At 62.6% G+C, this 43,780-nt stretch carries 46 protein-coding genes and 1 pseudogene; 27 read left to right on the top strand and 20 right to left on the bottom strand.

Features of this window, described 5'->3' with window-relative positions:
• The 5 genes and pseudogenes from EN993_RS04345 to phoB all read left to right on the top strand — a co-directional run.
• Window positions 1-284: pseudogene (locus EN993_RS04345) on the top strand (phosphate ABC transporter permease subunit PstC); the annotation flags it as partial.
• Window positions 285-287: 3 nt separating this feature from the next.
• Window positions 288-1,139 carry a phosphate ABC transporter permease PstA gene (gene pstA, locus EN993_RS04340; RefSeq protein WP_126070814.1) on the top strand — a complete coding sequence of 284 codons (852 nt, stop codon included), beginning with the start codon at window positions 288-290 and terminating at the stop codon, window positions 1,137-1,139.
• Complete coding sequence (gene pstB / locus EN993_RS04335; protein ID WP_109665107.1) at window positions 1,136-1,939, top strand: phosphate ABC transporter ATP-binding protein PstB; 804 nt, start codon at window positions 1,136-1,138, stop codon at window positions 1,937-1,939. Before pstA ends, pstB begins: the two co-directional genes overlap by 4 nt.
• Before the next feature lie 25 nt (window positions 1,940-1,964).
• Entirely contained in the window at window positions 1,965-2,672 is a 708-nt protein-coding gene (phoU, locus tag EN993_RS04330) for a phosphate signaling complex protein PhoU (RefSeq protein ID WP_109665110.1), read from the top strand.
• A 19-nt stretch (window positions 2,673-2,691) separates the two neighbouring features.
• A complete protein-coding gene (gene phoB / locus EN993_RS04325) occupies window positions 2,692-3,381 on the top strand; it encodes a phosphate regulon transcriptional regulator PhoB (RefSeq protein ID WP_010911896.1) in 690 nt (229 codons plus the stop codon).
• Window positions 3,382-3,397: 16 nt separating this feature from the next.
• Here the strand turns inward: phoB and EN993_RS04320 are convergent, their stop codons facing one another.
• Window positions 3,398-4,645 (bottom strand): ROK family protein, encoded by a 1,248-nt coding sequence (locus EN993_RS04320; protein ID WP_127262480.1) that lies wholly within the window; start codon window positions 4,643-4,645, stop codon window positions 3,398-3,400.
• Between the two features lie 270 nt (window positions 4,646-4,915).
• Here EN993_RS04320 and xylF point away from each other — a divergent pair, with 270 nt between their 5' ends.
• From xylF to EN993_RS04300, 4 genes are all read left to right on the top strand, one after another.
• A complete protein-coding gene (xylF, locus tag EN993_RS04315; protein ID WP_109665116.1) occupies window positions 4,916-5,956 on the top strand; it encodes a D-xylose ABC transporter substrate-binding protein in 1,041 nt (346 codons plus the stop codon).
• A gap of 246 nt (window positions 5,957-6,202) precedes the next feature.
• On the top strand, window positions 6,203-7,555 hold the full coding sequence (locus EN993_RS04310) for a sugar ABC transporter permease (RefSeq protein ID WP_109665119.1): 1,353 nt from the start codon (window positions 6,203-6,205) through the stop codon (window positions 7,553-7,555).
• Window positions 7,556-7,566: 11 nt separating this feature from the next.
• Window positions 7,567-8,367: an ATP-binding cassette domain-containing protein gene (locus EN993_RS04305; RefSeq protein WP_127262479.1), complete on the top strand. Its 801-nt coding sequence runs from the start codon at window positions 7,567-7,569 to the stop codon at window positions 8,365-8,367.
• Between the two features lie 128 nt (window positions 8,368-8,495).
• On the top strand, window positions 8,496-10,142 hold the full coding sequence (locus EN993_RS04300) for a CHASE domain-containing protein (protein ID WP_127262478.1): 1,647 nt from the start codon (window positions 8,496-8,498) through the stop codon (window positions 10,140-10,142).
• A 94-nt stretch (window positions 10,143-10,236) separates the two neighbouring features.
• Here the strand turns inward: EN993_RS04300 and EN993_RS04295 are convergent, their stop codons facing one another.
• The 6 genes from EN993_RS04295 to EN993_RS04270 all read right to left on the bottom strand — a co-directional run bounded on the left by EN993_RS04295 (window position 10,237) and on the right by EN993_RS04270 (window position 13,725).
• Entirely contained in the window at window positions 10,237-10,482 is a 246-nt protein-coding gene (locus EN993_RS04295; protein ID WP_109665127.1) for a YMGG-like glycine zipper-containing protein, read from the bottom strand.
• A gap of 84 nt (window positions 10,483-10,566) precedes the next feature.
• Complete coding sequence (locus EN993_RS04290) at window positions 10,567-10,893, bottom strand: hypothetical protein (RefSeq protein WP_127262477.1); 327 nt, start codon at window positions 10,891-10,893, stop codon at window positions 10,567-10,569.
• Window positions 10,894-11,022: 129 nt separating this feature from the next.
• Entirely contained in the window at window positions 11,023-11,202 is a 180-nt protein-coding gene (locus EN993_RS04285) for a hypothetical protein (RefSeq protein WP_127262476.1), read from the bottom strand.
• A gap of 139 nt (window positions 11,203-11,341) precedes the next feature.
• A complete protein-coding gene (locus EN993_RS04280; protein ID WP_164757531.1) occupies window positions 11,342-12,373 on the bottom strand; it encodes a sensor histidine kinase in 1,032 nt (343 codons plus the stop codon).
• A 184-nt stretch (window positions 12,374-12,557) separates the two neighbouring features.
• Window positions 12,558-12,725: a DUF1328 domain-containing protein gene (locus tag EN993_RS04275; protein WP_013529282.1), complete on the bottom strand. Its 168-nt coding sequence runs from the start codon at window positions 12,723-12,725 to the stop codon at window positions 12,558-12,560.
• A gap of 205 nt (window positions 12,726-12,930) precedes the next feature.
• Window positions 12,931-13,725 (bottom strand): response regulator, encoded by a 795-nt coding sequence (locus EN993_RS04270; protein WP_109665145.1) that lies wholly within the window; start codon window positions 13,723-13,725, stop codon window positions 12,931-12,933.
• A 223-nt stretch (window positions 13,726-13,948) separates the two neighbouring features.
• Here EN993_RS04270 and EN993_RS04265 point away from each other — a divergent pair, with 223 nt between their 5' ends.
• Window positions 13,949-14,152, top strand: coding sequence for a NepR family anti-sigma factor (locus EN993_RS04265; protein ID WP_109665148.1), 204 nt, complete (start codon window positions 13,949-13,951; stop codon window positions 14,150-14,152).
• 3 nt (window positions 14,153-14,155) lie between these two features.
• Window positions 14,156-14,707 carry a sigma-70 family RNA polymerase sigma factor gene (locus tag EN993_RS04260; protein ID WP_056587392.1) on the top strand — a complete coding sequence of 184 codons (552 nt, stop codon included), beginning with the start codon at window positions 14,156-14,158 and terminating at the stop codon, window positions 14,705-14,707.
• 33 nt (window positions 14,708-14,740) lie between these two features.
• On the opposite strand, the gene EN993_RS04255 is transcribed toward EN993_RS04260, so the two are convergent.
• Window positions 14,741-15,121, bottom strand: coding sequence for a response regulator (locus EN993_RS04255; RefSeq protein WP_245462936.1), 381 nt, complete (start codon window positions 15,119-15,121; stop codon window positions 14,741-14,743).
• Window positions 15,122-15,272: 151 nt separating this feature from the next.
• Here EN993_RS04255 and EN993_RS04250 point away from each other — a divergent pair, with 151 nt between their 5' ends.
• The 3 genes from EN993_RS04250 (at window position 15,273) to EN993_RS04240 (ending at window position 16,965) form a co-directional block, all read left to right on the top strand.
• On the top strand, window positions 15,273-16,034 hold the full coding sequence (locus EN993_RS04250; RefSeq protein WP_109665157.1) for a Crp/Fnr family transcriptional regulator: 762 nt from the start codon (window positions 15,273-15,275) through the stop codon (window positions 16,032-16,034).
• A 128-nt stretch (window positions 16,035-16,162) separates the two neighbouring features.
• Window positions 16,163-16,489: a DUF883 family protein gene (locus tag EN993_RS04245; RefSeq protein ID WP_109665160.1), complete on the top strand. Its 327-nt coding sequence runs from the start codon at window positions 16,163-16,165 to the stop codon at window positions 16,487-16,489.
• Between the two features lie 11 nt (window positions 16,490-16,500).
• Window positions 16,501-16,965 carry a hypothetical protein gene (locus EN993_RS04240; protein ID WP_109665163.1) on the top strand — a complete coding sequence of 155 codons (465 nt, stop codon included), beginning with the start codon at window positions 16,501-16,503 and terminating at the stop codon, window positions 16,963-16,965.
• Window positions 16,966-16,978: 13 nt separating this feature from the next.
• Here the strand turns inward: EN993_RS04240 and EN993_RS04235 are convergent, their stop codons facing one another.
• Window positions 16,979-18,511 (bottom strand): HWE histidine kinase domain-containing protein, encoded by a 1,533-nt coding sequence (locus EN993_RS04235; protein ID WP_206532342.1) that lies wholly within the window; start codon window positions 18,509-18,511, stop codon window positions 16,979-16,981.
• A 160-nt stretch (window positions 18,512-18,671) separates the two neighbouring features.
• On the opposite strand from EN993_RS04235, the gene EN993_RS36930 reads away from it, so the two are divergent.
• Window positions 18,672-18,845 (top strand): hypothetical protein, encoded by a 174-nt coding sequence (locus EN993_RS36930; protein ID WP_164548799.1) that lies wholly within the window; start codon window positions 18,672-18,674, stop codon window positions 18,843-18,845.
• Between the two features lie 29 nt (window positions 18,846-18,874).
• Here the strand turns inward: EN993_RS36930 and EN993_RS04230 are convergent, their stop codons facing one another.
• Entirely contained in the window at window positions 18,875-19,795 is a 921-nt protein-coding gene (locus tag EN993_RS04230; RefSeq protein WP_109665166.1) for a diacylglycerol kinase family protein, read from the bottom strand.
• 289 nt (window positions 19,796-20,084) lie between these two features.
• On the opposite strand from EN993_RS04230, the gene EN993_RS04225 reads away from it, so the two are divergent.
• Entirely contained in the window at window positions 20,085-21,428 is a 1,344-nt protein-coding gene (locus EN993_RS04225; RefSeq protein WP_127262474.1) for a PRC-barrel domain-containing protein, read from the top strand.
• Window positions 21,429-21,489: 61 nt separating this feature from the next.
• Here EN993_RS04225 and EN993_RS04220 read toward each other — a convergent pair whose 3' ends face one another.
• Window positions 21,490-23,052, bottom strand: coding sequence for an alkaline phosphatase family protein (locus EN993_RS04220; protein ID WP_127262473.1), 1,563 nt, complete (start codon window positions 23,050-23,052; stop codon window positions 21,490-21,492).
• Window positions 23,053-23,278: 226 nt separating this feature from the next.
• Between EN993_RS04220 and EN993_RS04215 the strand changes: the two genes are divergently transcribed.
• The 4 genes from EN993_RS04215 (at window position 23,279) to EN993_RS04200 (ending at window position 26,356) form a co-directional block, all read left to right on the top strand.
• Window positions 23,279-24,211 (top strand): VOC family protein, encoded by a 933-nt coding sequence (locus tag EN993_RS04215; protein ID WP_109665493.1) that lies wholly within the window; start codon window positions 23,279-23,281, stop codon window positions 24,209-24,211.
• A 4-nt stretch (window positions 24,212-24,215) separates the two neighbouring features.
• Window positions 24,216-24,851 carry an alpha/beta hydrolase gene (locus tag EN993_RS04210; protein WP_109665179.1) on the top strand — a complete coding sequence of 212 codons (636 nt, stop codon included), beginning with the start codon at window positions 24,216-24,218 and terminating at the stop codon, window positions 24,849-24,851.
• A 2-nt stretch (window positions 24,852-24,853) separates the two neighbouring features.
• A complete protein-coding gene (locus tag EN993_RS04205) occupies window positions 24,854-25,153 on the top strand; it encodes a GNAT family N-acetyltransferase (RefSeq protein WP_109665182.1) in 300 nt (99 codons plus the stop codon).
• 144 nt (window positions 25,154-25,297) lie between these two features.
• The gene (locus tag EN993_RS04200) at window positions 25,298-26,356 is read left to right on the top strand and encodes a dipeptidase (protein ID WP_127262472.1); all 1,059 of its coding nucleotides are present in this window, start codon (window positions 25,298-25,300) and stop codon (window positions 26,354-26,356) included.
• A gap of 6 nt (window positions 26,357-26,362) precedes the next feature.
• On the opposite strand, the gene EN993_RS04195 is transcribed toward EN993_RS04200, so the two are convergent.
• Genes EN993_RS04195 through EN993_RS04180 form a run of 4 tightly spaced genes read right to left on the bottom strand, consistent with a single transcriptional unit; the run spans window position 26,363 to window position 31,075 of the window.
• Window positions 26,363-26,623 carry a hypothetical protein gene (locus tag EN993_RS04195; RefSeq protein ID WP_127262471.1) on the bottom strand — a complete coding sequence of 87 codons (261 nt, stop codon included), beginning with the start codon at window positions 26,621-26,623 and terminating at the stop codon, window positions 26,363-26,365.
• Window positions 26,624-26,625: 2 nt separating this feature from the next.
• Window positions 26,626-27,900, bottom strand: coding sequence for an aminomethyltransferase family protein (locus tag EN993_RS04190; RefSeq protein ID WP_127262470.1), 1,275 nt, complete (start codon window positions 27,898-27,900; stop codon window positions 26,626-26,628).
• A 3-nt stretch (window positions 27,901-27,903) separates the two neighbouring features.
• Entirely contained in the window at window positions 27,904-29,469 is a 1,566-nt protein-coding gene (locus EN993_RS04185; protein ID WP_127262469.1) for an NAD(P)/FAD-dependent oxidoreductase, read from the bottom strand.
• On the bottom strand, window positions 29,456-31,075 hold the full coding sequence (locus tag EN993_RS04180; RefSeq protein ID WP_127262468.1) for an NAD(P)/FAD-dependent oxidoreductase: 1,620 nt from the start codon (window positions 31,073-31,075) through the stop codon (window positions 29,456-29,458). The genes EN993_RS04185 and EN993_RS04180 overlap by 14 nt, the downstream gene beginning before the upstream one ends.
• Before the next feature lie 201 nt (window positions 31,076-31,276).
• Here EN993_RS04180 and EN993_RS04175 point away from each other — a divergent pair, with 201 nt between their 5' ends.
• The 5 genes from EN993_RS04175 to EN993_RS04155 all read left to right on the top strand — a co-directional run bounded on the left by EN993_RS04175 (window position 31,277) and on the right by EN993_RS04155 (window position 36,384).
• Entirely contained in the window at window positions 31,277-32,071 is a 795-nt protein-coding gene (locus tag EN993_RS04175) for a methyltransferase domain-containing protein (RefSeq protein ID WP_109665205.1), read from the top strand.
• 27 nt (window positions 32,072-32,098) lie between these two features.
• Window positions 32,099-32,791, top strand: coding sequence for a transcriptional regulator BetI (gene betI, locus EN993_RS04170; protein ID WP_245468629.1), 693 nt, complete (start codon window positions 32,099-32,101; stop codon window positions 32,789-32,791).
• 29 nt (window positions 32,792-32,820) lie between these two features.
• Entirely contained in the window at window positions 32,821-33,903 is a 1,083-nt protein-coding gene (locus EN993_RS04165; RefSeq protein WP_127262467.1) for an ABC transporter substrate-binding protein, read from the top strand.
• 118 nt (window positions 33,904-34,021) lie between these two features.
• Complete coding sequence (locus tag EN993_RS04160; RefSeq protein ID WP_127262466.1) at window positions 34,022-35,098, top strand: extracellular solute-binding protein; 1,077 nt, start codon at window positions 34,022-34,024, stop codon at window positions 35,096-35,098.
• On the top strand, window positions 35,095-36,384 hold the full coding sequence (locus EN993_RS04155; protein ID WP_127262465.1) for a flavin monoamine oxidase family protein: 1,290 nt from the start codon (window positions 35,095-35,097) through the stop codon (window positions 36,382-36,384). Before EN993_RS04160 ends, EN993_RS04155 begins: the two co-directional genes overlap by 4 nt.
• A gap of 46 nt (window positions 36,385-36,430) precedes the next feature.
• Here EN993_RS04155 and EN993_RS04150 read toward each other — a convergent pair whose 3' ends face one another.
• Genes EN993_RS04150 through EN993_RS04140 form a run of 3 tightly spaced genes read right to left on the bottom strand, consistent with a single transcriptional unit; the run spans window position 36,431 to window position 39,259 of the window.
• Window positions 36,431-37,504, bottom strand: a complete 1,074-nt coding sequence (locus EN993_RS04150; protein ID WP_127262481.1) for an ABC transporter ATP-binding protein — start codon at window positions 37,502-37,504, stop codon at window positions 36,431-36,433.
• A gap of 16 nt (window positions 37,505-37,520) precedes the next feature.
• Window positions 37,521-38,345 carry an ABC transporter permease gene (locus tag EN993_RS04145; protein WP_109665222.1) on the bottom strand — a complete coding sequence of 275 codons (825 nt, stop codon included), beginning with the start codon at window positions 38,343-38,345 and terminating at the stop codon, window positions 37,521-37,523.
• Window positions 38,342-39,259: an ABC transporter permease gene (locus tag EN993_RS04140; protein WP_127262464.1), complete on the bottom strand. Its 918-nt coding sequence runs from the start codon at window positions 39,257-39,259 to the stop codon at window positions 38,342-38,344. Before EN993_RS04140 ends, EN993_RS04145 begins: the two co-directional genes overlap by 4 nt.
• A 272-nt stretch (window positions 39,260-39,531) precedes the next feature.
• Between EN993_RS04140 and EN993_RS04135 the strand changes: the two genes are divergently transcribed.
• Window positions 39,532-40,953, top strand: a complete 1,422-nt coding sequence (locus EN993_RS04135) for an aminotransferase (protein WP_127262463.1) — start codon at window positions 39,532-39,534, stop codon at window positions 40,951-40,953.
• A 78-nt stretch (window positions 40,954-41,031) separates the two neighbouring features.
• Here the strand turns inward: EN993_RS04135 and EN993_RS04130 are convergent, their stop codons facing one another.
• Window positions 41,032-41,211 carry a hypothetical protein gene (locus EN993_RS04130; RefSeq protein WP_127262462.1) on the bottom strand — a complete coding sequence of 60 codons (180 nt, stop codon included), beginning with the start codon at window positions 41,209-41,211 and terminating at the stop codon, window positions 41,032-41,034.
• Window positions 41,212-41,371: 160 nt separating this feature from the next.
• Here EN993_RS04130 and EN993_RS04125 point away from each other — a divergent pair, with 160 nt between their 5' ends.
• Window positions 41,372-41,887: a hypothetical protein gene (locus EN993_RS04125; RefSeq protein WP_245468628.1), complete on the top strand. Its 516-nt coding sequence runs from the start codon at window positions 41,372-41,374 to the stop codon at window positions 41,885-41,887.
• Between the two features lie 53 nt (window positions 41,888-41,940).
• Here EN993_RS04125 and EN993_RS04120 read toward each other — a convergent pair whose 3' ends face one another.
• On the bottom strand, window positions 41,941-43,143 hold the full coding sequence (locus EN993_RS04120) for an aromatic ring-hydroxylating dioxygenase subunit alpha (protein ID WP_109665232.1): 1,203 nt from the start codon (window positions 43,141-43,143) through the stop codon (window positions 41,941-41,943).
• Window positions 43,144-43,780 lie beyond the last annotated feature (637 nt).

The raw sequence follows: 43,780 nt of genomic DNA, 5'->3' as shown, positions 1-43,780 counted from the left end.
GGATCGGCATCATGGGCGGGGTCATGCTCGGCCTTGGCCGCGCGCTCGGCGAAACCATGGCGGTGACCTTCGTCATCGGCAACGCGCACCGCATCTCGACGTCGCTGTTCGCGCCGGCGACGACGATCTCGGCGACCATCGCCAATGAATTCACCGAAGCCGTCGGCGATCTCTACACTTCTTCGCTGGTGGCGCTCGGCCTGATCCTGTTCGTCATCACCTTCCTGATCCTTGCCATCGCCCGCTACATGCTGATGCGCATCGACGCCCGCACCGGAGCCTGACCGATGTCGACAGCCACATCGCTTCACCAGAGCCGCAAGAGGAAGAATGCCGTGATGATGACGCTGTGCGTCACCGCGGCGGGCATCGGCCTAGCCTGGCTGGCGCTCATCCTCGGCGCGCTGGTCTACAAGGGCGCCGCCGGCCTGTCCTTTGATGTCTTCACGCAGATGACGCCGCCGCCCGGCGACGCCGGCGGCCTGCTCAACGCCATCTATGGCAGCGTGGTGATGACCGTCATCGCCGTCATCGTCGGCACACCGATCGGCGTGCTGGCCGGAACCTACATGGCCGAGTACGGTCGCTTTTCCAAGCTGACCACCGTGGTGCGGTTCATCAACGACATCCTGTTATCGGCGCCGTCGATCATCATCGGCCTGTTCGTCTACGAACTGATGGTGCGGCCGATGGGGCATTTCTCGGCGATCGCCGGTGCTGTCGCGCTCGCCATCCTCGTCATCCCGGTTGTCGTGCGCACCACCGAAGACATGCTCAATTTGGTGCCGAACGCCTTGCGCGAAGCCGGCACCGCGATCGGCGCGCCGCGCTGGGTGGTCATCAAGTCGGTCGCCTACCGCGCCGCGCTTTCCGGCATCGTCACCGGCATATTGCTGTCGATCGCCCGTATCTCCGGCGAGACGGCGCCACTGCTCTTCACGGCGCTCAACAACCAGTTCTGGTCGAGCAATCTCAACGCGCCGATGGCCAGCCTGCCTGTCACCATCTTCCAGTTCGCTCTCAGCCCTTACGAGGAATGGCAGCAACTGGCCTGGACCGGTGCACTCATCATCACATTGACGGTTCTCGCGCTCAGCATCGTTGCTCGCAGCCTGACCGGACGCAGAGAGGACAAATGAGCCAGATGTTGTCTCCAGACATGACGATCGCCGCCGAGGCCACCGCCAAGGCCAAGATCGAGGTCAAGAACCTCAACTTCTACTACGGCCAGAGCAAGGCGCTGAAGGACATCACGCTGTCCTTGCCCGAGCGCAGCGTCACCGCCTTCATCGGGCCTTCGGGCTGCGGGAAGTCGACGCTGCTGCGCGTCTTCAACCGCATCTACGAACTCTATCCCAAGCAGACCGCCGAAGGTCAGGTGCTGCTCGACGGCCAGAACGTTCTCGACCGCTCGCAGGATCTCAACCTGCTGCGGACCAAGATCGGCATGGTGTTCCAGAAGCCGACGCCATTTCCGATGTCGATCTACGAAAACATCGCTTTCGGCGTCAGGCTCTATGAGAAGCTCAGCAAGTCCGAGATGGACGGCCGCGTCGAGCAGGCGCTGAAGCGCGCAGCACTCTGGAACGAGGTCAAGGACAAGCTCAACGCCAGCGGCCTCAGCCTCTCCGGTGGTCAGCAGCAGCGGCTCTGCATCGCCCGCACCGTGGCGGTGAAGCCGGAAGTCATCCTGCTCGATGAGCCGGCCTCGGCGCTTGACCCGCTGTCGACCGCCAAGATCGAGGAGCTGATCGACGAGTTGCAAGCCGACTACACGATCGTCATCGTCACCCACAACATGCAGCAGGCGGCGCGCGTGTCGAAGCAGACGGCCTTCATGTATCTGGGCGAACTGGTCGAGTTCGACCGCACCGAGAAGATCTTCACGTCGCCCCGCGAGAAGCGCACGCAGGACTACATCACCGGCCGCTTCGGCTGAGTTCAGGCATACGAGGGACAAGATCATGGGCGAACACACAGTCGCTTCTTTCGACGAGGATCTCGGACAAATCAGCAGGCTCATCAGCGATATGGGCGATCTCGCCGGCTCGATGGTCGGTGGTGCCACCAAGGCGCTTTTGAATTCCGATAACGCCCTCGCACAGCGCGTCGTCTCCGACGATGCGATCATGGACGCGCGCCAGCGCGAGCTCGACGACCGCGCCATCACGTTGATCGCCAAGCGGCAGCCGATGGCCGACGATCTACGCCATGTCGTCGGTTCGATCCGCATGGCCGGCGATCTCGAACGCATCGGCGACCTTGCCAAGAACATCGCCAAGCGCGTCGGCACCGTCGGCCTCAGCGTCACACCGCGTGACCTGTCGCATTCCATCGACGCAATGGCTCAGCTGGTGCTGATCCAGGTGCAGGGCGTGATCGAGGAGTATGCGGCGCGCGACGCCGCGGCCCTGGCGAAACTGCGCGCCGCCGACGAGCGCATCGACGTCAAATACACCTCGGTGTTCCGCGAACTGCTGACCTACATGATGGAAGACCCGCGCAACATCACTGCCTGCACGCATCTGTTGTTCTGCGCCAAGAACCTCGAGCGCATCGGCGACCATGTGACCAACATCGCTGAAAATGCCTATTATGTTTTGACCGGCACGCAGTTGCCCGCCAATCGCCCGAAGCAGGACGAGACGGCAATGTCCGCGCCGGCGGCATGACGACAGGGGTGACCAGTCGATGATCGCGCCACGCATCATGGTGGTGGAGGATGAGGAGCCGCTAGGCGTGCTGCTCCGCTACAATCTGGAATCCGAGGGTTACCAGGTCGAGGTGGTGACGCGCGGCGACGAGGCCGAGATCCGGCTGCAGGAGAACGTTCCCGACCTTCTGGTGCTCGACTGGATGGTGCCTGCGGTTTCGGGTATCGAACTCTGTCGTCGGCTAAGAATGCGTCCCGAGACCGAGCGGCTGCCAATCATCATGCTGACCGCGCGCGGCGAGGAAAGCGACCGCGTGCGTGGCCTGTCGACCGGCGCCGACGACTATCTGGTCAAGCCGTTCTCGACGCCGGAATTCATGGCCAGGGTTAAGGCGCTGCTGCGCCGCGCCAAGCCGGAAGTGCTGTCCAGCGTGCTGAAGGTCGGCGACATCGTGCTCGATCGTGAGTCGCACCGGGTCTATCGCAAGAAGAGCGAGATCCGGTTAGGGCCGACCGAGTTCCGCCTGCTCGAGTTCATGATGCGCCATCCCGGCCGCGTCTTCTCGCGCAGCCAGCTGCTCGACAATGTCTGGGGCGAGACGATCTACATCGACGAGCGCACGGTCGACGTGCATGTCGGCCGCCTGCGCAAGGCGGTCAACAACGGCCGCATGCCGGACGTCATCCGCACCATTCGTGGGGCGGGCTACGCGATCCGCGAGGATTGAACTCGCCCGTCTGAATTCACGCCACGTTTTTGCCTGCGACGCTTCCTCTCGCCTGCGCGCCCGGCGCGAAAATCTCCTGGTCGACGAAGGTCAGCGCGCGCATGGCGCAGCCTTCGCGGATCAGCGGCAGTTCGTTCGGCTCGGTGTCGAAGGAAATCGATTTCGAGTGCTGGCCGCCGGCGGTCTGGGCAATCGCCTCGCGCAATGCCGGCTCGATCAGGTCGAAGGCAGCGGCGCTGACGCCGACCATGGCGACGGGCGCCGGATCGATCAGCGCGAACAAGCTGCCGAGACCGTAGCCGAGCGCTTCGCCGGCCTTGCGATAGGCCTCGCGCTCGGGGCCATCCCTTTCGCGGGCCGCGGTCGCCAGGGCGCGCATGTCGGCGTCGCTGACATCGGCGACGGGTTCTGCGTCCTCGCCCAGCTGCCTGGCGTTGCGCCAGATGGCGTAGTTGCCGGCATAGGCCTCGACGCAGCCGCGCCGCCCGCAGCGGCAGAGCGCACCTTTCGGCTGATGGATCATGTGGCCGAACTCGCCGCCCGAGGAATGGGTGCCGGTGAAGAGCTCGCCCTTCAGCACCAGGCCCATGCCGATGCCATGCGACAAAAGGATGGCGATGAAATCGTCGCGGTAGCGATCAGGATCGCGCCAGCGTAGCGCTATCGCCATCATGTTGCAGTCATTCTCCATGGTGGCGGGGATGCCGAACTCGTCCTCGAGTATGTCGGCGAAGGCGATGTCGGTGTGCGGCGTGATAGGCGACCACAGCATGGCGCGGGCGCGGGTGTCGGTGATGCCCTGGATTGCCAGCGCAATGCGGGCGATGCTGCGGACGTCGAGATCAGGGTCCTCGAGACGGCGCCGCACGATTGCCGTGCATTCGCCGATCAGCGCGTCCCGCGACATGGTCAGCGTGTCCAGCCGGCGCTGTTCCTCTGATATCACCTGGCCGGCATAGTCGATGACGGCGACGGAGAGAAAATTCAGCGACAGCACCACGGTCATCACCGCCGCCGCTTCCGGATTGAGGCTGAGGCCAACCTGCGGCCGGCCGCGTTTGAGCGAGCCGGCCTCGCTTGGTTTGCTTTCGGTCAGGATGCCTTCGCCGATCAGGTCGGAAGAGATCGCCGATATGGTCGAGTGGCTAAGGCCGGTTGTCGCTGCGATCTCGGTGCGGGACGGCTGTCCGGCGCGGCGCACGGCCGCAATCACCATCGCCCGGTTGCGCCGGCGCAAATCGTCGTGGCGGATTCCGACCGACATGTTTCTTCAAGTCCTCCCGGTCGCCGCGGTTCTCCGTGCCCCTCGAACGCTGTCGGCAACGCAGTCAAATACTGGCAGAAGCCGCCCACTCTGTCATTTATTTATTCCGGGGCCCGAAAAAAATTCGCGAGCACATCAAAATCCATCAGAATCGATGTTGACAGCGTTCGGGTGTTGGACCAGTATTTTTTCGAGGCTCGAAAAAATAGGGCCTCTGTGCCGGCCTTCGGGTCAGTTTGGTCGCGCCATACGCGGCGCAGGGAGGATATTATGAAAAGATTCACAGCCGCCATCCTGGCGGGTGTCGCCATGTCGCTGACGCTCGCGTCGGTCGCGCAGGCGAAGGACAAGGTCATCGGCGTTTCGTGGTCCAACTTCCAGGAAGAGCGCTGGAAGACCGACGAGGCCGCCATGAAGACGGCGATCGAGGCTGCCGGCGACAAGTACATCTCCGCCGATGCGCAGTCCAATCCCGGCAAGCAGCTTACCGATGTCGAAAGCCTGATCTCGCAGGGCGCCAATTCGCTGATCATCCTGGCGCAGGATGCCTCGGCCATCGGCCCAGCGGTGCAGAAGGCGCTGGACGAAGGCATTCCGGTCGTCGGCTATGACCGTCTGATCGAGAACAAGGACGTCTTCTACCTGACCTTCGACAACAAGGAAGTCGGCCGCATGCAGGCCCGCGAAGTGTTCAAGGTCAAGCCGGAAGGCAACTATGTCTTCATCAAGGGTTCGGGCGCCGATCCGAATGCCGACTTCCTGTTCTCGGGCTCGATGGAAGTGCTCAAGGAAGCCATCGACAGCGGCAAGATCAAGAATGTCGGCGAGGCCTATACGGACGGCTGGCTGCCCGCCAACGCCCAGAAGAACATGGAACAGTTCCTCACCGCCAACGACAACAAGGTCGACGCCGTGGTCGCGGCCAATGACGGCACCGCCGGCGGCGTCGTCGCGGCACTGACGGCGCAGGGCCTTGCCGGCACCGTGCCGGTCTCGGGTCAGGACGGCGACCACGCCGCGCTGAACCGCATCGCACTCGGCACGCAGACCGTGTCGGTGTGGAAGGACGCGCGCGAACTCGGCAAGAACGCCGCCGAGATCGCCTCGCAGCTCGCCGACGGCAAGAAGACGAGCGACATTGCCGGCGCCAAGGACTTCACGACACCGGGCGGCAACACCGTCAAGTCGCTGTTCCTGACCCCGGTTGCCATCACCAAGGACAATCTCAACGTCGTCATCGACGCCGGCTGGATCAAGAAGGACGAAGTCTGCGCGGGCGTCGCCGCCGGCACCGTCGCGGCCTGTAACTGATCTGGATCACGTCGAAATATCTGAACGCCGCGGCCCAAAAGCCGCGGCGTTTTCTCAAAAAGATTTGTATTTCCGCATCACGCGGATAGCTTCGGGAGCAATTCCAGGAAAAGTGCGTAGCGGTTTTCCGTCCGGAATTGCGTCAAAACAAAGAGATAGAACGGTTCGGCGTTTCCGGGAATCGGTGAACCGTTCTAGGCTGAGTTCCGGCATCCGCGTCAGACGGCCAGCCGGTGGGAGGAAATCATGACCGACACGACGTCCAACCCGCAGGCCGACACCGCGCGTGCGTCGGAGCTCGGCGTGGTCGCCCGGTTCCTGAAGGCGACCGAGATCGACACCCGCATGCTCGGCATGGTCGGCGCCCTGCTGATCATCTGGATCGGGTTGCATGTCATTTCCAGCCTGCGCCTCGGCGTCAATCCGCTCGATTTCGACAGCCGCACCTTTCTGACGCCGCGCAATCTCTGGAACCTGTCGGTACAGACATCGGCGGTCGCCATCATGGCCTGCGGCATGGTGCTGGTCATCGTCATGCGCAACATCGACCTGTCCGTCGGTTCCGCCGAGGGCCTGATCGGCATGGTGATGGGATTTGCCCAGGTGCATTTCCTGGTGCGGTTTGTCGGGCTCGAACTCGGCAATCCGTGGATCTGGGTTCTGGCGCTGGTCATCGGCCTGGCGCTCGGCCTGCTGATCGGGGCCTTTCAAGGCTTCGTCATCGCCTATCTCGAAGTGCCGGCGTTCATCGTCACGCTGGGCGGACTGCTGGTCTGGCGCGGTGCTGCCTGGTGGGTCACCAGCGGCCAGACGGTGGCACCGCTTGACGCCACCTTCCAGCTCATGGGCGGCGGGCCGTCGGGATCGATCGGCGCGACCTGGAGCTGGGTCGTTGGGATCGTGGCCTGCCTCGCCGTGGTGTTTGCGCTTTTCAACGGGCGGGTGCAGCGCAAGCGTTTCCGGTTTCCGCTGCGTCCGATCTGGGCCGAGACGCTGCTCGGCGTCGTCACCTGCGCCGTCATCATGGGTGCGGTCTGGCTCGCCAACTCCTATCCGTGGCCGATCGGCATCGTGAACCGGTATGCGGCCGCCAACAACATCACCGTGCCCGAAGGCGGCCTGTTCATCGCTCACGGCATCGCCATACCGGTGCTGATGGCGATCGCCGTCGGGCTGGTCATGACCTTCATCACCAACCGCACGCGTTTCGGCCGCTATGTCTTTGCCATCGGCGGCAATCCCGAGGCTGCCAATCTCGCCGGCATCAACACGCGCTGGATCACCATGAAGGTGTTCATGATCATGGGCGTGCTGGCGACGATCGCCGCCGCGATCTCCTCGGCCCGGCAGAATTCGGCGACCAACGTGCTTGGAACGCTAGACGAGCTGCTGGTCATTGCCGCCGCCGTCATTGGCGGCACGTCGCTCGCCGGTGGTTCGGGAACGATCATCGGCGCCATGCTCGGCGCGCTGCTGATGCAGTCGCTGCAGTCAGGCATGGTGCTGCTCGGCGTCGACTCGCCGCTGCAGAGCATTGTCGTCGGCGCCGTGCTGGTCATCGCCGTCTGGCTCGACACCGTCTATCGCAAGCGCGTCTAGGAGGCATGGCCATGACTGACAAGATTGCTCCTGCGGCCACAGCACTGATCGATATGCGCAACATCTCGATCGCGTTTGGCGGCATCCGCGCCGTCGACGACGCCTCGATCGATCTCTTCCCCGGCGAGGTCGTGGCGCTGCTCGGCCACAACGGCGCCGGCAAGTCGACGCTAATCAAGATCCTGTCCGGCGCCTACAAGCGCGATGGCGGGCAGATATTCGTCAATGGCGAGGAAGCGTCGATCTCCAACCCGCGCGACGCCAAGAAATACGGCATCGAGACGATCTACCAGACGCTGGCGCTGGCCGACAATGTCGATGCCGCCGCCAATCTGTTCCTCGGCCGCGAGCTGATGACCGCCTGGGGCACGCTCGACGACGTTGCCATGGAGGCGGAGGCGCGCAAGGTGATGGGGAGGCTCAATCCCCGCTTCCAGCGCTTCAAGGAGCCGGTGATCAAACTGTCGGGCGGCCAGCGGCAATCGGTGGCGATCGCGCGCGCCATCCTGTTCAATGCACGCATCCTGATCATGGACGAGCCGACGGCAGCGCTTGGTCCGCAGGAAACGGCGCAGGTCGGCGAGCTGGTCAAGCAGCTCAAGTCCGACGGCATCGGCATCTTCCTGATCAGCCACGATATCCACGACGTGTTCGAGCTTGCCGACCGGGTCTGCGTCATGAAGAACGGCCAGGTCGTCGGCACAGCCCGCACCACCGATGTGACCCAGGACGAGGTGCTCGGCATGATCATTCTGGGCAAATGCCCGCCCGGTGCCATTCCCGGACCGGGGGCGCTGAAGATCGCTGCCTGAGGTCAGACCAGGTCGCGGGTTGCCGGACTCGTGATATGCTAGCCGTCAGCATGGCTTGGCCTTGCCATTGTGTTGGCACGGCGACTTGCCCATAAAGGTCCCTATTCGCTCAGGGACCACATCATCCGTTGAAGAAGCTTTTTCCAATCGTCGCGTTCATCGCCGTTGCGCTGATCAGCATGACGATGGCGGGGTTTGCCTATTTCGCGACGCAAGAAGCCGCCCGCATCAAGTTCGAAGCGACGGCCGACGACGCGCTCAACCGAATCGAGAGCCGCATCGACCTGCATTTGTCGCTGTTGCGCTCGACGCAGGCCCTGTTCGACGCCCGCAACGGCGATATTTCCGGCAACGAGTTCAAGGCGTTCTTCAAAGCGCTCGATGCCGACAACAATTTTGCCGGCTTGCGCGGCATCGGCTATGTCAGGCTGGCGAAGGCTGGAGACGAGGCGGCGGTCGAACGCGATATGCTGCGCGACCATGGCGTCAACCATCCAATCTATCCTGACACCACGCAGCCTTGGCGCACCCCCATCGTGCTGTTCGAGCCGCTCGACCCGTCCAACCAGGGCAGCATCGGCTATGACATGTTCAGTGAACCGGTGCGGCGCGCGGCGATCGAAAAGGCGATGTCGGATGACCACCAGCACGCCAGCGGGCTGGTGCAACTGGGCCAGGACACAGGTGCCGCGCAGACGTTCACCGGCTTCCTCGTCTTCGTGCGGCTCAATGTCGAAACCGCACCCGATGTCATCAATGCGTCCAGGTCCTCCACGGCCGGTTTTCTCTATGCGGCTTTTCGGGCTCGCGACCTGTTCCAGACCGCGCTCAGCCGGTCGCCGCTGCTGCCGGTCAACACCGAAATTTACGATGGCGACGGCGCGGTGAACGGCGACAATCTGTTGTTCCGGTCGGAGACGCCACCGGCTTCGACCTTTGGGGACAGGCTGCTGGTCACCCGCAAGATAATGGTGGCCGGCCGGCCATGGACTGTCCTGTTCCGGCCGACGAGCGCCTTCTCGCAGCCGTCGTCGCGCGCCATTCCGGTTATGCTGGGGCTGTTCGGCCTGTTGCTGGCGGGCGCCATCGCGCTGGTGGCGCGGTATCAGGAGCGGGCCTATGAGGCGGCGTCGCGCTTGCACGAAACGACGGAAAAGAGCCTGCTCGAAAAAGACCTGATGCTGCAGGAGATGAAGCATCGCATCAAAAATTCGATCACCAGGGTGCTGGCGATCGCGCGCCAGACGGCATCGCGGGCCACCGACGTCAACGAGTTTTCCGCATCCTTCTCGGCCAGGCTGCAGGCGATGGCGGCATCCCAGGACATGCTGACGCGCTCGCGCTGGCAGAAGGCCGATCTTAGCGATCTCCTGCGCATCGAACTGGGTCAGGTGTTCGGCAAGGATCTGCCCGATGAGCTGTTGTCGGGGCCACAGGTGCTGCTCGACGAAACCACGACGCAAGCGCTCGGCCTCACCTTCCACGAACTGGCGACGAACGCGCTGAAATACGGCGAAGCCGGCAATTCGGCCAATACCCTGAAGGGCGACTGGGCGCTGAAGGTGGACTGGTCGCTCGAAGGGCGCGGGCGCGACAGGACGCTGGCTCTCAACTGGCGCGAAACCGGGCAGAAGAAACTCGAAGCACCCGCCAAGACCGGATTCGGCACCAAGCTGATCGATCTCAACGTCACGCGCGAATTGCGCGGCACGATCAAGCGTGATTTCCGGGCCAATGGGCTGAACGTGGAAATCAAAATCCCTCTGGCAAACTGACGGTGATCGTCAGGCGGCCAGGATCAAGCACTAAACAAATGAAAATCCGGAGGCCGGCGAACCGGTCTCCGGATCAGGTCTCGGTATCGCCGAACTAGTTGCAGCGCGCGGTGTAGATCCGGCCGCGATGATCGCGATACTGGCAATAGCCATTGCGCAGATTGCGCACCAGCAGGCCGGAACCGGCACCCACGGCCGCGCCGATCAGCGCGCCCTTGCCGCCGCCGACCAAGCCGCCGACACCGGCGCCGATCAAGCCGCCGCCAACCACGTCCTGCTCGGTAGAGGTGCAGCCACTGACCGCGACCACAGCAACCATGGCAATAAGCATCTTCCGCATAGAGTCACTCCTCACTTTGTGTCCTCACTTTAATAAGCTCCAACCGCCATTTAGCATGAAATGGCGCCCGTTGCCCGCTCGAATTTATTGTTGGCTAAGATAGTTTTTTTCGGGGCGCGCCGTGTTTGACGCAACGACGATATTTGAGATCTCCAAGGATGCGTCAAGACTGCCGTCCGGGCCGACCTTCCACACCACCTGGTCGTAGTCGTCTTCGAGCGCCGGGTCGACCGTAAGGCATTTGGCGACGATGTGTTCGGCCTGCCCCTGCACGTCGCCCATGGCGAACGGGCGTTCGGCGACACATTGGTCGGTGGTTTCGAAAACACTGACAGGGACTTGAAGCTCACGGCAATCGGCCATCGTGTTCGAGCAGCCGATGACCAGCAGCAATGCGGCGATGTGTTCCATGGCGAAAACGTCCTCTCGCCACAGTAACGGTCCACATTCCGCAAAGTTCCTGCACTGCAAGACCTGCCAGCGAATTAACATGGCCAGCGAAGCAACATGGATCGACCAAGGCCGCAGGTTGCGCGGAGGTCAGTAAGCCAGCTGGAAGAGGACGGCCGCGACGATCAGCGCGGCAAGACCCAGAACGCCAAGGCGCAACGAAGCGTGAGGAACAGGAGGCGGCGGCGGCGCGGATGCCTCGGAGTCTTCAAACTCGCCCATAGAGATCCGAGCGGCCTGTTCCAGTCTGTTCATGTCCGCAACCGTCAAGGCATTCCTCCCGCACCATGCTGCAAGTCCTGCTGCGGAAATGTTCGAAGATGCAACAGGTTCCAGCGGTATCTGGGAAATACAGCATCGGCTTTTATGGTGAACAGTCGGTTAAGGACTTGGCGCAGGTGCGGGTCGCTCAATCCGTCTCGAAATTGCCGTGCGGAACGACAAGGCGGTATTCGAGGCGACCGGCCGCGATTTCAAGCGTCGCCGTACCATTCAGCGACGCCGGCACGACCCGTTCGAGTGCGACACTTCCGAAGCGCTTCTCGCTACGCCTGTTGTCATTGGCTCCGATTGCTTCGGCCCATGTCAGAGATAGGGAGGTCCCAGTGTCGTCGGCGGTCAGGTTGGCTGTAACCTCTACGAATCCGTCGGGCTGCGACAGGGCGCCATAGCTCACCGAGTTGACCGCGAGCTCATGCATGGCAAGGCCGATATGCAGGGCAGCATTCGGATTGAGATAAGGGTTTGCTCCCTGAAAACGCAGGCTGCGAACCGGATCCCCGCCGTAGCGACCAACCTGCCCCGATACCAGTTCGCGAAGTGCAGCACCCCGCCAGTTGGAAGAGGTGACGAGATCCTGAGACGAAGCCAACGACTGCAGCCGGCCGCGAAAGCGTGTCAGGAAATCACCGATGCCATCGGAGTAGCGCCCGGTCTGGGTGGCTATGCTTTGAATGATCGCCAGCAGGTTCTTCGAGCGATGACTGACTTCGCGCAGCAGTGTTGTCAGGGTTTGCTCACGGCGCTTCTGCTCGGTCGTTTCGACCATCGTGGTGACGACGCCTAGCACCGTGCCGCCATCGCCGTGGTCGGCATCGATCCAGACTTGAAACCAGCGGATGCCATCCTCGACGGGAACGCTGATCTCCAGACGTTGCGGGTTGCCGGATGCGATGACGTCGCGCTTGGCCGCGCCAATGCGGTCGGCCTGCGCCGCCGGCAGGATGCCGTTGCTGTCGGCGGTGTCGGAAACCCAGGGCGCGCGCATGTTGCGCGCCCATACGGTTTTCATCTCCCGATCCTGGTAGAGAACGGAAATACCGGCATTGTGCAACGCATGGAGAAGAGCCCGTCCAAGCTGCATGCCGCTTTCGGCAGGATGCAGGGCGATGACTTCATCGCTTTGCACGTCGTCCTTCCTATCTCCGGTTCTGGAACGCATCGGCCAATCTGTCCACCCCAACTCAGGCTGAACGGCTCACGGTTGAATGGGTTCCAAAAGAGGTCTCCCGAAAATCAGCCGCCAAAAACGGTCCGCCGGACGGTGTCCTTTGCAGGATACCGCCCGGCGGTGGCTGGAAACCGTTTGAGGGGTGCGGCTTCCAGTGTTCGGTCGCCGTTCGTCCTCACGATGCCCGTTTGAACAGGCCCGCAAGAAGCGAAATGACCAGAAAGGCGAGAAAGATGAAAAACAATATCTGCGCAATGCCGGCAGACGTACCGGCGATGCCGCCGAAACCAAGCGCGCCGGCGATGATCGCCACGACGAGAAATACGAGCGCCCAGTAGAGCATGATCCATCTCCTTCGAATGGTGTAATGAAAACGTGGGTAGATGCGGTTTGTTCCACCCTTTGCCGAAAAAGGCGCTGCTTGCAAATCGTTCGGAGCAGGAGGCGTAGGAATTTCGCTGACGACGGTTCCGGCTTGTAAAAAGGCCGCCCGATGCATCGCATCGAGCGGCCTTCAATGTCGTGCCGTGCTGTCAGGGGCTGCGAGCCTATGCGGCGGCTTTCGCCTGACGGTCGAAGAACAGCGCCTGGCTGATCAGCGCCTTGACCATGTCGGGATTGAACGGCTTGGTGACCAGGAAGGCCGGCTCGGGGCGCTCGCCAGTCAACAGACGCTCGGGAAAGGCGGTGATGAAGATGACCGGCACCGACGTCGACGACAGGATCTCGTTCACGGCCTCGATGCCCGAACTGCCGTCGGCAAGCTGGATGTCGGCCAGCACCATCTTCGGCCGTGTCCTGCCGAACATCGTCACCGCCTCGGCATGGGTGCGAGCCGTTCCAACGACGCGGTGCCCGAGGCTCTCGACCATTTCTTCTATATCCATGGCGATCAGCGGTTCATCCTCGATGATCAGCACATCGGTTGCCACCTGACGGGATATCTCGTTGCTTGCCTGGGCAAGCAACTCTGAAAACTCCTGGTCGCCGACATCGAGGATCTCGGCCGCCTCATCCTCGCTGAAGCCTTCGACGGCAACAAGCAGGAAGGCTTGGCGCGGGCGCGGCGCAATTGCATTCAGATTGGCGGCGGCGCGCTGTTCCCATGCTGATTGCGCGTGTTCCTGTGGAACGCGGATGGCGACCGATGTGAACAGCTTGGCAAAAACCTTGTACAGAGCGATGCGGTCGCTCGATGCCTCGGGAAAGATTTCAACATCGGCGATGATGGCTTCGAGCATCGCGGCGACCAGCGCATCGCCACTCTCCTGCGATCCGGAAACGGCTCGCGAGAAGCGGCGCAGGAATGGCAGGTTTGGCGCGATGGTGGCGGATAAGCTCATGGTAAGACGTCTCCCTCAGAATGACGTGATTGCATAGATTGCAGGTCAAGCTGATTGCAAGCCCGGTCAAACAACGCCGATCTTGAGAAAAAGTTCCGGCCTTGATGGAACTAATGCGTCGGGACGGCGTTTGAGGTCGGGATGGGCAACCAGACGAGGGTGTCGCTTGCGTTGTGTTGAGTAATATTATGAGCGGCTTGGGCGCTGGGAATACAAGGGCAAAATGAAGGATATGACGAAAGATATTCTGGCTGGCGCCGAAAGCAGGCGCCGGAACGGTTCCGGTGACGCTCTTGGGCCGAATTCCGAAATCGGACGCAAACTCAAACAATATTACGACGAGCTGGTCTCCGACGATGTGCCGGATCGCTTTTCCCAGTTGCTTAGCCAGCTGGAACAGGCCGAACCCGCACAGAAAAAGGACTGAGGCATGGCTGCGGTCTCCCAAGGCTTCAAGACAGATCTGCTTGGGGCAATCCCAAGCCTGCGTGCCTTTGCGGTGTCGCTGACGCAAAACGCCGACAAGGCCGACGACCTCGTCCAGGAAACGCTGGTCAAGGCGTGGGACAAGCACGAAAGCTTCCAACCCGGCACCAATCTCAAGGCGTGGCTTTTCACCATCCTGCGCAATGAATTCTATTCGCAGATGCGCAAGCGTGGACGTGAAGTGCAAGATAGCGACGGCATCATGACGGCCAGGCTTGCTGTTCATCCCGCTCAGCATGGCCAGCTCGACCTGAAGGATTTTCGCGGGGCGCTGGAGCAATTGCCGGAGGACCAGCGCGAAGCCATCATCCTCATCGGCGCGTCGGGTTTCTCCTACGAGGAGGCCGCCGAGATTTGCGGTTGCGCGGTCGGGACGATCAAGAGCCGCGTCAGCCGAGCCCGCACGCGCTTGCAGGAGATCCTGAAAATATCAGGCGAAGACGAGTATGGCCCGGATGCGATTTCGACCCAGGTAACGGGCTCGCCGGCCAGCTGACCTGCGATCGCCAGGCGGGTAGGGGGGCGCGTCTCAACCTAGAGAGGCGCGTCCGCAGGCTGCCGCCACCGCTTGCACGAGGTCTTCACCCGAATAGGGTTTGCCGACCAGCCTGACGCCTGGAAAGGATGCCTTGATTTCATCGGCATCCGAATAGCCCGACGCAAACACGAAAGGTACGCCTGCCGCGCGCAGCCCCGAGGCGAAATCGAGTGTCGAGGCGCCACCCAGCATGAGGTCGACAATGGCCGCGTCGAATTGCGTGGCGACCTCCTGGCCATCGACCTCTGTCAGATCGCGGGCGATGACCACATCACCGGCGCCATGGTCACGGCAAAGCTGCTCGACATCCATGGCGATGAGAAATTCGTCCTCCAGGACGAGAATCCGCAATCCGTCAAGCAATGTGGGCACAGGCAACGACTCCTTGAAACGCATGGAGTCATGATCGCTAATTGGCCTGCTGTCATTTAAAAAAGACATGTGGCCGGCGGCGGAACCTCAATCCTTGCAACGCGTTGAAATGCAGCTCTTCCAAAGAGCGGGCTTTCGAAGAGGGGTCGAAATGTCAGCCCAGAACAATCGCGCCTTTTCCAACCTCCAGTACCCTTGCGAGAACTGCCCGTTGCGGCCGTTGCCGATTTTTCGCGACTTCGAAAAACAGGAGCTGGCCTTCATCAGTACATTCAAGAAGGGCGAACTCGCCGTCGACAAGGCGGCTACCGTGTTGGTCGAGGGTAGCCACAGCGCCCATCTCTACACCGTGCTCTCCGGGTGGGCGTTCCGCTACAAGCTGTTGCGAGACGGCCGCCGCCAGATCCTCAACTATCTCATGCCCGGCGATCTGATCGGCCTGCAGGGCAGTGTAATGGGCGAGATGCAGCATTCCGTCGAGGCCCTGTCGCCGATGCTGCTGTGTGTTTTCGAACGCGAGTATCTGCACGAGCTCTACCGCAATCATCCAGGGCTCGCCTACGACATCACCTGGATCGCATCGCGCGAAGAGCGCATGCTGGATGAAAATCTGCTCAGCCTCGGGCGTCGCAGCGCGATCGAGCGCGCTGCCTATCTTATCGCCTTCATCGCCAGCCGGGCCAAGGTCGTCGGGCTGAACGGCAAGCAGTCCATCCAGATACCGATCACGCAACAACACATCGCCGACACGCTCGGCCTGTCGCTGGTTCATACAAACAAGACGATCCGCAAGCTGATGGATCGCAAGCTGATCGTCTGGCGCGACGGCGGTTGCGAGGTCACAGACATTGAAGGGCTCAAGCGGCTCGCTGGCTGGGAAGGGCTGGGCGAGGCGCGCCGGCCGCTGATCTGACGAAGGCCTTTTTGCCAGAGCCGGCGGATCGGGTGCGCGCGGACGCGTTTTCGGCTACTTTGTCCCCAGTGCCGGAACCTTGAGGCGCGCGGCGCGTTTGAAATCGAGCAATCACAAGGAGTTAAGCCATGGCAACTGCCGCAGGAAAGACCGCAAACGACTCCCGTGCAAATGCGGACCTGGAAGCCGACATCAGGCAATTGAAGGCCGACATCGACAAGCTCACAAAGCAATTGGCCAAGACCGGCGAGCATGGCTATGGCACTGCCCGTCGCGCGGCCACGGAAGGTGTCGAGCAACTGCGCGCGCAGGGCGAAGCAGCCTTTGACAGTCTGCGCAGCAACGCCAAGGACATCGAAGCGCAGATGATGGCGAGCGTGCGTGAAAAGCCGGTGACGTCACTGGCGATCGCTGCCGGCGTTGGCTTCCTCTTCGCGCTCATTGCGCGTCGCTAGTCGCATTGCAGATGGGAATGCTGGCATCCCTGATTTCGGGTCTCGCCTCGGGCGAAACCGTTGCCGCCATGCGCCGGGCGCGCACGGCGGCAATCGTTTATGGGCTCGCCCTATCGGCAGCGCTCTGTGGTCTCGGCTTTCTGGTCGGCGCAGCCTATATCTGGTCGGCGATGCGCTACGGGTCGCTTGCCGCCGCACTGGGCTTTGGCGTCGGTTTTCTGGTGCTTGCCGGGCTGATCCTGTTGATTTACCAGATATCCGCAGGCTCGCGCGCCCGGCGCCGGGCGCAACGCCGCAATGCCGACATGAAGGCGATCGGCATCACCGCCGCACTCGCCGTGCTGCCGACACTGCTCAAGGGAAAAGGTGGTCTCGGCGTCATTCTGGGTCCAGCCGTAGCGCTCGCGGCTTACGCGATCTACCGCGAGAACGTGAAGCCGGGCGCAGACGATGGGGATGAAAGCGGGCGTAACTAAAGGCGCTGGGAGGTCACTTCGACAGGTCTTCCAGCGGCATCGATATTTCAGCAAACACCCCTTCCGGCCGGAACTCATGGGTCACTTCGCTTGAAATGACCTTGGCAAGGCTGCGGCGGATGAGGATCGAGCCGAAGCCGTGCCGTTCCGGCGGGGCGACTTGCGGGCCGCCGCTTTCGCGCCAGGTCAGCACAAGGCGGCGGGCACCCTTCCTGCCTTGCGTCTTCCACCCGAGATCAACCTTGCCTGATACCACCGACAGCGATCCATATTGCAGTGCATTGCTGCCCAGTTCATGCAGGATCAGGCCAAGCCCGACGGCCTGGTCGGGCGACAGCAGCAAGTCGTCGCCGGAGATCGTCATGCGCGGCTGCTCGGCCGTTTCGAATGGCCTGACCTCGATCTGGACGAGTTCACGGATGCCGATGCCGCGCCACTCGCGGTCCGACAACAGATTGTGGGCGATGCCCAGGGCCTGAAGCCGGGCGCCGAAGGCCTCGAGGAACTGGCTCGGCTGGCGGGCATGGCGCACGGTCTGTGTCGCCAGCGCCTGGACGGTCGCTAGCGTATTCTTGACGCGATGGTTGAGCTCACGCAGCAGCAGCCGTTGCCGCTCGTCGCCAAGCTTGCGCTCCGAGATGTCGTAGTTGACGCCGAAGATCAGCGTCGGCTTGCCGTCACCGTCACGCTCGATGACACGGCCGCGCGTGGCGAGCCAGCGCGGCGGATGAAAGCCCTTCACCCGGTATTCGCCGAAATAGTCGTCGCTGCCGGTCAAGGCGTCGCGAAAGCGGGTTTCGGTCTGGTAGACGTCGCGCGGATCGATGGCGGTGAGGATGTCGCGTGCCCGCAGCCGGTTCGAGCGCGGCAGGTTGAACAGCTCCGACAGCAAGGTGTCGCATTCGATGATGTCGGTGCGGATGTCCCACGCCCAGCTGGCGAGCGACGCCGCATCGAGCGCGATGGCGCGTCGTTTTTCCTCACGCACCAGTGCGGCCTCGGCGATGGCGCCGCTGCGGGTCGCGTCCTTCAAGGTGAACAGGCTGGCGGCGAGGCCGGCGAGCGCCTTCAACTGGTCGAGCTCGGCGCGGGATGGAAAGGCATGCGGCTTGCGGTCGAGAACGCAGAGCGTGCCGATGCGGGCACCTGCCACGACCATCGGCGCGCCGGCATAGAAGCGGACATGATGCTTGCCGGTGACCAGCGGGTTGGCGTTGAAACGTGGGTCCGTCGTTGCATCCGCCACCACCATCGGCTCTTCGCCGGCGGCAATCGCATGAGCGCAAAAGGAGATGTCGGTCGCGGTTTCGGTCTGGTCCAGGCCGAAGCAGGATTTGAACCACTGCCGCTCGTGGTCGACGAGCGTGACCAAGGCTATCGGCGCCTGCATTACCGCCGCGGCAAGGCTGCTGATGCGGTCGAAATCCGGGTCGGCCGCCGTATCCAGCATCTCCAGCCCGTGCAGCACGGCCAGCCGGTCTTCGGCACTGACCGCCAGCGCAACGTCAGCCGGCAGATCCGGCACTTTTTCCGCCTTGTTATTCACCCAGGTCCCCGTTGCCCTGTTTTGGTCTTCGTCGTCGCTTCGCCGGTCTGTCGATCCAGAACCAGCCGGCCGGCCGGAACCATCCTAGCGAGGAACCGTTACCCGACCATGTTGTTTTGCCGGACGCGCCAATTGGCGCAAACCGATCCGAGGGCCGACCATGATCAAGATCATTCCTGAGGACAAAGCCCGTCAGGGGCGCTGGGGCCGGCATGGCCTGCGCATTCTGATCGCTGCGTTGCTGCTGGCCTTTGTTGCTTGGGGGGCCGCCGAGATTTATGGCGAATTGATCAAGAAGGACACGACCCAACAGGGCAGTGCTCCCAGCGGCTAGCTTGTCGGCGGCAATGGGTACGAATCGCATCAGGCGGCCTTTGCCTCGGCGACGCTGGCCGGCACCAGGACATTGAGCGCGCCGGGCTGGATTTCGATCGTCGTTTCACGCTCAAGCCTGATCAGTTCTCCGTCCATCACGGCACGAAACTTCCGGCTCCCCGAGTGGATTTTCAGGACCGTCCTACCCGCCTGATGGATTTCGACATGTTCGTTGTCGCGCCATTTGCCGCGCGCCATGTTGAAGAAGAACTTGACCAGTTCGGCGCGCTGCTGCGCCACCGTGACATAGACGCCAAGCACGCCGCCCGCCGGGTTGTCGGCGTAAGGCAAGTGGCCTTCGCCGAACAAATTGTTGGTGATGCCGATGCCGGTAATGCGGGCCGCCATCTCGGCTTCGCCGATGCTGAGCGTCACGTTCATCGCCGGTGGATTGTTGATCGTCGCCCAAGCCGCCTTGGCCGAGGCACGGATCTTTCCCAGGCGAGAACCGAACTCCATTTTCTGGCGCAGTTGCACCATCTTCGCATGCATGCCGATCGAGAACTGGTGAACGAACGGCCGGCCGTTGGCGGTCGCTATGTCAACCGCGATGATTTCGCCGTCCGTGAAGGATTTGAGCGCGGCATCCAGGGACTGCGGAATGCCCAGCCCGCGCGCGAACAGGTTCATGGTGCCGGCCGGCAATATGGCAAGCGCCTTCTTCGTCCCCATCAACCGGGCGGCTGCGGCAGAAATGGTCCCGTCGCCGCCACCGGCCAGCACGACATCGACAGAGCGGCGTGAGGCCGCGCTGTCGAGCGTTTCCACCACATCCTTGCCGTCGACAATCTCGATGCTGAGAGAGTGGCCTGCCGTCTCCAGCGCCTGGCGCATCCTGTCGGAGAAAGCGGCAAGGTCAATGGTCCGCAAGGTGCCGCCGTCCCGGTTCAGCACCGCTGCGAATTTCATGCCCCACTCCGTTATTCGACCATGGTCGGACCGGGACAAAGACAAACCCAGCCATAGGCTGCAACGCGGCGAGGTGGGAAAGGTTCCGTGTGTGGCGAAATCCGCGATCGGGCTTAAGGCTGTGACGGAGACGCTTGTCGATTTCTTGCCACGGACTCCGCGCGCTTTTTGTCGGAACAACAGCATGCTCACGACGTTGTGAACTGTAGAAGTTGCCGCGTCAGATCTCCCCAGCGACGGGTTCAACCGGGCGCGGCGTGCACGAAATCACGCACCAGGAGAGACGATCATGATCCGCAATCTTCTAGCCACGACCGCACTCGCAACGCTGATCGCGACCGGCGCTCATGCGCAGAGCGCGACAACGCCGGCACCAGCGGAGGCGCCTGCCGTTCAGGAGCCGGCTGCCGCCGCTCCCCTGCCGCGCGCCGAGGGCAGCATTGTCACCAACATCATCGGTGAATCCGTCTACAACGGCACCGGCGACGATGCCGAGAGCATCGGCAAGGTCAGCGACGTCGTCTTCGACAAAGATGGCCAGGCGAAATCCGTCGTCATCGGCGTCGGCGGCTTTCTGGGTGTCGGAGCGAAGAACGTCGCTTTCGATTACGATAAGCTGCAATGGGCCGAAAAGAACGGCGATCGCTGGCTGGTTGCCCAGACGAGCAAGGACGAGCTGACGGCGCATCCGGAGTTCGACAGCAAGCCCTACGCTCCGGCACCAGCACCTGCTGCATCGACTGACGCAACAGCACCGACGGCACCCGCGACGACGGATACGGCGCAGAAACCTGTCGACCTGAATGCGGCTCCGGCGGAACCCGTGAAGCGGGCCGACGGCAACCTTGCCACCAACATCATCGGCGAAACCGTTTACAACGGCACCGGCGATGACGCGCAGAACATCGGCAGCGTCAACGACATCGTTCTGACCAGGGAAGGCAAGGCCGAGTCGCTTGTCATCGGCGTCGGTGGTTTCCTTGGCCTCGGCGCCAAGAATGTCACCTATGATTTCTCCAAGGCGCAGTGGGCCGAGAAGAATGGCGACCGCTGGCTGGTGGCCCAGACCACCAAGGAAGAGCTGCAGGCGCAGCCGGATTTCAACCGCAAGGCCTATGATCCGGTACCCGCGACCACGGCATCCAATGAGCCGGCTGCAACCGCCCCGGCCGCTGTGCCGTCCGACGCCCCGGCTCCTGCTGCCGCTCCCGTAGACAAGACGGCCGAGGCCCCGGCAGCGACGACCCCTGATGCCTCGGCTCCCGACCAGACGCAAACGGCAGCTATCGACAAGTCGACGCTGACGGAAATGCCGGTTGGCGAGATCCGTGGCGACGATCTGAAGGGCACCACTGTCTACGGCGCCAACGACGCCAAGGTCGGCGAAATCGGCGATGTCGTGCTCGCGCCCGACAACAAGACCGACGCGGTGATCGTCGATGTCGGCGGCTTCCTCGGCATTGGCGAAAAGGAAGTCGCGGTCGGCGTGGATAATCTCAAATTCATGACCGACAAGAACGGCAAGAAGTACCTGTATACGACCTTCACCAAGGAACAGCTCAAGGCTCAAACCGCCTATGACAAGGGCAGTTATGCCGAGAAGCGGGACCAGCAGCGGATGATTGTGAAATAGGAATAGGCAGTAGGGCAGTAGGGCAGGACCGTCGTCGTACCGGTTCGGTTTCCCTGCTGCCCTATTCGCGTACTGCCCCGGCGACGTGGCCGACAACGCCGTGTTCCGTCAGTTCAGCCAGCGCTAGCGACTGGTCAAGATGCTCAGCCCGCCAGGCGAGAAGCCGTTCGGCGAACTCCAGCCGTACGGCCAGATAAGCAGGGTGCTTGGCCAGATTGTTCAATTCACCCGGATCTGTTTCTAGGTCGAACAGCAGCGGCGGCAAGCCGCCGCCGAAATGCACATATTTGAATTTTTCCGTGCGGATGACGGCGAGGTTGCATTGGCGTGAGGTGATGCCGAAATGGCGTTCGGCCTCGCCTTCGGCAATCGAGCGGAAATCGAACTCCCAATGCGCCGCATCGCGCCAGTCTGCAGGGCTCCCGCCGCTCAAAAACGGCTTCAGCGAGGTGCCGTCGAGGTGCGGCGCGGGGTCCGCGCCGAGCAGGTCGAGAAGCGTCGGCACAATGTCCACCGCTTCGGTGAAGCGATCGACGCTGCCGCCAGCCGCCTTGCGGTGGCTGGGGTCGCGGATGATCAGCGGAATGTGGTAGCTGCCGTCGAAGTAGCCGCCCTTGCCCAGCATGAAATGGTCGCCCATCCTCTCGGCGTGATCTGACGTCAGCACGATGATGGTGTCGTCCCACGCGCCCGCGGCCCTGACTGCTTGCCAGATGCGGCCGAGCTGCGCGTCGACCTCCGAGATCATGCCGTAATAGATCGCCCGGATGCGGCGGAAGTCGTCATCGCTCCAGTCGTGCACCTTGCCATTGGCGTCGGCACGGAACCTGGCCTGCTTCTGTCGGCCAATGTCATAGGCGAGGTAGGGATGGCTCTGCGCCTCTTCCTGCCAGCTTGCCGCGCGCCGGAAGGCCGGGCCATCGGCAGGTTGATACATCGTGTTGTAGGGTTCCGGCACGATGAAGGGCGGGTGCGGGCTGATGAAGGAAAGATGCGCGAACCACGGCGCGGCGTCGTCCTGCTCGCCAAGCCAGCGCGTGAATTCGCCGGTCAGGAAGGCGGGCGGGGTTTCGTCCCTTGAGTAGACGGGCGGGGCGTTGCTGACAGCGCCAGTCTTGTCGCCGTTCACCGGTCGATGGATGTCGGGAGACCCGGCGCTGGTGTCGATACCCCGCTGCTTCAGCCAGGACAGCCACTGTTTCTGATGTTCGGGCAGCAACTGGCGCACCGTAAAGCCTGGCAGCACGCCTTCATAACTTTGCAGCCGCGGGTCGCCCGGCGCCAGCAGGCGCGGATCGAGCGAGACATCGGTGTAGCCGAACAGCGTCGGATCATAGCCGAGGGCGCGCGCATGCAGCGCGATGTTGCCGTGTCGGGCGTCGAGCGGCGTGCCGTTGCGGCAGACGCGGTTGTTCATCTGGTAGAGGCCGGTGTAGAGGCAGGCGCGGGCCGGCGAGCAGGGCGCCGCACCGCCATAGTGCCGCTTGAACAGCACACCCTCTGCGGCCAGTGCGTCGGCATTCGGCGTCTTCACAACCGGATGGCCCGCAGACGACAGACAATCGCCGCGCCACTGGTCGCATGTGATCAGCAGAATGTTAGGCCGCCTGGTTTTTCCAATCACGCGCGATACTCTGTCCTGGGATGGTCGAACGCCGCTCATGGAACCGAATTCTGGCGCTGGCGCAAGCCTGTCATGTGAGTCAATTGGTGAACAGAACTCTTTGTATTGTTCACTTTTACAGCACAGTCCATTCTGTGTTTGCCGCCTTTGCCCAGAGCGGCCGCGTCCTCATATTGGCGTGGACAGCGGCGAGGGCCGCACAAGCACCAAGGGAAGGAGCAAGACAATGCTCGACCAGATCAAAGGCCTGCATCACGTCACATCGATGGCCAGGGATGCCCGCCAGAACAATGAGTTCTTCACCAAAAAGCTCGGCCAGCGCCGGGTCAAGAAGACCGTCAATTTCGACGCGCCTGATGTCTACCACCTTTATTACGGCGACGAGGCCGGGACGCCCGGTTCGGTGATGACCTATTTTCCGTTCCCCGACATCGGCAAGGGCCGGCATGGCGTCGGCGAAGTCGGCACCACGGTCTACTCGGTGCCGGAAGGCACGCTCACCTACTGGGAAAAGCGTTTTGCCGATGAGGGCGTCACCGGCCTGTCGCACGAAGAGACATTCGGCGAGAAGCGTCTGGCCTTTGCCGGACCGGACGGCGACGGCTTCGCGCTGGTCGAGGACAAGGCTGACAGCAGAGCGCCATGGGCGAAAGGTGGTGTTCCCACGGACGAGGCCATCAGAGGCTTCCACTCGGTGTCGCTCCGGTTGAAGGATGGCGACGCCACTGAGGAGCTGCTGAAGTTCATGGGCTATGAGGAAGTCGACAGGTCCGGCAACGTCAGGCGGCTGGCGGTGAAGAACGGCAATGGCGCCGATGTCGTCGATATCGAATCGCTGCCGGCTGCTGCCTTCGCCGATCTCGGCGCCGGCTCCGTCCATCACGTCGCCTTCGCCGTCGAGAATCGCGCCAAGCAGCTCGAAGTGCGCAAGGCGTTGATGGATACCGGCTATGGCGTGACGCCGGTGATCGACCGCGACTATTTCTGGGCGATCTATTTCCGCACGCCGGGTGGCGTGCTGTTCGAAGTGGCCACCAACGAGCCGGGTTTCGATCGCGATGAGGACACCGCTCATCTCGGCGAGGCGCTGAAGCTGCCGACGCAGCACCAGCACCTGCGGCCCTATCTCGAACAGCATCTGCAGAAGCTGGAAGGCTGAGGTCATGAGCAAGGACGCTTACATCCACAAGTTGCTGCCCGGTTCGCCGGGCGGTCCACTGCTGTTCGTCTTCCATGGCACGGGAGCCGATGAGAACCAGCTTCTGTCGCTGGGGCGCGATCTCGCGCCCCAGGCAACCATCATCTCGCCGCGCGGCGATGTGTCCGAACAAGGTGCTGCGCGCTTCTTTCGCCGTACCGGCGAGGGCGTCTACGACATGGACGATCTGGCACGGGCGACGGACAAGATGGCGGGCTTCGTCAAGGCGCATGTCGAGGCGGCCCATGTCGGGGCGGCAAAGCCGTCGATCGTGCTTGGTCTCGGCTACTCCAACGGCGCCAACGTCCTGGCCTCGGTGGTGTTTGCGGCACCGGCGCTGTTCGACGCCGCGGTGCTGATGCATCCGCTGATCCCGTTCGAACCGGAGGTGAAGGGCAGTCTCGCCGGCCGCCATATTCTGCTGACCGCCGGCAAGCGCGATCCGATCTGCCCGCCGAACCTGACGACGCGGCTCGAAGCCTATTTGCGTGCCGACGGCGCCGATGTCACAGTGGAGTGGCATGAAGGCGGGCACGAGGTGCGGCCAAACGAGATCGAGGCGGCGCGGCGGTTCTTTGCCGATGCTGCCCAAGGAGTATAGCGATGCCTGACCAACTGCCTGAGATCGAGCTTGAGGATCGCGGTTCCAAGGGTCGCTATGTCCTGCGCGGGCCCGGTGGCGCCGAGGCCGAGATGACCTTCACCAAGATCGGCGAGCACCAGATCATCATCGACCATACCGAGGTGCCGGACGCATTTCGTGGCCAGGGTGCCGGCCTTCGGCTCGTCACCCGCGCCGTCGAGGATGCGCGGGCGGCAGGCAAGAAGATCATCCCGCTCTGCCCCTTCGCCAACGCCCAGTTCCGCCGCCATCAGGAGTGGGCCGACGTGCTGAAGCGGTAGGATTTTCGTCACCGGGAAACGGCGCGGCAAGTGGCTGCCATCCCACCGGGATGGCTTTGGCATTTGCGCGGGTGGCACATCCTGCCTAAGTAGATATGGTGTATCTCAGCCCCCTTGCCGACAAACGAACCGAATGATCCCCGTATGACCGAAACCGACCTCGTTCCCGTCTTCGACGGCCACAACGATACGTTGCTCAGACTCTACCAGTCGAAAGACACGGACGTCGAAAAGCTGTTCATCGAGGGGAAATCGGGCGGTCATATCGACCTGCCGCGTGCCAAGGCCGGTGGCTTTGCCGGCGGCATGTTCGCCATCTTCCCGCCGCCAGTCGAGAAATCCAGGCGCAGCGCCGTTCCCCTGGCGCCGAGCGCTGCCGAGCCGCTGCCGCCCGAGGTTCCGCGCAATGATGCGCTGGCCTCGACGATCGCGATGGCCTCGATCCTGTTTAGGCTGGAACGGGCCGGAGCGCTCACCGTCTGCCGCAGTGCCGGCGATGTGCGCAACGCCATAGCGCAAGGGTCGATCGCAGCGGTGTTCCACATCGAAGGGGTCGAGGCGATCGATCCCGAGCTCACCATGCTCGACGTGCTGCATGCAGCCGGCCTGCGCTCGCTCGGCATCGTCTGGAGCCGGCCGAACGCCTTCGGTCACGGCGTACCGTTCCGCTTTCCGTCCTCGCCTGACACCGGGCCCGGCCTGACCGATGCGGGCAAGGCGCTGGTCAAGGCCTGCAACCAGCTGAAGATCATGATCGACCTCTCGCATCTCAACGAGAAGGGTTTTCGCGATGTCGCCGCGCTCAGCGATGCGCCGCTGGTCGCCACCCATTCCAACGTGCATGCGATCTGCGGCCATTCGCGCAATCTCACCGACTGGCAGCTCGGCGCGATCCGCGAGTCCGGCGGCATGGTCGGACTGAACTTCGCCACAGGCTTCCTGCGCGAGGACGGGCGCATGAATGCCGACACCAGCCTCGACATCATGGTGCGCCATGTCGATTCGTTGCTGCAGGCTCTGGGTGAAGACGGCGTCGGCCTCGGCTCCGATTTCGACGGCGCCATGATCCCGTCCGTCATCGGCGACGTCGCCGGCCTGCCGAAGCTGATCGATGCCTTGGCGGCACGTGGCTTCGGCCGCGCGCTGATCGAAAAGATCGCCTATCGCAACTGGCTTGGCATGCTCGAGAAAACGATAGGTTAGAACGACTTATTGGAAGCCCATGCGCTTCAGCCAGTCCTTGCCGACACCGCGATCGCGGATGATCGGCAGCGGATCTTCCGAATCGAGCCGCGCGCAGATGCGGTAGACTTCGAGCGTCTCGGAGGTCATCTCGCCGCGCTTGTAGAAGAACATGGCGGCGGCATAGCGCGTGCGGCCGGACCATTTCTCGCCGAGCGGTGTGTTGACCAGCTCCCACTGTTCGGCGGCTTCCCCATCTTCTTGCTGCTTGTCGGCTTCGTCGGTCATGATCAGAAGTCCGCCGGCGGATTGGCAGTGCGGCGGTCGAGCTTGATGAACGGACGCGCCACCACCTTTGCCCGCTTCATCAGCTTCTGATACTGCAGCTCGCGCATGGCGTAGGTCTCGACCCAGAGGTCCTCGACCATGGTATCACCGTATGGCCGCGCCAGCGAGGCGATGGCGATGTTGCGCTTGGCCATCGGCGACCACATGGCGGCGCTGACCAGGCCAACCTCGTGGGCTTTCTTGTGGTAGACGATGGCGTGTTCGGCAGGGATGTTGCCTTCGATCTCCAGCCCGACCAGCACATAGCGCAATTTGCGTTTCGCTCTCGCCTCGAGGATGGCACGGCGGCCATTGAAATGGCCCTTTTCCAGATCGATCATGAAGCCGAGCCCGATCTCGTCGGGCATGCGCAGGCGGTCGGCGCGGATGGCGTGCTCGGCGGTTGTGAAATCCGCATTGGCAACGATCAGCCCTGCCTCCAGACGGGCGCGGTTGAGCGCGGTGTAGCCGATGGCGCGGATGCCGCGCAGGTCGCCCGATGTCATCAGCCGGTCCCACAGGCTCAGCGCCTTGTCGGCCGAAACGAACAGTTCGTAGCCGAGATCGCCGGTGAAGCCGGTGCGCGAGATGGTGACTTGGGTGTTTCCTTGGGGGCCGCCATCATGCGGGAAGTCGGCGAGGTCGAATATTTTCAGCCTCTCGACGCCGGCAAAGCCAGCATCGCGCAGCACCGCAAAGGAGGTCGGGCCTTGCAAGGCGAGGCCGGCCACCGCCTCAGTCTCTTCCTCAACGATCACATCGAAACCGCCGGCGCTGTCGAGCAGCCAAGGCAGATGCCGCTCTTGCGAACACAGCCGGAAGCGGGTCGGCGACAGACGGAACAGTGTGCCGTCATCGAGGACGAAACCCTCGTCGTCGCACCAGGCTGTGTAGTGGACGCGGCCGGGCCTGAGCTTGGTGACATCGCGCAGCGTCACGCGGTTGAGCAAGGCTTCGGCGTCCGGCCCCTCGATCCGGTATTTGGTCATCGGCGAAATGTCGAACAGGGCCGCCTGGCTGCGGATGGCGAAGTATTCAAGCTCCTCGTCCCACAGCGAGTGGGGGGCGCGGTAACCGGCCCAATTGTACCAGTCCTGGGTTCTGGCCAGCGCGTCGATGCGCGGCTGGAATGGCGTGCCCAGACGCAGCGTGTGGAAATGAGCCTGCGCTGCGATGCGGGCGGAAACGGGCGCGCCGGCTGCCTTTGCGACGGGTTTCTTCTTGGTTGCCTGGGCCATGGCCTATCCCTTCATCGCGATGATGCGTCGTGCGGCGTTGAGGCCAGGTGCGCCGGAGACGCCGCCGCCGGGATGCGAGCCAGCGCCGGCCAGGAACAGCCCATCGATCGGCGTGTCGTAGCCGGACCAGCCGGAGACGGGGCGCGAGACCAGCATCTGGTCGGCCTGCAATTCGCCATGATGCCAATGGCCGCCCGGCATGCGATAGCGCGTCTCGATATCGGCCGGCGTCAAAAGCTCGGCATGGATCACGCTCTTGCCGATGCCGGGCGCGTAGGACTCGAGCTGCGCCATAACAGCCTTGAGGAATTTCGGCTTGCCGGCATCCCAACCCTCCTTCAGCGCATAGGGAGCGTATTGCAGGACCGCCGACAGCACGCAGGCGCCGCTGGGTGCGAGCGACGGGTCGGCGAGGCTTGGCAGCGTGATCTCCATCACCGGCTCCGGCGAGAACTCGCCATATTTGGAGGGATTGAAGGCGCGCTCCACGTGATCGGGCGAGGGGGCGATGACCAGCCGGCCCTTGTGGCCGGCGGCATCGACACCGGTGAATTGCGGCGGCCGGTCGAGCGCCAGATTGAGCTTGGCCGTATCGCCCTTCATGCGAATGTTCTTCACCTTGCGCACGAAACCAGTGTCGATCTCGCACGGTCCGACGAGGTCGAGGAAAGTCGTCGCCGGATTGATGGCGGAGACGATCGTGCTCGCGTGCATCACCTCGCCATTGTCGAGCGCGACACCGGCGGCGCGGCCTTTCTCGACGATGATTTTTGCCACGGGCGCCAATGTGCGGATTTCGACGCCGGCCTTCGCCGCCGAGGCACGGATGGCAGTGACGACCGCGCCCATGCCGCCTTGCGGCAGGACCTGCGCGCCGGCCGCACCATCGGTCTCGCCGGCCAGCCGATAGTAGAGGCCGAGCAATGAGGTTGGCGAGCGCGGACCGAGATGGCTGCCCAGCGTAGCGTCGAAAGCCAGCAGGCCCTTCAGCCTGATGTCGGTGAGCTGTTCATCCAGCAGGTCGGCAACGTTCATCAACAGCACGCGCAGGAAGTCGCGCATGTCTTCCTTGCCAAGTTTCTTCAACGCCAGCGCGGTCTGGCCGAGTGAAACGGTTTCCAGCAGCGACATGCCGGCGAGATCGGGCGGCCGGCGGTAGAGGAACGGCTTCAGGATGCCGGCATAGCGCAGCAGCTGCGCGCGCAGTCCCTTCCAGGCCGATTGCTCGGACGAACTGGCGCCAGTCAGCACCTCGCCATAGGCGCCATGCAGGACAAGCGGCGGGCCGTCTTTCGACAGCGCCACCGACGGCATGAAGTCGGCGCGACCAAATTGCAGCCCGTGCTTTTCCAGCTCCAGCGTCTTCACCACGTCGGGATGCAGCCGGTTCAGCAGATGGGCAATGGAGGATGCGCGAAAGCCGGGCGCGAATTCTTCGGTGCGCGCGGCGCCGCCGACTTCGCTTCCGGCTTCCAGCACCAGCACCTTGCGGCCGGCTTTGGCCAGCGTGGCAGCAGCGACGAGGCCATTGTGGCCGCCGCCAATGATGATTGCGTCAAATGACGTCATGGGCCGGGCTCATGTGGGAGGTCGACTTGGCGAGATCGCGCAGGATTTCCGCCGCGGCATTGCGGCCGGGCGCACCCATGACGCCGCCGCCGGGATGGGTCGAGGAGCCGCACATATAGAGCCCATCGACCGGCGAACGGTACTGCGCGTAGCCCGGAACCGGACGGTTGAACAAAAGCTGGTCGAAGGTCAATTCGCCCTGGAAGATGTTGCCCTCGGTGAGGCCGACTTCCGCCTCGATCTCGCGCGGCGTGCGCACCTCCATGTGGACGATGCGGTCGCGGAAGCCAGGCGAGTATTCAGCGATCTGGGCAATCACGCTTTCGGCGAAGCCGTCGCGATCGGCATCGGTCCACTCGCGGCCGCCGATCTTGGGCGGGGCGTATTGCACGAAGCAGCTCATGAAATGCTTGCCGGGCGGCGCCATGGTCGGGTCGAGTGTCGTCGGGATGACCATGTCGAGGAAGGGATCGGCCGACCAGCGCCCGGCCTTCCAGTCGTCATAGGCGCGCTCCATTCGCTCCATCGAATCGGTGAAATGCATGTCGCCGCGATAGACCGGCGAATCCTTCGGCAGCGCTGGGAATTCCGGCAGCGAATCGAGCGCGATGTTGACCTTGCCGGACGAGCCGCGGATCTTGAAGTTCCTCACCCGGCGCAGGAAGATGTCGGGCAGTTCCTTTTCCTCGACAAGCTTGAGGAAGGTGCGCTTCACGTCGGCGTTGGAGACGACGAGCTTGCCGTAAATCTCCTCGCCGCCGGCCAGCACCACGCCTTTGGCCTTGCCGCGCTTGACCAGCACACGGTCGACCTCGGCGCCGGTGCGGATGGTTCCGCCCGACGCCTTGAAGGATGCCGCGAGTGCCTTGGTGACGGCGCCCATGCCGCCGCGCGCATAGCCCCAGGCACCGACCGAGCCGTCGACCTCGCCCATATAGTGGTGCAAAAGCACGTAAGCCGTGCCGGGCGACATCGGCCCGAGCGCGGTGCCGATGATGCCGGACAAAGCGAAGTTCGCCTTGATGACATCGGTCTCGAAATACTCGTCGAGGAACTCCGAGATCGACATGGTCCAGAAGCGCAGCGTCAGCGCCATTTCCTGCGCCGACAGGCCGGCGAATTTCTTGCCGAGATAGAGCAGTTCGCCGAGGTCGCGCGGCCGCAGGCTGGTCGGGTCGGGCGCGGTACGCATCAACAGCGGCTGGATGAAGCGGCACTGCCGCGTCACGTCGCGGGCATAGCGGTCATAGGCTTCCGCATCGCGCTTGGAGAAGCGGGCGAATTCGCGCCGGTGCGCATCGTGGTCGCGGTAGTTGGCGAGGTAGTCGCCATCCCGGGTGAACACCGCGCCGCCCTCGTATGAGATGACCTGCAGGCCGAAGCGAGGCAGTTCGAGGTCGCGCATGATCTCAGGGCGAAACAGCGAGCAGACATAGGAGCAGTTGGAGTAGAGGAAGCCCGGTGTCAGTTCCCTGCTCGTGGCGGCACCGCCGACCCAGTCGTTCTTCTCGACCACCAGCACGTCGAGGCCGGCGCGCTGCAGGTAGCAGGCGTTGACCAGTCCGTTGTGCCCGCCGCCGATGATGATCGCATCCCAAGCTTTCATTTTGGCCCAGTCTTCCCGCGCGACCCGCTCTTCATTTTTGCGTGATCTGTTCCCGAATGCGCGGAATTTGGCACGGTATCAGCCATTCTGTCCAGTCATACTGAATGAATGTTCAACAAATGGTGTTGCGTTTTCTCAGCCTTGAGATACGCTTTGCGGGCTTTCCAAAGTGCTTAAATCGGCTGACGGGGACGACATCCGATGATTGAGACGGCAGATGCCGAGCCGGAGTATGACGACACTACCATCCGCTTCCTCGAGTTGCTGTGGGGCGACGGCTATCTGTCGCCGGGAGGCCCGGACGAGGTCGACCGGGTGGTTGAAGGGCTTTCGCTCAAGGACAAGACGATCCTCGATATCGGCTGCGGCTCCGGCGGCATCACGCTGCATCTGGTCGAGCGCCACGGCGCCGCTCACGCTACCGGCTTCGATGTCGAACAGCCGGTGATCGAAACGGCGAGGCAGCGAGCCGCCGCGCGTGGGCTCGCGGATCGTGTCAGCTTTATCCAGGCGCCACCGGGACCGCTGCCTTTCGCCGATTGCTCCTTCGATGTCGTCTTCTCCAAGGATGCGTTGCTGCACGTGCTAGACAAGGACGCGCTGTTTGCAGAAATCTTCCGGGTTCTCAGGCCGGGCGGCGTCTTTGCCGCCTCCAACTGGATGATCTCACATGACGGCGAACCGTCACCCGAGATGAGGGCCTATATCGCGGCGGAAGGGCTGTCCTTCGCCATGGCATCGCCGGCGCGCTATGCGCAGGCGATGCGTAGCGCCGGCTTTGCCGATGTCACTGCCAGGGATCGCAATCCCTGGTATCGCGACGTCGCGCGCGGTGAGCTGGAAAAGCTGAAAGGGCCGCTCTACCCGATGGTCGCCGCCGAGGTTGGCGCAGCCTATGTCGACAAGAACATACGAACCTGGGAAGCCATGCAGAAGGTGCTTGACAGTGGTGAGCACCGTCCCACTCATCTTCGCGGTCGAAAGCCGGTTGGATAGCCGGCGATGCTGGAGACCATCAGACCCATGAAGACTTCAGTCGCCAGGGAAGCCCTCCTTGAATCGGCGCGGAAAAGCGAGGCCGAAAAGCGCGGACGCAAGGCCTCGAAGGAGGTCAGGCAGCTTCAGCTCATCGAGGCGACGATCGATTCGCTGGCCAAGCGCGGCTATTCGGAAACGACGATGGCCGATGTTGCCGACGGCGCGGGCCTGTCGCGCGGCATCGTCAATTTCCATTTCGAGAGCAAGGAAAAGCTGCTCATCGCGACCTTGCAGCATATGTATGACGAGTATTCGTCGCATTGGCGCAACGCCCTGCAGAAGGCGGGCGATGACCCCGCCGATCAGCTTCACGCGTTGGTCTCCGCCGATTTCGACCGGTCGATCTGCAACAAGCGCAAGCTCGCCGCCTGGTGTGCCTTCTGGGGCGAGGCCAAGTCGCGGCCGACCTACCAGGCGCTGAGCAGTGCGCGCGATGCCGTCTACCAGACCATCTTCATCGACCTGTGCGCGACGCTGAAGCAAAGCGGCTCCTATGCCTATGAGCCGCAGGTCATGGCGCTGGCGCTTAGTGCGATGCTGGAAGGGTTGTGGCTGCGGTTGATGATGGGGACCGAGGACACCACGCGCGAGACCGCCTTGCAGGCGGCCAATGAATTCCTGTCGGTGGCCTTCCCGAAGCACTATCCGTCGAAGGCCGCCGGCGCGACAAAACCATAAGAACACCAGAACAGACAGAGGATGGAACAATGAAGAAACTAACCCGACGCCTGACATTGACCCTGGCGCTGACTGGTGCGCTGGCGGCTTCGGCCGCGGCACTTGCGGTCGCCGCCGACAAGGACCTGATCGTGTTCGACTGGTCAGGTTATGAAGACCCCAGCTTCCACCCGAAATATGTCGAGAAGAACGGCGACTCGCCGACCTTCGCCTTCTTCGGCGACGAGGACGAGGCGTTCGAGAAGGTGCGCTCCGGCTTCAAGGCCGATCTCGGCCACCCCTGCTCGCAGAGCGTGGTAAAATGGCGCGAGGCCGGCCTGCTGCAGCCGCTCGACAGGTCTAAGATCACGGGCTGGAAAGACCTCAATCCCGGCATCATGGCGATGAAGGATCTTGCCACGACATCGGACGGCAAGGCCTGGTTCATGCCCTGGGACTGGGGCAATACCCAGCTCACCTACAACACCTCCAAGATCGATGCCAAGGACGTGCAGTCGCTGAAGGCTTTTGCCGATCCCAAGTTCAAGGGCAGGGTGTCCATCGGCGACAATGTCGACGATGCCTATGCGCTGGCGAGCCTCGCCATAGGCCTCAAGGACTGGACCAAGATGACCGACGACCAGTTCAAGCAGGCATCGGATTTCCTGCGCCAGGTGCACAAGAACGTCCGCTCCTACTGGACCGACACGACCGACGTCGTGCAGCTGCTGAGCGGCGGCGAGGTCGATCTCGCCTGGGCCTGGAATGACGCAACAGTGCAGTCGGTCGCCGCCGGCGTGCCGATCATGGCGAAGAAGGACACCGACGAAGGCATCTCGACCTGGGTCTGCGGCTATGTGCTGTTCAAGGACGCGCCCGGCAATGTCGACAAGGCCTATGACTATCTGAACGCCGTCAACGACCCGGAGACCGCCAAGGTGCTGGTCAAGGACTGGGGCTACGGCCAGGCCAATGCCAAGGGCATGGCCGGCGTCGACCAGGCGGTCTTGAAGGAAAAGGGCTATGACGACGTGCAGAAATTCGTCGACAAGACGCTGTTCCAGTCGCCGGTGCCTTCCGACCTCAAGCTCAAGATGATCGCCGAATTCGAGAAGATCAAAGCCGGGTACTGAGCCCTTGTTCCGGGCGTCCTGTCTGCGCGTCGACAGGGCGGCAGACGGGCTCGCCAAAGTCTGGGAATTCTCCTAACCTTTAGGGGACGTTTGCGCGATCCCCGGGGGATTCTCAGCCATGAAATCGATGCTACGCCGCCTTGCCCTTGCCGCCGCGTGCATGATTGGCGCCGGTGCGGTCTATGCCTTCGCCGAAGGCGGCGGTGATCTCGTCGTGTTCGACTGGTCGGGCTATGAGGATCCGCTGCTGCACCCAGCCTACACCGCCAAATACGGCGCCGAGCCGACCTTCGCCTTCTTCGGCGACGAGGACGAAGCGTTCGAGAAGATGCGGGCCGGCTTCAAGGCCGACATCGCCCACCCCTGCTCGCAAAGCGTGGTCAAATGGCGCGAGGCCGGCATGCTGCAGCCGCTCGACACCTCCAGGATATCAGGCTGGAAGGACCTCAATCCCGGCATCATGGCGATGAAGGATCTTGCCGTCACCGCCGACGGCAAGGCCTGGTTCATGCCGTTCGACTGGGGCAACACGTCACTGCTCTACCGCACCGACAAGGTGACGGCTGAAGAGGCGCAGTCGCTCAGGATATTCGCCGATCCCAAGTTCAAGGGCCGCGTCACCATCGGCGACAATGTCGATGACGCCTATGCGCTGGCGAGCCTGGTGATCGGCCTCAAGGACTGGACCAAGATGACCGACGCGCAGTTCCAGGAGGCGTCTGCCTTCCTGCGCGACGTGCACAAGAACATCCGCTTCTACTGGACCGACGACACCGACCTCAACCAGGCCTTTATCGGCAATGAGGTCGATCTCGTCTGGGGCTGGAACGAGACCTTTGTCACGCTCAAAGGGCAAGGCATGCCGATCGCCATGAACCGCGACACCAGGGAAGGGATTTCGACCTGGGTGTGCGGCTATGTGCTGATGAAGGACGCGCCTGGTAAGCTCGATGAAGCCTATGAATTCCTCAGCGCCGTCAACGCACCCGGCGTGTCGGACTACATGGTCAGGACCTTCGGCTATGGCCATGGCAATGGCGCCGGCATGGCAGCGATCGACCACAAGGTGCTGGTCGATCGCGGCTTCGACAATCTCGACAAGTTCCTCGACAAGACGCTGTTCCAGCAGCCGGTGGCGCCAGAGCTCAAGCAGCGCATGGTCGCCGAATTCGAGAAGATCAAGGCCGGCTATTGACGGGCGAACCGGAAAAAACCGATGTCGTTATCGTCGGCGCCGGCTTCACCGGCCTGTCGGCGGCGCTTGAGCTGAAGGCAGCCGGCATCGGCTTTCTGTTGCTCGAAGCGCGCGACCGCGTCGGCGGGCGGGTCGAGTCCATGGAGATCGGCGACGGCGAGCGTGTCGACAGCGGCGGTCAGTTCCTGTGCGAGGATATGCCGGCGCTGATGGCGTTGGTTGAGGAGCACGGCAAGACGCTGGTCGAGTCCTATGTCGACGGCGAATTCATCGCCCAGCCGGCAATGTCTGCGCGGGAGGCGGAACGAACCTATGTCGGCTCGATGGCGATCCGCGATCGCATGAACGCGATCGCGCCTGATGATCCCGATATCGCCGGCTTGTCAGTCGCCGCCTGGCTCGATCGCCAGGACGACCCCGAGGACGCCAAGGCAGCCTTTCGCTCGATGATTGAAGGTCTGTGGTGCCAGGCATTGGAGAAGCTGCCGCTTTGGCACCTCATCGACAATGATCGCCGCATCACCAACGAGGTGTCGGAGCTGCAATACTTTCTCGCAGAGACGATGCATTCGCTGGCGGAGGATTTGGCTCAAGATCTGGGCGCCCGGGTGCGGCTGGGCGCGCATGTCACGCGCATCGAGCAAGGCGCAAATGGCGTGTCCATCCATGCCGGCGCGGGTTCGATAGAGGCTCGCTGTCTGCTCGTCGCGGTGCCGCCGGTCATGGCGTCGAGGATCGACTATTCGCCGCCACTGCCGGCGGCCCTGGAGAAAGCCCTTGGTGTCTGGCGGAGCGGTACGGTGATCAAGGTGCTGGTGCGCTATCCCACCGCCTTCTGGCGAGCCAAGGGCTTGAGCGGCATGGTGATGTGGCGCGACCAGCCAGGTTTGTTTGCCTGCGACGCCAGCAAGGATGACGATCATCCGGCGCTGGTGGTTTTCATTGGTGGTCCATCAGCCATCGAATGGCGCGGCTTTGGGCAGGAAGGCCTGCGCACCAGAATTGCGGCGCGTCTCGTTGCAGCACTCGGTCCAGAAGCTGCAAAATGGATCGGCTTTGCCGTCCGGTATTGGTTCGACGACCTCGGGAGTGTTGGCGGCTACAGCGATCTCATCGTCGATATGGATGCGACCGATGCCGAGTCGACAATCCTGGCTGGCTCACCATCCCTGCATTTCGCCAGTTCGGAACTGTCGCCGTCATTTCCGGGCTATGTCGAAGGCGCCATCGTCGCCGGGCGCATCGCGGCGCGCAAGATGATCGCCGAGCTTCAGATTCTTAGCTGAGCATGGTCTTTTCCGAAAACCGGTTTCCACTTTTCGGGATCATGCACTATTCGGCCATCGCCACCAAAGCCTCGGGATCGTAGGCGAGGCGGATCGAGGTGCCGACCGGGATGTCGTCGGCGCCGAAATCGTTGGTCTCGGTCACCGACAGCGGCTTTTCCAGTCCCGGTATATCGACGATCAGATGGGTGATCTCGCCGAAATAATGGCGTTCGACCACCTTGCCGGCGACCTCGAACTTGGCCGTCGCATTGTCCCATAGCACGCGCAGCCGCTCCGGCCGGATGCCGAGCGTCGCGCCGCCGCCATTGCGGACAAAAGCCTTCGGCTTGTCGGTCTTGATGCGGCCAAAGCCCAGCGTGTCGACAACCAGTGAGGCGCCACTCTCCTCGACGATCTGCGCCTTGACGAAGTTCATGCCGCCAAGGAAGTCGGCGACCTGGCGGGTGATCGGCCGCTGGTAGATTTCCTTGGGCGAGGCGACCTGCGCAATCCTGCCGCCGAACATCACGGCGATGCGGTCGGACATGGCCAGCGCCTCATATTGGTCGTGGGTGACGAGCACGAAGGTGATGCCGACCGCCTGCTGCAGGCGGCGCAGTTCGACCTGCATCTGCTCACGCAGCTTCTTGTCGAGCGCCGACAGCGGTTCGTCGAGCAGCAGCACCTTGGGCCGCATCACCAGTGCGCGTGCCAGCGCCACGCGCTGCCGTTGGCCGCCGGAAAGTTCTGTCGCCAGGCGCTTGCCGAGGCCGGTCAGCGAGACCTGCGCCAGCGCCTCCTCGACCCGGCGCTTCTCCTCGCCGCCCTGCAGCTTCAGCCGCTTCAGCCCATAGGCGACGTTTTGTTCGACATTGAGGTGCGGGAAGATCGCATAGCTCTGGAAGACCATGTTGGTCGGCCGGCGGTTGGCAGGGATGCCCTCCATCGGCTGACCGCCGACAGAGATCGACCCGCTGGTCGGATTGTCGAAACCGGCGATCATGCGCAACAGCGTGGTCTTGCCGCAACCGGATGGGCCGAGCAACGAGAAGAACTCGCCTTCCCGGATGGTCAGCGAGGCGTCATCGAGCGCCTTGAACGCCCCATAGCTGCGGGTAACGTTCTTGATCTCGATCATGGATCGTTGCTGCTGCTCAGGCATAGAGGCCTCCCTCGTTCTGGGTGCGTCTGGCGGCGCGGCGACGCAGGATTTCAGCGACGGTCATCAGCAGGAAGGAGGCAACCAGAAGCAGCGTGCCCAGCGCCAGCACGCCGGGCAGCTTGGCCGCGAAGCGCAATTGGCCCCAGATGTAGATAGGCAGCGTCGCTTCAGTGCCGGTCAGGAAGAAGGCGATGATGAATTCGTCGAGCGAAATGGTGAAGCAGACCAGCAGGCTGGAGATGATGGCCGGCGCCACCATCGGCAGCGTCACCCGCCGGAAGGTGCCGAAGGCGCTTTCGCCGAGGTCGGCGGAGGCCTCTTCCAGGCTGCGGTCGAAGCCCTCGAAGCCGGAAGTCAGCACCGTCATCGAATAGGGAATGCAGACCAGCACATGGCCGAGCACGACGGTGAACAGCGACAGGCTGAGACCCAGCTGCAGCATCACCAACAGCATGGAGATGGCGACGATCACCTCCGGCAGTACCAGCGGCGCCATGATCAGCCCGTGGATGGTGCTGCGGCCGGGATAGCGATAGCGGGTGATCGAGCGGGCGGCGAGGATGCCGAGCACAGTTGACAGGACCGCGGCCGACACGCCGACGATCATGCTGTTCCAGGCGGCGTCGAGCAGGGCCGGCGTGCGGGGCAGATCCTCATACCAATGCAAAGTGAAGCCAGTGAGCGGAAATTTTGGTGTCGCCGCTGTGTTGACCGAGAAGATCGGCAGGAAGATCACCGGCAGATAGAGGAACACGACGTAGAGAAACGCATAGGTCGCCAGCCAGCCGCCGGACAGGAAACGCCGCACCGCCATCATCGCGCCAGCCTCTGCACGGCGCGGATGATCAGCACCGTGGCGCCCGCCATCAGCGTAACGATCAGCATGGTGGTGACGGAAAGGGCGGCACCCAGCGGCCAGTTGGAGGCCTTGCCGAACTGCGCCTGGATGGCGTTGGCGATCATGACGCCGTCCTTGCCGCCGACCAGCTTCGGCGTGACGTAGTCGCCGACGGTCGGGATCATCACGATCAGTGCTGCCGAGATGACGCCAGGCGCCGACAGCGGCAAGGTCACGCGCAGGAACGAGCGCAGCGGACCATCACCGAGATCGGTGGCTGCTTCGACCAGCGTGCGGTCGACCTTTTCCAGCGAGACGAAGATCGGCAGGATGGCGAAGGCCGCCCAGGCATGGGTGAGCGTGATGATGACGGCGCTCGAATTGTAGAGCAGCGCGGTCGACGGCTCATCGATGATGCCGAGGCCCATCAGGCCGGAATTGAGCACGCCATTATAGCCGAGGATGACCTTCCACGACATCACCCGCAGCAGGTAGCTGGTCCAGAACGGGATGGTGATGAGGAACAGCCACAGGCTCTTGTGACGGCCGCCGTGGAAGGAAATGAAATAGGCGATCGGATAGGCCAGAAGGACGGTGAGCAGGCTGACCGTCAGCGAGATGTAGAGCGAGCGCCACAGGAGATCACGGTAGATCGGCTCGGTCAGCGCGACGCGGTAGTTTTCCAGCGTGAAGGTGCGGTCGATGGTCAAATAGTGCTGCGTCCAGAAGGAATGCGCGATGACCACCAGGATCGGCAGAACCAGAAGGATGAGCGCGTAGATGAAGGTCGGGCTGATCAGGGCAAGACCCTGTACGGGTTCGGACTGCAGAAGGGCATTTCGTCTGGCCCGCGTCATGCGCAACGGGGGCGCCCCTTCCGCGGCCGCCGTCATTGCCAGACTCCGGGGCGCAGGGCTCCGGGTGTGATCTCGGTTGCTGGCCTGGACTGTCCCGCCATGCGGCATCCCATTGTGCTGGCGCCGGCTGCCTGTTCCCCTTGCCGGCTTTCTTTCATCATGCGCGCATCCTTGGATTGAAATCAAGCGCTAATTCTGCAATATTGATTGAACGGACATTCAAAATGAAGTGAAGAAAGCCTCTGTTTCCAATGCTTGGCATCTCACTTCATGTCCGATGAAAATTTGTGAAGCAATGTGAGGCGATGATGGCTGCGGCAAGGGACCTGAAGACGACCGAGATGGCCGGCGCGGAGCCTGGCGACGATGCGGTCGAGCTGGCCAAGCGCCATCTTATCCAGCCCTGGCCGTTCGCCGGTTCGGTCGGCAATGAAGCGCGCGCCCTGATCGGCGAAGGCGACGGCATCTACATCACCGACAGCACCGGCAAGCGGCTGATCGACGGGCCGGCCGGCATGTGGTGCGTCAATGTCGGCCACCGCCGCGAGGAGCTCGCCAAGGTGATGTACGACCAGGCGATGGCGCTGTCCTACAACACGCCGTGGTACACGATGAACGCGCCGTCGGCGGAACTCGCCAAGCGCATTGCCGGCCATGCGCCGGGCGACCTCAGCCATGTCTTCTACACCACCGGCGGCTCTTCGGCCGTCGAGACGGCGCTGCGCTTCATGCAGTTCTATAACAATGTGCGCGGCCGACCGGAAAAGAAGCTGATCCTGAGCCGCGGCGGCGCCTATCACGGCTCGACCTACCTGTCGGCCTCGCTCAACGGCCGCCCGCGCGACCGCGACTGGATGGACGGTGCCGACGAGCTGGTCATCAAGCTGTCTTCGCCCGATCCGTTCCGCCGCCCGCGCGGCATGAGCCTTATAGCCTTCACCGATTTCCTCGTCGATCAGTTCCGCGACATGATCGCTCGTGTCGGCGCCGACAAGATCGGTGCATTCGTCGGCGAACCGGTGCAGGCATCAGGTGGCGTCGTCGTGCCGCCCGATGGCTACCTCAAGCGTATCCGCGAGATCTGCCGCGACAACGACATCCTCTATGTGTCCGACGAGGTGGTCACGGCGTTCGGTCGGCTTGGCCATGTCTTTGCCTCGGGCGACGCGTTCGGCATCGATCCGGATATGATCACCTTCGCCAAGGGCGTCACCTCGGGCTACTTCCCGCTCGGCGGCGTCATCATTTCGGAACGGCTGTTGGAAGAGTTGCGCAGGTCGAACCATCCCGACGCGATGTTCGGCCATGGCCTGACCTACACCAGCCATCCTGTCGGCTGCGCGGTGGCGCTGAAAAACCTCGATCTGCTGGAAGAGGGCGTGCTTGCCCACACGCAGGCGGTCGCGCCTTATTTCCAGGCGCAGCTGAAGATGCTGGAAGAATTGCCGCTCGTCGGCGAGGTGCGCGGGATGGGGTTGATGGGCTGCGTCGAATGTGTGGCGGACCGCGAAAGCAAGGACCCGCTGCAGCTCGACAAGGATGTCGGAAAACGCATCGACGCCCATTGCCATGAACTCGGCCTGCTGGTGCGGCCACTGATCAACATGTGCGTAATGTCGCCGCCGCTGGTCATCACCCGCGAGCAGATCGACGACATGGTTGGCATCCTGCACGAAGGCATTTCAAGGACGATGGATGATTTGAGGAAAGAGGGCGTGTGGCGGGGGTGATTTTCTCCCTTCTCCCCGTTTCACGGGGAGAAGGTGCCGGCAGGCGGATGAGGGGCGGCGGCGGGCGATTCCGTCCGATCAGCCAGCTGCTCGCCTGGCGAGCGGCCGGCGGTGCAGGTCCGCCTTCAGGATCGCCGGGTTGTAGGCCATTTCGGAGCGACCCGACATCGGTGCCGGCGGCACGATCTCATAGATCGAGTCAAGAATGTCGTCCCTCAGAACGACGTTGAAGCCAGCGATTATAGCAATTTTCCCCAAGCCCGGGACACCGCAATGCTGCAGGTTGTGGCGGCGATGTTCCGACGCCGAAAGGGGCTTCCGTCGCAAAGTTCCACAAGGCGCGCTTGCCGGACGCGACATGGACCGCCGGGGCTGCGCTAGGCAGTTGAGTTCATCTGCCTGGAAACGAAGGGCAGTAATGACGATGACGATTTCTTCGTTTCTCACCGCTCTCGGATCCGAAGGTCCGCCAGCCGATCGGGCGAAAGACATGGCCCTTTATGGATGGCTGATTGGAAACTGGGAAATGGATTCGGTCCACCACCTCGACGACGGCACAATCCAGAAATGGGATGGAGAATGCCATTTTGGCTGGGTGCTCGAAGGCCGCGCGATTCAGGATATTTGGATCAGGCCCAAACGCCCCGCGCCGTCGACGATGTATGGTACGACCTTGCGCATCTTCGATCCTGAGATCGATGGCTGGCACATCATATGGAACGACCCGCTCAACCAGGACCACTCGCGCCAGATAGGGCGGGCCGAAGGCAAGGACATCGTCCAGCTCGGCAATGACTCGCGCGGTCTGAAAACGCGATGGCGTTTCACTGAGATCACCGCCAACAGCTTCCATTGGATCGGCGAGGAAAGATCTTCCGAGAGCGACCCTTGGAAAATCACATATGAACATCTAGCTCGCCGAACAAAACCCTGAAGCTAGTGGTGTCCGCCTGGCACCACACCCGCATCTGTTTTGAACCAAGCCTTCTAAGACCGCGACCTGAGCGCGTCGTTCAAATTCCACATGTCCTTCTCCTCGGGCGCGGTCTCCAGGCCCAGCACTGGCAGCATCTTGCGCAGATGATCGTGGTGGGTGCGCACGCCATATTCGAGGTCGGAGAGATAAAAGCCCTCGAAGGCTTCGGACAGCATGGATTCGTTCGACCATACCGAGAGCTGCACATCTTCCGACATGGTGTCGCGGTCGATGCGGAAGGAGAGGTAGCGGGCGGCGGCCTGTTCGCGGCTTTCGTCGCGGTAGCGGTAGATGGCGCCGCGCAGCAGCGTCTCACCCGTCGACAGCGGAAACTCCTGATAGAACTGCACCGATTCCGGCATCACCGAAATGACCGCATTGGGGAAGATGCCGTAATAGACCCAGGCCTTCTTCAGATAGCCGGGCAGATGTGTCGGCTCGGGTGCGATCTTGACGTAGTTCTTGACGCTCCAGCGCCGGCCGGCATGCGGGTTGTAGGTGGCGAATGAGCGCGACACGCCGTTGATGAAGGGCTCGTCGAAATAGGTCGCGCCATAAAGATCCTGCAAGGCAGGATGCGCCATGGCGACGTGATAGCCCTCATTGTCGACGTCGCGCACCGACTTCCAGTTCACCGGGGTCTTCTGGTTCCAAATGCCCCAGGAGGGCACCATGTCGGCGGCGTTGTAATGCGCGAATTCGGGCTCGATCGGCTTCATCAGCTCGGCGACCGAGGGCTGCGGCCCGCCATTGCGGAAGCGGATGAAGATGAAGCCCATCCAGACTTCCAGATCGAGTGGCATCAAGCCGAACTCGGTCTTGTCGAGGTCGGGGAAGGAACGCGGACGTGCAGCGCCGCGCAGTGTGCCGTCGAGATTGTAGACCCAGCCATGGAACGGACACACCAGTGCGTTCTTGCAATTGCCCTGGCTGTCGGCAACGACGCGGCTGCCGCGGTGGCGGCACATGTTGTTGAAACCGCGCACGACGCCATCCTTGCCGCGCACGATCAAGGCGCGCTCGCCGACGACGTCCATGGTCAGATAGTCGCCGGCGTCAGGGACGTCCGAGACGTGCCCGACGATCTGCCAGTGATTGCGAAAGACGTGCTCCTTCTCGAGTTCGAGAAGGGCATCGGAATGGTAACTCCAGCCCGGCAGTCCCCGCCGGTCCCAATCGTTGGGGATCGCCACGTCACGGAGGTGCGGGTTCATAAAACGTCTCTTCTTTTTATTGAATACTCATTCAATAAAATCATATTTTTCATTGAAATGCAATGGCTTGTGAAAGTATCGAATGTTCGTTCATTCGCGCCGAAGTCGATTTTCGACCGATGCAGCCGAGGAAAATCCCGGAAATTCCAAGCCTTAACATGGCTTGTGGAACGAGCCTCTTGGGCGAGGGGCAGCGCTCGATGCCGAGAAAATCTCACCCGTTTTCCCGCAAGAATTGCTGCTTCCCTGTCCGGAGTGTGAGGTTGCTCATAGTTCGCTGGGCGAGGTTGGGCTTTGCTGCCGGATATCGACGTTCCAGCAATATCCTGATCGATGAAACAGCTTCGCAAAACAGACCAGCGTATCCGGCTGTGGCCGGTTTTGCCCGAATGTGCCCGTATCCAGCGTTGCGATGCTGTTACACGGGCACGCTCTCCGTATCATCCGCCCGTTACCAAGTGCGATTAAATTCGTTTTACCACCAAAAGAAACTTAGCGAAGGGGAAGGCAATGCATGCGAAAATCCAGACGATCCGCGGCGAGAGCCGCCTTCAGGCTCCAGAGCGCAATGACCGCCGTCCGAAACTGGCGCTGCGCCAGCGGGCCAGCGACCACCCCATGGCGATGTTCATGGTGC

Origin of the sequence: Mesorhizobium sp. M7D.F.Ca.US.004.01.2.1 (genome assembly GCF_003997785.1) — a bacterium.
In the GTDB taxonomy this organism is placed as follows: Bacteria; Pseudomonadota; Alphaproteobacteria; order Rhizobiales; family Rhizobiaceae; genus Mesorhizobium; species Mesorhizobium loti.
The sequence above is the reverse complement of the archived record's forward strand: the minus strand, read 5'-3'. Positions and strand labels throughout refer to the sequence as shown.

Bases quoted from the DNA above. Each gene is read 5' to 3' on its own strand.
- pstA (WP_126070814.1), top strand. From the start codon at position 288: ATGTCGACAGCCACATCGCTTCACCAGAGCCGCAAGAGGAAGAATGCC.
- pstB (WP_109665107.1), top strand. From the start codon at position 1,136: ATGAGCCAGATGTTGTCTCCAGACATGACGATCGCCGCCGAGGCCACC.
- phoU (WP_109665110.1), top strand. From the start codon at position 1,965: ATGGGCGAACACACAGTCGCTTCTTTCGACGAGGATCTCGGACAAATC.
- phoB (WP_010911896.1), top strand. From the start codon at position 2,692: ATGATCGCGCCACGCATCATGGTGGTGGAGGATGAGGAGCCGCTAGGC.
- EN993_RS04320 (WP_127262480.1), bottom strand. From the start codon at position 4,645: ATGTCGGTCGGAATCCGCCACGACGATTTGCGCCGGCGCAACCGGGCG.
- xylF (WP_109665116.1), top strand. From the start codon at position 4,916: ATGAAAAGATTCACAGCCGCCATCCTGGCGGGTGTCGCCATGTCGCTG.
- EN993_RS04310 (WP_109665119.1), top strand. From the start codon at position 6,203: ATGACCGACACGACGTCCAACCCGCAGGCCGACACCGCGCGTGCGTCG.
- EN993_RS04305 (WP_127262479.1), top strand. From the start codon at position 7,567: ATGACTGACAAGATTGCTCCTGCGGCCACAGCACTGATCGATATGCGC.
- EN993_RS04295 (WP_109665127.1), bottom strand. From the start codon at position 10,482: ATGCGGAAGATGCTTATTGCCATGGTTGCTGTGGTCGCGGTCAGTGGC.
- EN993_RS04290 (WP_127262477.1), bottom strand. From the start codon at position 10,893: ATGGAACACATCGCCGCATTGCTGCTGGTCATCGGCTGCTCGAACACG.
- EN993_RS04280 (WP_164757531.1), bottom strand. From the start codon at position 12,373: ATGCGTTCCAGAACCGGAGATAGGAAGGACGACGTGCAAAGCGATGAA.
- EN993_RS04275 (WP_013529282.1), bottom strand. From the start codon at position 12,725: ATGCTCTACTGGGCGCTCGTATTTCTCGTCGTGGCGATCATCGCCGGC.
- EN993_RS04270 (WP_109665145.1), bottom strand. From the start codon at position 13,725: ATGAGCTTATCCGCCACCATCGCGCCAAACCTGCCATTCCTGCGCCGC.
- EN993_RS04265 (WP_109665148.1), top strand. From the start codon at position 13,949: ATGAAGGATATGACGAAAGATATTCTGGCTGGCGCCGAAAGCAGGCGC.
- EN993_RS04260 (WP_056587392.1), top strand. From the start codon at position 14,156: ATGGCTGCGGTCTCCCAAGGCTTCAAGACAGATCTGCTTGGGGCAATC.
- EN993_RS04250 (WP_109665157.1), top strand. From the start codon at position 15,273: ATGTCAGCCCAGAACAATCGCGCCTTTTCCAACCTCCAGTACCCTTGC.
- EN993_RS04245 (WP_109665160.1), top strand. From the start codon at position 16,163: ATGGCAACTGCCGCAGGAAAGACCGCAAACGACTCCCGTGCAAATGCG.
- EN993_RS04240 (WP_109665163.1), top strand. From the start codon at position 16,501: ATGGGAATGCTGGCATCCCTGATTTCGGGTCTCGCCTCGGGCGAAACC.
- EN993_RS36930 (WP_164548799.1), top strand. From the start codon at position 18,672: ATGATCAAGATCATTCCTGAGGACAAAGCCCGTCAGGGGCGCTGGGGC.
- EN993_RS04230 (WP_109665166.1), bottom strand. From the start codon at position 19,795: ATGAAATTCGCAGCGGTGCTGAACCGGGACGGCGGCACCTTGCGGACC.
- EN993_RS04225 (WP_127262474.1), top strand. From the start codon at position 20,085: ATGATCCGCAATCTTCTAGCCACGACCGCACTCGCAACGCTGATCGCG.
- EN993_RS04215 (WP_109665493.1), top strand. From the start codon at position 23,279: ATGCTCGACCAGATCAAAGGCCTGCATCACGTCACATCGATGGCCAGG.
- EN993_RS04210 (WP_109665179.1), top strand. From the start codon at position 24,216: ATGAGCAAGGACGCTTACATCCACAAGTTGCTGCCCGGTTCGCCGGGC.
- EN993_RS04205 (WP_109665182.1), top strand. From the start codon at position 24,854: ATGCCTGACCAACTGCCTGAGATCGAGCTTGAGGATCGCGGTTCCAAG.
- EN993_RS04200 (WP_127262472.1), top strand. From the start codon at position 25,298: ATGACCGAAACCGACCTCGTTCCCGTCTTCGACGGCCACAACGATACG.
- EN993_RS04195 (WP_127262471.1), bottom strand. From the start codon at position 26,623: ATGACCGACGAAGCCGACAAGCAGCAAGAAGATGGGGAAGCCGCCGAA.
- EN993_RS04190 (WP_127262470.1), bottom strand. From the start codon at position 27,900: ATGGCCCAGGCAACCAAGAAGAAACCCGTCGCAAAGGCAGCCGGCGCG.
- EN993_RS04185 (WP_127262469.1), bottom strand. From the start codon at position 29,469: ATGACGTCATTTGACGCAATCATCATTGGCGGCGGCCACAATGGCCTC.
- EN993_RS04180 (WP_127262468.1), bottom strand. From the start codon at position 31,075: ATGAAAGCTTGGGATGCGATCATCATCGGCGGCGGGCACAACGGACTG.
- EN993_RS04175 (WP_109665205.1), top strand. From the start codon at position 31,277: ATGATTGAGACGGCAGATGCCGAGCCGGAGTATGACGACACTACCATC.
- betI (WP_245468629.1), top strand. From the start codon at position 32,099: ATGAAGACTTCAGTCGCCAGGGAAGCCCTCCTTGAATCGGCGCGGAAA.
- EN993_RS04165 (WP_127262467.1), top strand. From the start codon at position 32,821: ATGAAGAAACTAACCCGACGCCTGACATTGACCCTGGCGCTGACTGGT.
- EN993_RS04160 (WP_127262466.1), top strand. From the start codon at position 34,022: ATGAAATCGATGCTACGCCGCCTTGCCCTTGCCGCCGCGTGCATGATT.
- EN993_RS04150 (WP_127262481.1), bottom strand. From the start codon at position 37,504: ATGATCGAGATCAAGAACGTTACCCGCAGCTATGGGGCGTTCAAGGCG.
- EN993_RS04145 (WP_109665222.1), bottom strand. From the start codon at position 38,345: ATGATGGCGGTGCGGCGTTTCCTGTCCGGCGGCTGGCTGGCGACCTAT.
- EN993_RS04140 (WP_127262464.1), bottom strand. From the start codon at position 39,259: ATGACGGCGGCCGCGGAAGGGGCGCCCCCGTTGCGCATGACGCGGGCC.
- EN993_RS04135 (WP_127262463.1), top strand. From the start codon at position 39,532: ATGGCTGCGGCAAGGGACCTGAAGACGACCGAGATGGCCGGCGCGGAG.
- EN993_RS04125 (WP_245468628.1), top strand. From the start codon at position 41,372: ATGACGATGACGATTTCTTCGTTTCTCACCGCTCTCGGATCCGAAGGT.
- EN993_RS04120 (WP_109665232.1), bottom strand. From the start codon at position 43,143: ATGAACCCGCACCTCCGTGACGTGGCGATCCCCAACGATTGGGACCGG.